Source organism: Streptomyces asiaticus (genome assembly GCF_018138715.1).
Taxonomy (GTDB): domain Bacteria; phylum Actinomycetota; class Actinomycetes; order Streptomycetales; family Streptomycetaceae; genus Streptomyces; species Streptomyces asiaticus.
Window position 1 is genome coordinate 9,204,852 of the sequence record NZ_JAGSHX010000006.1, and the last position, 57,671, is coordinate 9,262,522.

29 protein-coding genes and 2 pseudogenes (2 of these 31 cut by a window edge) are annotated in these 57,671 nt (G+C 71.9%); 12 read left to right on the top strand and 19 right to left on the bottom strand.

The genetic code is table 11. From position 1 onward, the window contains the following. From KHP12_RS46525 to KHP12_RS46540, 4 genes and pseudogenes are all read left to right on the top strand, one after another. Positions 1-2,773, top strand: the 3' end of a protein-coding gene (locus KHP12_RS46525; protein WP_308036208.1) for a type I polyketide synthase. The gene continues 8,168 nt to the left of window position 1, outside the view; only the last 2,773 of its 10,941 coding nucleotides appear in the window; its start codon lies beyond the left edge, outside the window; its stop codon occupies positions 2,771-2,773. Positions 2,774-2,872: 99 nt separating this feature from the next. Further along, positions 2,873-19,930: pseudogene (locus tag KHP12_RS46530) on the top strand (type I polyketide synthase); the annotation flags it as partial. A 202-nt stretch (positions 19,931-20,132) separates the two neighbouring features. Then, a complete protein-coding gene (locus tag KHP12_RS46535; RefSeq protein ID WP_211834631.1) occupies positions 20,133-20,978 on the top strand; it encodes an SAM-dependent methyltransferase in 846 nt (281 codons plus the stop codon). Between the two features lie 228 nt (positions 20,979-21,206). Next, positions 21,207-22,049 carry an aldo/keto reductase gene (locus KHP12_RS46540; protein WP_086880415.1) on the top strand — a complete coding sequence of 281 codons (843 nt, stop codon included), beginning with the start codon at positions 21,207-21,209 and terminating at the stop codon, positions 22,047-22,049. Positions 22,050-22,135: 86 nt separating this feature from the next. Here the strand turns inward: KHP12_RS46540 and KHP12_RS46545 are convergent, their stop codons facing one another. Next, positions 22,136-23,239: a baeRF2 domain-containing protein gene (locus KHP12_RS46545; protein WP_086880416.1), complete on the bottom strand. Its 1,104-nt coding sequence runs from the start codon at positions 23,237-23,239 to the stop codon at positions 22,136-22,138. A 431-nt stretch (positions 23,240-23,670) separates the two neighbouring features. After that, positions 23,671-24,363: a hypothetical protein gene (locus tag KHP12_RS46550; RefSeq protein WP_086880417.1), complete on the bottom strand. Its 693-nt coding sequence runs from the start codon at positions 24,361-24,363 to the stop codon at positions 23,671-23,673. A gap of 456 nt (positions 24,364-24,819) precedes the next feature. Between KHP12_RS46550 and KHP12_RS53695 the strand changes: the two are divergent. Further along, positions 24,820-25,431 (top strand): annotated as a pseudogene (locus tag KHP12_RS53695) (ATP-binding cassette domain-containing protein); the annotation flags it as partial. Between the two features lie 219 nt (positions 25,432-25,650). Next, on the top strand, positions 25,651-26,502 hold the full coding sequence (locus KHP12_RS53700) for an ATP-binding cassette domain-containing protein (protein ID WP_372455332.1): 852 nt from the start codon (positions 25,651-25,653) through the stop codon (positions 26,500-26,502). 143 nt (positions 26,503-26,645) lie between these two features. On the opposite strand, the gene KHP12_RS46560 is transcribed toward KHP12_RS53700, so the two are convergent. Further along, complete coding sequence (locus tag KHP12_RS46560) at positions 26,646-28,652, bottom strand: erythromycin esterase family protein (protein WP_086880419.1); 2,007 nt, start codon at positions 28,650-28,652, stop codon at positions 26,646-26,648. A 486-nt stretch (positions 28,653-29,138) separates the two neighbouring features. Between KHP12_RS46560 and KHP12_RS46565 the strand changes: the two genes are divergently transcribed. The 6 genes from KHP12_RS46565 to KHP12_RS46590 are packed head-to-tail and all read left to right on the top strand — an operon-like array spanning position 29,139 to position 44,644. Continuing rightward, the gene (locus KHP12_RS46565) at positions 29,139-36,389 is read left to right on the top strand and encodes a type I polyketide synthase (protein ID WP_210608942.1); all 7,251 of its coding nucleotides are present in this window, start codon (positions 29,139-29,141) and stop codon (positions 36,387-36,389) included. Beyond that, positions 36,386-40,969: a type I polyketide synthase gene (locus KHP12_RS46570; RefSeq protein WP_211834632.1), complete on the top strand. Its 4,584-nt coding sequence runs from the start codon at positions 36,386-36,388 to the stop codon at positions 40,967-40,969. The genes KHP12_RS46565 and KHP12_RS46570 overlap by 4 nt, the downstream gene beginning before the upstream one ends. Then, a complete protein-coding gene (locus KHP12_RS46575) occupies positions 40,966-41,340 on the top strand; it encodes an acyl carrier protein (protein WP_372455281.1) in 375 nt (124 codons plus the stop codon). The genes KHP12_RS46570 and KHP12_RS46575 overlap by 4 nt, the downstream gene beginning before the upstream one ends. Before the next feature lie 3 nt (positions 41,341-41,343). Next, the gene (locus KHP12_RS46580; protein ID WP_086881871.1) at positions 41,344-42,180 is read left to right on the top strand and encodes an alpha/beta fold hydrolase; all 837 of its coding nucleotides are present in this window, start codon (positions 41,344-41,346) and stop codon (positions 42,178-42,180) included. After that, positions 42,177-43,526 (top strand): glycosyltransferase, encoded by a 1,350-nt coding sequence (locus tag KHP12_RS46585; protein ID WP_086881872.1) that lies wholly within the window; start codon positions 42,177-42,179, stop codon positions 43,524-43,526. The genes KHP12_RS46580 and KHP12_RS46585 overlap by 4 nt, the downstream gene beginning before the upstream one ends. Next, entirely contained in the window at positions 43,523-44,644 is a 1,122-nt protein-coding gene (locus KHP12_RS46590; RefSeq protein ID WP_086881873.1) for a class I SAM-dependent methyltransferase, read from the top strand. Before KHP12_RS46585 ends, KHP12_RS46590 begins: the two co-directional genes overlap by 4 nt. A gap of 21 nt (positions 44,645-44,665) precedes the next feature. Here KHP12_RS46590 and KHP12_RS46595 read toward each other — a convergent pair whose 3' ends face one another. The 16 genes from KHP12_RS46595 to KHP12_RS46670 form a co-directional block, all read right to left on the bottom strand. Continuing rightward, positions 44,666-44,863 (bottom strand): hypothetical protein, encoded by a 198-nt coding sequence (locus tag KHP12_RS46595; protein WP_086881874.1) that lies wholly within the window; start codon positions 44,861-44,863, stop codon positions 44,666-44,668. Continuing rightward, positions 44,863-45,951, bottom strand: coding sequence for a hypothetical protein (locus KHP12_RS46600; RefSeq protein ID WP_086881875.1), 1,089 nt, complete (start codon positions 45,949-45,951; stop codon positions 44,863-44,865). The genes KHP12_RS46595 and KHP12_RS46600 overlap by 1 nt, the downstream gene beginning before the upstream one ends. A gap of 6 nt (positions 45,952-45,957) precedes the next feature. Beyond that, positions 45,958-46,998, bottom strand: a complete 1,041-nt coding sequence (locus KHP12_RS46605; RefSeq protein WP_086881876.1) for a hypothetical protein — start codon at positions 46,996-46,998, stop codon at positions 45,958-45,960. Between the two features lie 85 nt (positions 46,999-47,083). Continuing rightward, on the bottom strand, positions 47,084-47,992 hold the full coding sequence (locus tag KHP12_RS46610; protein WP_086881877.1) for a phage distal tail protein: 909 nt from the start codon (positions 47,990-47,992) through the stop codon (positions 47,084-47,086). A 1-nt stretch (position 47,993) separates the two neighbouring features. After that, a complete protein-coding gene (locus KHP12_RS46615; RefSeq protein ID WP_086881878.1) occupies positions 47,994-49,151 on the bottom strand; it encodes a phage tail family protein in 1,158 nt (385 codons plus the stop codon). A gap of 33 nt (positions 49,152-49,184) precedes the next feature. Continuing rightward, positions 49,185-49,895: a hypothetical protein gene (locus KHP12_RS46620; protein WP_086881879.1), complete on the bottom strand. Its 711-nt coding sequence runs from the start codon at positions 49,893-49,895 to the stop codon at positions 49,185-49,187. An 18-nt stretch (positions 49,896-49,913) separates the two neighbouring features. Continuing rightward, positions 49,914-50,303 carry a hypothetical protein gene (locus KHP12_RS46625; protein WP_078559265.1) on the bottom strand — a complete coding sequence of 130 codons (390 nt, stop codon included), beginning with the start codon at positions 50,301-50,303 and terminating at the stop codon, positions 49,914-49,916. Between the two features lie 14 nt (positions 50,304-50,317). Next, the gene (locus KHP12_RS46630) at positions 50,318-50,608 is read right to left on the bottom strand and encodes a hypothetical protein (RefSeq protein WP_086881880.1); all 291 of its coding nucleotides are present in this window, start codon (positions 50,606-50,608) and stop codon (positions 50,318-50,320) included. A 39-nt stretch (positions 50,609-50,647) separates the two neighbouring features. Beyond that, positions 50,648-51,223, bottom strand: coding sequence for a phage tail tube protein (locus KHP12_RS46635; RefSeq protein WP_037953891.1), 576 nt, complete (start codon positions 51,221-51,223; stop codon positions 50,648-50,650). Positions 51,224-51,277: 54 nt separating this feature from the next. Further along, positions 51,278-51,685, bottom strand: coding sequence for a hypothetical protein (locus KHP12_RS46640; RefSeq protein WP_086881881.1), 408 nt, complete (start codon positions 51,683-51,685; stop codon positions 51,278-51,280). A gap of 165 nt (positions 51,686-51,850) precedes the next feature. Next, positions 51,851-52,048, bottom strand: coding sequence for a helix-turn-helix domain-containing protein (locus KHP12_RS46645; RefSeq protein WP_037953897.1), 198 nt, complete (start codon positions 52,046-52,048; stop codon positions 51,851-51,853). Further along, positions 52,045-52,713 (bottom strand): hypothetical protein, encoded by a 669-nt coding sequence (locus KHP12_RS46650; RefSeq protein ID WP_211834633.1) that lies wholly within the window; start codon positions 52,711-52,713, stop codon positions 52,045-52,047. Before KHP12_RS46650 ends, KHP12_RS46645 begins: the two co-directional genes overlap by 4 nt. Positions 52,714-52,849: 136 nt before the next feature. Next, on the bottom strand, positions 52,850-53,644 hold the full coding sequence (locus KHP12_RS46655; RefSeq protein ID WP_086881882.1) for an SDR family NAD(P)-dependent oxidoreductase: 795 nt from the start codon (positions 53,642-53,644) through the stop codon (positions 52,850-52,852). 94 nt (positions 53,645-53,738) lie between these two features. Further along, positions 53,739-56,195 carry a beta-glucosidase family protein gene (locus KHP12_RS46660; RefSeq protein ID WP_246643296.1) on the bottom strand — a complete coding sequence of 819 codons (2,457 nt, stop codon included), beginning with the start codon at positions 56,193-56,195 and terminating at the stop codon, positions 53,739-53,741. Between the two features lie 239 nt (positions 56,196-56,434). After that, complete coding sequence (locus tag KHP12_RS46665; RefSeq protein WP_210608941.1) at positions 56,435-57,196, bottom strand: GNAT family N-acetyltransferase; 762 nt, start codon at positions 57,194-57,196, stop codon at positions 56,435-56,437. A 151-nt stretch (positions 57,197-57,347) separates the two neighbouring features. Next, positions 57,348-57,671, bottom strand: the final stretch of a protein-coding gene (locus KHP12_RS46670; RefSeq protein ID WP_086886384.1) for an amidase domain-containing protein. The gene runs 819 nt beyond the window's last position; only the last 324 of its 1,143 coding nucleotides appear in the window; the start codon falls outside the window, past its right edge; the stop codon is at positions 57,348-57,350.

A 57,671-nucleotide genomic window follows, 5' to 3' on the forward strand; every position in this document is an offset into this window, starting at 1 on the left:
GTCCGCGCGTACGCACCCCTGGTTGGCCGACCACGCCGTGCTGGGCTCGGTGGTGGTGCCGGGGACGGCCTTCGTGGATCTGGCGCTGCATGCCGGTGGCCGCTTCGGATGTGACCAGGTGGACGACCTGGTGCTGGAAGCGCCGCTGGTCCTTCCCGAACGCGGTGCGATCCAGCTCCAGGTGATGGTGGCCGGAGCCGATGACGACGGCCGCCGACCCATCACGATCTACTCCCGACAGGAATCCGCTGATGAGGACGGACCCTGGACACGCCACGCCACCGGCGTCCTCCTGACCCGGGCCGAGGTGCCGGAGGCGGAGATCTCGGCCGAGCTGAGCGTGTGGCCGCCCGCGGATGCCGAGGCGATCGACATCAGCGGCATGTACGAGTGCTTCGCGCTGGGCGGGCTCGCGTACGGGCCGGCGTTCCAGGGCGTGCGGGCCGCCTGGCGGCGCGAAGGCGAGGCGTTCCGCGAGGTGTTCGCCGAGGTGACACTGGCCGAGGAACAGTGGTCGGACGCCGCGCGCTTCCGTGTGCACCCGGCGTTGCTCGACGCCGCTCTTCATATGGCGGGGCCCGGCGGTCTGGTGGCCTCGGACGCGGAGCAGGTCCGCTTGCCGTTCGCCTGGAACGGGGTGTCGGTGCCCATCACCGGCGCGACCACGGTCCGCGTACGACTGGCGGCGGCCGGGACCGACGGTCTGTCGCTCGCAGTGGCCGATGAGACGGGCCGGTTGATGGCCTCGGTGGCCGAGCTGGTGACACGCCCGGTCTCCGCCGAGCAGATCAACGCCGCGCGCGGCACCTCCCACGAGTCGCTGTACCGACTGCGCTGGAACGCCATGCCGCTCCCTGCCGACGCGCCGTCCACCGCCCGCTGTGCGGTGATCGGTGAAGAGGACAGCGCGCCGGCCATGGCGTTGCGGTCGGCGGGCTGGCAGGTGCGAACGCACCCTGATCTGGGGGCCCTTGCCCGGTCCGGCGCCGAGGGCGAACCCCTGCCGGAGTGGGTGCTGCTGGCCTCGGCGAACGGCACCGGTGGCGACGCCCACCAGGGTCTGCGTGGCGCGGCGCATCAGGCGCTGGAGCGGGTGCAAGAGTGGTTGGCCGAGGAGCGGTTCGCCGACTCCCGCCTGGTCATCACCACGTGCGGCGCCGTGGCCACCACCCCCACCGAGGGCGTGGAGGACCTGGCAGGGGCGGCTGTATGGGGTCTGGTGCGGTCCGCGCAGGCCGAACACCCGGGCCGGCTGCTCCTCCTCGACGCGGACGTACCCGTGGAGCTCGGCTCCGTTCCGCTGGCCGCCGCCCTCGCCTCGGGCGAGCCGCAGTTGGCCGTACGAGATGGGCGCGTACTGTCGGCGAGGCTGGTCCGAGCCGAGGGGGCGGCGGAACAGCGCGCTTCGGCGACATGGGATCCCGAGGGCACGGTCCTCATCACCGGGGCCGCCGGCACCCTGGGCGGTCTGCTCGCACGGCATCTGGTGGCCGACCATGGTGTGCGGCATCTGGTGCTGCTCAGCCGCAGGGGCTCGACGGCCGATGGCGCGGCGGAGCTGGCCGATGATCTCGCCTCGGCCGGGGCGTCGGTGACCTGGGCAGCCTGTGATGTGACCGACCGGGACGCCCTTGACGCGGTGTTGTCGGACATCCCCGCCGCGCATCCGCTCAAGGGTGTCGTCCATGCCGCCGCCGTGCTGGACGACGGTGTGATCGCGTCGCTGACGCCGGAGCGGCTGGACACCGTGCTGCGACCGAAGGCGGAGGTGGCACTCGCCCTGCATGAGCTGACGGCCGGGCTCGACCTCTCGGCGTTTGTGGTCTTCTCCTCGGTGGCGGGCATGTTCGGGGCCGCCGGACAGGGCAACTACGCCGCCGCCAACGCCTTCCTCGACGCGCTGGTCTCACAGCGCCGGGCACACGGCCTCCCCGGCCTGTCGCTGGCCTGGGGCCTGTGGGAGGAACGCAGCGGGATGACCGAGGGGCTGGCCGAGGTGGACAGGCGGCGGATGGACCAGGTCGGCATCTCCGCCCTGTCGTCGGCCGAGGGGCTCGCACTGTTCGACGCCGCCTGTGCGAGCGATGGCCACCCGGTCATCGCCGCCGCACGGCTGAACACGGCGGTCTGGAGGTCCGCCGCACACGACGGGCGCGCGGAAGTACCGCATGTGATGCGCGAGTTGGTGCGCCTGCCCGCTCGCCGGGTGGACGTGGATTCCACCGGAGCAGCCGGGGCGGCGGAGGCATTGCCGGCACGCCTGGCCGGAGCCTCGTATGCGGAAGGCGAACGCTTGGTGCTGGACACGGTACGGCGCAATGTCGCCGCGGTGCTGGGCCACGGCGGTCCGGAAACCGTGGAACCGGGCCGCGCGTTCAAGGACTTCGGCTTCGATTCGCTGACGGCGGTGGAATTGCGCAACCGGCTCGGCACGGTGACCGGACTGCGTCTGACCGCGACGCTGGTCTTCGACCACCCGACCCCGACCGCCCTGGCCCAGCACCTTCACCACGAGCTGACGCGGGACGCCGGATCCGCCGCCACCTCGGTGCCCGTATCCGTGGGACTCGATCAGCTCGAAGCCGGTCTGTCGGCGATGACCTGGGAGGAGATCGGCCGCACGGATGTGGTCTCACGCCTGCGGGAGCTCTTGGCAAAGTACGGCGACGCACAGGAAGCCCCGAGCAGCAGCGCTGCTCTCGTCGACCAACTCGAATCGGCGACGGATGGCGAACTCTTCAAGATGGTGGACGAGGATCTCGGAATTCTCTGAAGCAATCTGAGGCAATACCCCTCCGCAATCTGCCGACAGCCTTGTGATTGGGAAAGCGCGATGAGCAACGAAGACAAACTCCGGGATTACCTCAAGCGAGTCATTGCCGAACTCCACCAGACGCGTCAGCGCCTCCAGGAAGCGGAATCCGCGGACCACGAGCCGATCGCGATCGTGGCGATGAGCTGCCGCTACCCGGGCGGGCTGCGCTCGCCCGAGGAGCTGTGGCGGTCGGTGGCCGCCGGTGAGGACGCCATCTCGGGCTTCCCCGAGGACCGCGGCTGGGACGTGGAGGGGCTGTACGACCCCGACCCGGGCGCGGTCGGCAAGAGCTATGCGCGTGAGGGCGGATTCCTGCACGGCGCCGGTGAATTCGACCCGGCGTTCTTCGGGATGTCCCCACGCGAGGCGCTCGCCACCGACCCCCAGCAGCGGCTGCTGCTGGAGACGGCTTGGGAGGCGTTCGAGCGGGCCGGTATCGACCCGGAGTCGGTGCGGGGAAGCAAGACCGGTGTCTTCACCGGTGTGATGTATCACGACTACGGCACCGGTCTGACCTCCCTGCCCGCAGGTGTGGAGGGCTATCTGGGCAATGGCACCGCGGGCAGTATCGCCTCCGGTCGGGTGGCCTACACCCTGGGCCTCGAGGGCCCGGCGGTCACTGTTGACACGGCGTGCTCCTCGTCCCTGGTGGCGCTGCACTGGGCCGGTCAGGCCCTCCGGCGACAGGAGTGCACACTCGCCCTCGCGGGCGGTGTCACGGTGATGTCCACCCCCGGAACCTTCGTGGAGTTCAGCCGTCAGCGGGGTCTGGCGGCTGACGGCCGGTGCAAGCCGTTCGCGGCGGCCGCGGACGGTACGGGCTGGGGCGAGGGTGTGGGCATGCTGCTGCTGGAGCGGCTGTCGGACGCGCGCCGCAACGGCCACCCGGTGCTGGCGGTGGTACGCGGCTCCGCCATCAATCAGGACGGTGCGAGCAACGGCCTTACGGCCCCCAACGGCCCGTCCCAGCAGCGGGTGATCCGCCAGGCCCTGGCCGACGCGAAACTCTCCGCCAAGCAGGTGGACGCCGTCGAGGCGCATGGCACGGGTACGACGCTGGGTGACCCGATCGAGGCGCAGGCGCTGCTGGCCACGTACGGGCAGGACCGGCCCGAGGAGCGGCCGCTGTGGCTCGGCTCGATCAAGTCCAACATCGGCCATACGCAGGCGGCGGCGGGCGTGGCCGGCGTCATCAAGATGGTGCAGGCGATGCGGCACGGGCTGCTGCCGCGGACCCTGCATGTCGACGAGCCGTCGCCGCATGTGGACTGGTCGGCGGGCGGGGTCAGGCTGCTCACCGAGGCCACGCCGTGGCCGGAGGGCGACGAGCCCCGCCGGGCGGGCGTCTCGTCCTTCGGGATCAGCGGCACCAACGCACACATCATCCTGGAGCAGGAGCCTCCGGCCGACCCGGAGGGCGAAGCGCCGGAGGAGACAGGGCAACTGCCATCCGGCATCGTGCCGTGGCTGGTCTCGGGGAAGTCCGAGAGCGCGCTGCGTGCCCAGGCCGAAGGGCTGCTCGCCCACCTGGACGCGCGGCCGGAGATGACCCTCATTGATGCCGGGTTCTCTCTGGCGACGACGCGTAGTGCGTTTGAGCATCGTGCGGTGGTGTTGGGGTCGGACCGTGGGGCTTTGACTGAGGGTTTGGGTGCGGTGGTTGAGGGTGGTGGTGCTCCGGGGTTGGTGCGGGGTGTGGTGGTGGGTGGTGATGGTCGTGCGGTGTTGGTCTTCCCTGGTCAGGGGTGGCAGTGGGTGGGGATGGCGGTGGGGTTGTTGGGGTCGTCTCCGGTGTTTGCGGAGCGGTTGGGTGAGTGTGCGGCGGCGTTGGGGCCGTTTGTGGAGTGGTCGTTGGTGGATGTGTTGGGTGATGCGGTGGCGTTGGGGCGGGTTGATGTGGTGCAGCCGGTGTTGTGGGCGGTGATGGTGTCGTTGGCGGAGTTGTGGCGTTCGTATGGTGTGGAGCCGGCGGCGGTTATTGGTCATTCGCAGGGTGAGATTGCGGCGGCGTGTGTGGCGGGTGCGTTGTCGTTGGAGGATGCGGCGCGGGTGGTGGCGTTGCGGAGTAAGGCGTTGCGGGCGTTGTCGGGGCTGGGCGGGATGGTGTCGGTGTCGTTGCCGGTGGACTCGGTGCGGGAGCGGTTGGGTCGGTGGGGTGAGCGGTTGTCGGTGGCGGCGGTGAATGGGCCGTCGGCGGTTGTGGTCTCCGGTGATGCGGATGCGTTGGAGGAGTTGCTGGCCGTGTGTGAGGGCGAGGGGGTCCGGGCGCGGCGTGTTCCGGTGGATTACGCCTCGCATTGCGCTCATGTGGAGGCGATCGAGGGCGAGCTTCGGCAGGCTCTGGCGGGGATCAGCCCTCGGTCGTCGTCGGTGCCGTTCTATTCGACGGTGACCGGTGGAGTGTTGGACACCACGGGGCTGGATGCCGGGTACTGGTACCGCAATCTGCGCCAGACCGTGCGCTTTGACGAGGCCGTGCGCGCGTTGCTGGCCGACGGTTTCCAGGTGTTCGTCGAGGCCAGTGCCCATCCGGTGCTGACGATGGGTGTGGAGCAGACGGCCGAGGACCACGGTACTCGTGTCACCGCGGTCGGTTCGCTGCGCCGTGACGAAGGCGGTCTGGATCGCTTCCTGACTTCCGTGGCCGAGGCGTATGTGGGTGGTGCCGCTGTCGACTGGGCTCGGATGTTCGCGGGGACGGGTGCGCGTCGCGTTGAGCTGCCCACGTATGCCTTCCAGCGGGAGCGGTACTGGCTGGAGTCCGCGGGTGTGGCCGTCAGCGAGGGTGCGGCAGCTGGGCTTGGTTTGGGTTCGGCTGATCATCCGTTGTTGGGTGCGGTGGTGGGGTTGGCGGGTGTGGATGGGGTGTTGTTGACGGGGCGGTTGTCGTTGGTTTCGCATGGTTGGCTGGCTGATCATGTGGTGTGGGGTGTGGTGGTGGTGCCGGGGGCGGCGTTGGTGGAGTTGGTGTTGCGTGCGGGTGATGGGGTGGGGTGTGGGTGGTTGGAGGAGTTGACGTTGGAGGCGCCGTTGGTGGTGCCTGAGTGTGGTGGGGTGCGGGTGCAGTTGTCGGTGGGTGCGCCGGATGGGGTGGGTCGGCGTGTGGTGGGTGTGTTTTCGCAGGTGGAGGGTGAGGGGGTGTGGACGCGGCATGCGTCGGGGGTGTTGTCGGCTGATGTTCCGGTGGTGGGGGAGGGGTTGGGTGTGTGGCCGCCTGTTGGTGCGGTGGCGGTGGATGTGGGTGGTGTGTATGAGCGGTTGGCTGGTGTGGGTTTGGAGTATGGGCCGGTGTTTCAGGGGGTGCGGGCTGCGTGGCGTCGTGGTGATGAGGTGTTCGCGGAGGTGGCGCTCGGGGAGGAGCAGCGGGCGGAAGCGGGCCGTTTCGGTCTGCATCCGGCTCTCCTCGACGCCGCACTGCACACCGCGGCATTGGGAGGGGACGACTCGGAAGAGGGCTCCTCTCGCCCGGGCCCCGGACTTCCGTTCATTTGGAGCGGTGTCTCCCTGTACGCGACGGGCGCGGACACCCTCCGTGTACGGCTCGCTCCCGCCGGACCGGATGCGGTCTCGCTCCTCGTCGCCGACACCACCGGGGCGCCGGTGGCCTCGGTGGCGTCGCTGGTGACCCGTACGGTGACCCCTGAGCAGCTCCGGGCAACGCGGAACGTGACACATGACGCGCTGTTCCACCCCACATGGCGTGAGGTTCCCGCCCAGGATGAAGCCCCCGCGACCACGGGCCGGTGGGCGTTGCTCGGGAGCGTGGCGCCGCACCTTGACGCCTTGAGCGGGGCGGATGACACCACGTATCCGGAACTGGCGGAGCTGAGCCAGGCCATGAATGACGGTGCGGCCGCTCCCGACACCGTTCTGGTCTCCTTCGAGGCCGACGCCGGAGCCCGCGCCGGCGACCCGGCCGAGGCACGGAGGATGGCCCATCGTGCCCTGCGCGTGGTGCGGGAGTGGTTGGGTGAGGAGCGGTTTGCCGGTTCGCGGTTGGTGGTGGTGACGCGGGGTGCGGTGGCGGCCGTGTCGGGTGAGGATGTGCCGGATGTGGCGGCGGCCGCGGTATGGGGTTTGGTGCGGTCGGCGCAGGCTGAGCATCCGGACCGGTTCGTTCTGGTGGATGTGGATGACGTATCGGTGTCGTCCGGTGTGCTTCAGGCGGTGCTGTCGTGTGCGGAGCCTCAGGTGGCCGTCCGTTCCGGGAAGGTCCTGGTGCCTCGGCTGGCGCGTGCCGTTGCTCCTGCGGCTTCCGCTTCCGCTGAGGAAGTGGGATCGGGCTTTGTGTGGGATCCCGAGGGCACGGTGTTGGTGACCGGTGCCACTGGCACGCTGGGTGGTTTGGTGGCGCGGCATTTGGTGGCCGAGCGTGGGGTGCGGCATTTGGTGTTGCTCTCTCGGCGGGGTCGGGAGGCCGCTGGTGCGGTGGAGTTGGAGGCCGAGCTGGTGGGGCTGGGCGCGTCGGTGGCCGTGGTGGCCTGCGATGTCGCCGACCGTGAGGCGCTGGCGGGCGTGCTGGCGCGTATTCCGGCGGACCGTCCGTTGCGTGGTGTGGTGCATGCGGCCGGTGTGCTGGACGACGGCGTCATCGAAACCCTGACTCCCGAGCGTGTCGACACGGTGCTCCGCCCCAAGGCCGATGCCGCCTTCCACCTGCATGAGCTGACCCGCGACATGGACCTGGCGGCCTTCGTGGTGTTCTCCTCCGCGGCCGGCACGTTCGGCGGCGCCGGGCAGGGCAACTACGCCGCGGCGAACGCTTACGTCGATGCCCTGGCGGCCCACCGACGCGCGCTCGGCCTGCCCGCCGTCTCGCTGGCCTGGGGGTTCTGGGCCGAGCGCAGTGGAATGACGGGTCACCTGGCCGACGAGGACGTACGGCGCATGCGGCGCGGCGGCATCGACCCGCTGACGTCGGAAGAGGGCCTTGAACTGTTCGACGTTTCCGGGACCATGGCGCAGCCCGTCCTGTTGCCCATACGCCTGGACCTCCCGGCGCTCCGTGCCCAGGCGGCGTCCGGTGCCATGCCCGCCCTGCTCCGCGATCTGCTGTCCGTTCCCGCACGCCGTACCGTGCGGCCGTCGGGCGATGGCGCGGACGAGTCGGAACTGTGGCGGCGGCTTGCGCCCCTGTCGGCGGACGAACAGCACGAAGTCCTGCTGAACCTGGTGTGCACCCACGTCGCCGAGGTGCTTGGACACGCGGGGGCTGACTCGATCGAGGTGGGGCGCGCGTTCAAGGAGCTCGGGTTCGACTCGCTGACCGCCGTGGAGCTGCGCAACCGGCTGAACACGGCCACCGGGCTGCGCTTGCCCGCCACCCTCGTCTTCGACTACCCCACTCCCGTGGTGATCGCCCGCCAGCTGCGCTCCGAGCTGGCCGAGGCGTACCAGGGCGCCACCCTGTCGGTCTCCCCCTCCGGCGCCGCCGGTACGGGCGCGCTCGCCACTCATGACGAGCCCATCGCGATCGTGGCGATGAGCTGCCGTTTCCCCGGTGGGGTGCGGACGCCGGAGCAGCTGTGGCAGCTCCTGGAGCGCGGTACGGACGCCATCTCCGCCTTCCCGGACGACCGCGGCTGGGATGTGGAGGGGCTGTATGACCCGGACCCGGACGCCGCGGGGAAGAGCTATGCCCGCGAGGGCGGCTTCCTCTATGACGCGGGCGACTTCGATCCGGCGTTCTTCGGGATCTCGCCGCGTGAGGCGCTGGCGATGGATCCGCAGCAGCGGCTGCTGCTGGAAACGTCGTGGGAGGCGCTGGAGCGGGCCGGGATCGACCCGACGACCCTGCGCGGCAGCCAGACCGGGGTCTTCGCCGGTGTGATGCACCACGACTACGGGCTGTTGCAGGGCCCGGGCGGTGGCCCCGGTGCCCCCAGCGCGGGCAGCATCGTCTCGGGCCGGGTCTCCTACACCTTTGGTTTCGAGGGCCCGGCGGTCACGGTGGACACCGCTTGTTCCTCGTCGCTGGTGGCGTTGCACCTGGCGACGCAGGCACTGCGGCGGGGTGAGTGCTCACTCGCGCTCGCGGGTGGCGTGACGGTGATGTCGACACCGGGGCTGTTCGTGGAGTTCAGCTGGCAGCGCGGGCTGTCGGCGGACGGGCGGTGCAGGGCCTTCGCGGGAGCGGCGGACGGCACCGGGTTCTCCGAGGGCGCGGGAGTACTGCTCCTGGAACGGCTGTCGGATGCGCGGCGAAACGGCCACCGGGTGCTCGCGGTGGTGCGTGGTTCTGCGGTGAATCAGGACGGTGCGAGCAATGGGCTGTCGGCACCGAATGGTCCGTCGCAGCAGCGGGTGATCCGGGCGGCGTTGGAGAGTGCTCGGCTGTCGGCCGCCGAGGTGGACGCGGTGGAGGCGCACGGTACGGGTACCAGGCTTGGTGACCCGATTGAGGCGCAGGCGTTGCTGGCGACGTACGGGCAGGAGCGTGGCGCGGAGGAGCGGCCGCTGTGGCTGGGCGCGATCAAGTCGAACATCGGTCATGCGCAGGCGGCTGCCGGTGTCGCAGGCGTCATGAAGATGGTCCTCGCGATGCGGCACGGTGTACTGCCGAAGACGCTGCATGTCGATGAGCCGTCGCCGCATGTGGATTGGTCGGCGGGTGCGGTGGAGTTGTTGACGGACGCGGTGGAGTGGCCGGAGACGGGCCGTGCGAGGCGTGCGGGTGTGTCGTCGTTCGGCATCAGCGGCACCAACGCACACGTCATCCTGGAGCAGGCGCCGACGGTGTCGCCCGATACCGAACCCCCCAACCAACCAAGGGTGTTGACGTCCTCGGTGGTGCCGTGGGCGGTCTCGGGACGGTCCGAACCCGCGCTGCGGGCGCAGGCGAGTCGGCTGGCGTCGTTCGCGGGGGAGCGGTCGGAGCTGCCGCTCGTGGATGTGGCGCTGTCGTTGACGACGACGCGTAGTGCGTTTGAGCATCGTGCCGTGGTGCTGGCCGGTGATCGGGCTGGTCTTGTCGATGGCTTGGAGGCGCTGTCGATTGGTGACCCGGCGCCGGGTGTGGTCCAGGGCTTGGTGGTGCCGGGCAAGTTGGCGGTGTTGTTCTCGGGTCAGGGTAGTCAGCGGGTCGGGATGGGCCAGGGGCTGTATGAGGCGTTTCCGGTGTTTGCCGATGCCTTCGATGAGGTGTGTGGGCAGTTCGACGGGGTGTTGGAGCGTCCGCTGCGGGAGGTGATCCGTGGGGATGTGGCGGGGTTGGATGAGACCGCGTATACCCAGTGTGGGTTGTTTGCGGTGGAGGTGGCGCTGTTCCGGCTGGTGGAGTCGTGGGGCGTGCGGCCGGACTTCGTGGCCGGGCATTCGATTGGTGAGTTGGTGGCGGCGCATGTGGCGGGTGTGTTGTCGCTTGCGGACGTGTGTGTGTTGGTGGCGGCTCGTGGGCGGTTGATGCAGGCGCTGCCGTCGGGTGGCGTCATGGTGTCGGTGCAGGCTGCCGAGGCCGACGTACTGCCGCTCCTGGCCGGTCGCGAAGCCGAGGTGAGTGTGGCGGCGGTCAACGGTCCGTACTCGACCGTGATTTCCGGGGCGGAGGAGGCGGTGACGGAGGTCGCCGGGCAGTTTGCGGCTCAGGGGGTCAAGACCAAGCGGCTGCGCGTCTCGCATGCGTTCCATTCGCCCCTGATGGAGCCGATGCTGGCCGAGTTCCGCCTGGTGGCCGAGGGGCTGTCGTACGCGCCTCCGCGCATCCCCGTCGTGTCCAACGTGACGGGCCTGATCGCGGACGCCGAGGCGCTGTGCTCCGCCGAGTACTGGGTACGCCACGTCCGCGAGACCGTGCGCTTCGCTGATGGGGTGAAGAGCCTGGTGGACCAGGGCGCCACGACCCATCTGGAGCTGGGCCCGGACGGTGTCCTGTCCGGGATGGGCCAGGAGTGCGCTCCCGACGCCACCTTCGCCCCGGCCCTGCGCACCGGTCGTGATGAGGCCGCCTCGCTGCTCGAAGCGCTGGCTCATATCCATGTCCGGGGTCGCTTCGTGGACTGGGCGGCCTTGCTTGCACCGGCACGCCCCCGGACCGTCGAGCTGCCCACGTATGCCTTCCAGCGGGAGCGGTACTGGCTGGAGTCGGCCGCGACCACGGCGGATGTGGCCTCGGCGGGGCTCGGTTCCGCGGAGCATCCGCTGCTCGGCGCCGCGGTGACACTGCCCGACTCCGACGGATGTCTGTTCACCGGCCGGCTGTCCGCGCGTACGCACCCCTGGCTGGCCGACCATGAGGTGCTGGGCGCGGTGATGCTGCCGGGGACGGCATTCGTCGAGTTGGCGCTGCACGCGGGCGACCGCGTCGGATGCGCCCGGTTGGAGGAGTTGACGCTCGAGGCACCGCTGGTCCTGCCCGAACACGGTGGCGTACAGATGCGGGTGACGGTTTCCGACGCCGACGACTCGGGGCGCCGGGCGCTGACCGTGCACTCACGCGAGGACGGCGCGGAAGGGCCGTGGCTTCGGCATGCGACGGGCAGCGTCGCGCCCGAGCCGTCCACCTCCGCCCGCACCGCGCTCTCCGACTCCGTATGGCCGCCGCGGGATGCCGAACCCGTGGCGCTGGACGGGCACTACGAGCGGCTTGCCGAAACAGGACTGCGGTACGGGCCGGTGTTCCAGGGGCTGCGTGGCGTGTGGCGGCGCGGGACCGAGGTGTTCGCCGAGGTCGCGCTGGACGACGAGGCGGAGCAGGACCCGCGCCGCTTCGGCCTCCACCCGGCCTTGCTGGACGCCGCCCTGCACGCTGTGGGCGCTGCCGCCACCGCCGCGTCGGAGGAGATCCGGCTGCCGTTCTCATGGAATGGGGTGTCCGTGTACGCGGCGGGCGCCGCCATGCTGCGCGTACGCCTCACCCCCACCGGCCCCGATGGCATGGCGCTGTCGATGGAGGTGATGGATGGAACCGGTGCGCCGGTGGCCACGGTGGACTCGCTGGCGACGCGCCCAGTCTCCCCCGAGCAGGTCAACGCTGCGCGCGGTGCGGTGCACCGGTCCCTCTTCCAGCTGAACTGGAGCCTTCTGCCGGGCACCGAGGCGCCGGTGGAGAGCGCCGTGGCCGATGTGACGCCGCTGGACGGCGTCGACTGGCACGACATAGCGGCATTCGGTGAGACGATCGGCGCCGAAGGGGCCGTGCCTCCGGCGGTGGTGTGCGTGCCCCCGCCCGTGCCCACCACTGACGGCGACGCGATACGGGACGTGATCCACCGGGCGCTGGAGCTGGTGCGGGGATGGCTGGCCGAGGAGCGGTTCGCCGGATCGCGGCTGGTGATCGCCACACATGGCGCGGTGACCGTCGAGGGCGACGAGGGTGGCCAGAACGACAAGGCCGTGGTGGATCTCGCGGCGGCCGCCGTATGGGGTCTGGTGCGGACCGCGCAGACCGAGCACCCGGATCGGTTCGTCCTGGTCGACCTGGACGGTGGGGACCGGGAACCGGAGCACGAGCCCGGGCGTCGGCCACTGACCCCCGAGGTCCTCTCCCTGCTGTCCGCAGCCGTGGCGAGTGGCGAACCCCAGGTGGCCGTGCGCGGAGGACGGCTGTTGGCCCCGCGCCTGGGCCGAGTGCGGCCCACTGAGACCACCTCGAGCTCAGCCGAAGCCGCGACGCGCTCGACGGTGCGCTCGGTGGTGTGGGACGCAGAAGGCACGGTCCTGGTGACCGGCGCCACCGGCACGCTGGGCGGGCTGGTCGCCCGCCACCTTGTGGCCGAGCGCGGCGTACGCCATCTGCTGCTGGTGAGCCGTCGCGGCGCGGACGCCCCCGGCGCCCGCGCGTTGGAGGACGACCTGGTGGCGGCGGGCGCGTCGGTCAGCTGGGCCGCCTGCGACGTGGCCGACCGGGACTCGCTGATCGCCGCCGTGAAGGGTGTCTCCGAAGCACATCCGCTGCGCGGAGTGGTCCACACGGCCGGGGTGCTCGACGACGGCGTCATCGCGTCGCTGACACCGGAGCGCGTGGACGCGGTGCTGCGCCCGAAGATGGACGCGGCCATCACGCTGCACGAGCTGACCGAGGCCGTGGACCTGTCGGCGTTCGTCGTGTTCTCCTCGGCGGCCGGGACCTTCGGCACGGCCGGACAGGCCAACTACGCGGCCGCCAACGCCTTCCTCGACGCCCTGATACGGCACCGCCGGACCTCGGGGCTGCCGGGCCTGTCCCTCGCCTGGGGTTTGTGGGACGAGCGCGACGGAATGGCCGGCGGGCTGGCCGAGGCGGATCTGCGCCGCATGGGCCGGGCCGGAGTGGACGGTCTGTCGCCCGAGGAGGGCCTGGCCCTGTTCGACGCGGGATGTGCCGGGGAACTGCCCGTGGTCATCCCGATGCGGCTTGACCCGGCCAAGGCGCGTGGCGCCGACGGTGAAGTGCCGCACATCATGCGGGAGTTGGTGCGTCCGATGGCGCGCCGGGCCGCGGCGGAGGGCACCGGGGCCGCGGCCGAGCTGCGGGAACGGCTCGCCGCGGCGTCGTCGGAGGAGGACGGCGAACGCCTGGTACTGGACCTGGTGCGGCGCTGCGTGGCCACGGTGCTCGGACACGGTGGGGCGGCCGCGGTGGAGCCGGGCCGCGCCTTCAAGGACTTCGGCTTCGACTCGCTGACGGCGGTGGAGCTGCGCAATCGCCTGGGCACGGCCACCGGACTGCGCCTCACGGCCACGCTGGTGTTCGACTATCCGAACCCCATCGCCCTGGCCCGCCATCTCCACCAGGAGCTGACCGACGGGGACGACGGCGTACGCCCCGTCCACCCCGCCCTGCCCACCGGCAAGGCGGACACCGGTGACGACCTGGTGGCGATCGTCGGCATGGCCTGCCGATTCCCCGGCGGCGCCCGGTCCCCGGAAGACCTGTGGCGCCTGCTCGCGGCGGGTGACGACGCCATTTCCGGCTTCCCGGTCAACCGTGGCTGGGATGTGGTGGGGCTGTACGATCCCGACCCGACGGCGGACGGCAAGAGCTATGCGCGGGAGGGCGGCTTCCTGCACACCGCGGGCGAGTTCGACCCGGCGTTCTTCGGGATCTCGCCGCGTGAGGCGTTGGCGATGGATCCGCAGCAGCGGCTGCTGCTGGAGACGTCATGGGAGGCGTTCGAGCGGGCCGGGATCGACGCGACGACCCTTCGGGGCAGCGCGACCGGTGTCTTCGCGGGGCTGATGTACCACGACTACGGATCGCAGCTCCGGAGCGTCCCCGAGGGCGCCGAGGGCTACCTCGCCACGGGTGGGTCCGGAAGCATCGCATCGGGGCGGGTCGCCTACACCTTCGGTCTCGAGGGTCCGGCCGTGACCATCGACACCGCGTGTTCGTCGTCGCTGGTGGCACTGCACCTGGCCGCGCAAGCGCTGCGGCAGGGCGAGTGCTCGCTCGCGCTGGCGGGCGGAGTGGCGGTGATGTCCACCCCCGCCACCTTCGTGGAGTTCAGCCGCCAGCGCGGACTGGCGCCGGACGGAAGGTGCAAGCCGTTCGCGGCGGCCGCCGATGGCACGGGCTGGGGCGAGGGCGTCGGCATGCTGTTGCTGGAACGGCTGTCGGACGCGCGGCGCAACGGTCACCCGGTGCTGGCGGTGGTACGTGGCTCCGCCGTCAACCAGGACGGTGCCAGCAACGGGCTCACCGCGCCCAACGGCCCCTCGCAGCAGCGGGTGATCCGGGCGGCGCTGGCGAACGCGCGACTGTCGGCCGCCGAGGTGGACGCGGTCGAGGCACACGGTACGGGGACGACGCTGGGCGATCCGATCGAGGCGCAGGCGCTGCTGGCCACGTACGGCCGGGAACGCGCCGACGACCAGCCCCTGTGGCTCGGCTCGATCAAGTCCAACATCGGACACACCCAGGCCGCGGCCGGTGTCGCGGGCATCATGAAGATGGTGCTCGCCATGCGGCATGGTCTGCTGCCCCAGACGCTGGGCGTCGACGAACCGTCGACGCACATCGACTGGACGGCCGGAGCCGTCGAGCTCCTCACCGAGGCCAGGCCCTGGCCCGAGACTGGCCGCCCACGCCGGGCGGGCGTCTCCTCCTTCGGCCTCAGCGGCACGAATGCGCACATCATCCTCGAGCAGGCGTCGTCGACTGAGGGCGAAAACTCTGAACCGGAAGGAGAGTTGGCGCCCGCTGTGGTGTCGTGGGTGCTGTCGGCGAAGTTCGATGCCGGTGTGCGTGAGCAGGCCGGGCAACTCCTCTCGCTCGTGGCCGGGGAGACCGGCCCGGCGGTGGCGGACATCGGTCTGTCGCTGGTCACCACGCGGGCGGCGTTCGAGCGTCGGGCGGTGGTGTTGGGCGGTGACCGCACCGCGCTCGTCAGCGGCCTGACCGCGCTGGCCGAGGGCCGCGAGGTATCAAGCGTGGTGCGCGGGTCCGTGGTCGGCTCCGACGCCCGTGCGGCCTTTGTCTTCCCTGGTCAGGGGGCGCAGTGGGTGGGGATGGCTGAGGGGTTGTTGGAGTCGTCTCCGGTGTTCGCGGAGCGGTTGGGGGAGTGTGCGGCGGCGTTGGGGCCGTTTGTGGAGTGGTCGTTGGTGGACGTGCTCAGCGACCCCGTGGCCTTGGAGCGGGTTGATGTGGTGCAGCCGGTGTTGTGGGCGGTGATGGTGTCGTTGGCGGAGCTGTGGCGTTCGTACGGGATCGAGCCCGCGGCCGTCATTGGTCACTCGCAGGGTGAGATTGCGGCGGCGTGTGTGGCGGGTGCGTTGTCGTTGGAGGAAGCGGCACGCGTGGTGGCGTTGCGGAGCAAGGCGCTGCGGGCGTTGTCGGGGCTGGGCGGCATGGTGTCGGTGTCGCTGCCGGTGGAGGCCGTGCGGGAGCGGTTGGGCCGTTGGGGTGAGCGGTTGTCGGTGGCGGCGGTGAACGGGCCCTCGGCGGTCGTGGTCTCCGGCGACGCCGACGCGCTGGACGAGCTGCTGGCGGCATGCGAGGCGGACGAGATCAGGGCACGCCGTATCCCCGTGGACTACGCCTCCCACTGCGCCCATGTAGAGGACATCGAGGACGAGCTGCTGCGGGACCTGGCGGATATCGCTCCCCGGCCCTCGTCGGTGCCGTTCTATTCGACGGTCACCGCGGGTGTGCTGGACACCACGGGGCTGGACGCGGGGTACTGGTACCGCAATCTGCGCCAGACGGTCCGTTTCGACGAGGCCGTACGCGTCCTGCTGGCGGATGGCTTCCAGGTGTTCATCGAGACCAGTGCCCATCCCGTCCTGACGATGGGTGTGGAGCAGACGGCCGAGGACCACGGCACCCGTGTCACCGCGGTCGGTTCGCTGCGCCGCGACGAAGGTGGTCTGGAGCGTTTCATGGCCTCCGTGGCCGAGGCGTACGTGGGCGGCGCGTCCGTCGACTGGGCACGGCTCTTCGCGGGAACGGGCGCGAAGCGCGTCGATCTGCCGACGTATGCCTTCCAGCGCACCCACTTCTGGCTGGAGTCCGAGGCCATCGATGCCGCCGGTGACGTGGCATCGGTGGGGCTGGACTCGGCAGAGCACCCGTTGCTGGGGGCCGCCGTGCCGCTGCCCGGCTCGGACGGTTTCCTGCTCACCGGTCGGCTCTCGCTCCGTACCCACCCCTGGCTCGCCGACCACGCGGTGGCGGATGTCACGCTGCTGCCGGGGACGGCCTTCGTGGAGTTGCTGATGCGGGCCGGTGACGCGGTCGGCTGCGGTCAGGTGGACGAACTGACCCTGGGAGCACCGCTGGTGCTGCCCGAGCAGGGCACGGTCCGGCTCCAGGTCGCCGTCGGCGGTCCCGACGAGGCGGGGCGGCGCTCGGTCGGTGTGTACGCGCAGACGGAGGACGGCCCCTGGACACAGCACGCCACCGGTGTGCTCGGCAGCGGCGGCACCGAGGCGATGGCGGATCCCTCCACCGGGCCCGAGGCATGGCCACCGGCCGGTGCGGAGGCGGTGGACGTCGGCGGGCTCTACGAACGGTTCGCACGGACCGGATTGGGCTACGGGCCGTCCTTCCAGGGGCTGCGTGCCGTCTGGCGCAAGGGCGAGGAGGTCTTCGCCGAGGTCCGCCTGGCCGAGGAGGCAGGGCAGGACGCCGAGCGCTTCGGCCTCCACCCGGCCCTGTTGGACGCGGCGTTGCACGCGATGGCCTTCGGCGGTTTCGTCCGCCTTCCCGAGCCCGATGGCAACGTCCGCCGGGACGAGGGGTCCGGCACCGGACGGGTCCGGCTTCCCTTCGCCTGGAGCGGCGTGGCGCTGCATGCCACCGGCGCGTCCGCGCTGCGGGTGCGGCTGGCACCGGCCGGGGCGGACGCGGTGTCGCTGACCGCGCTCGACGAGTCGGGGCGCCCGGTGGTCTCGGTGGATTCGCTCGTCACCCGCGCCGTTGCCCGGGACCAACTCGGCGCGGCGCACGGTGCCTTCCACGAGTCGCTCTTCAGCCTGGAGTGGACGGCACCCGTGGCGGTGCCCCCGTCGTCCGGCTCCGCTCTCCGCTGGGCGGTGCTCGCCGAGGGCGACACGGGGCTGTCGGCGGCGCTGAAGTCGGCGGGCACGGCCGGTGCCCTGGCCGAGACGTATGCGGATCTGTCCGCTGTGGGCGAGGCCATCGAGGCGGGGCGAACGGCGCCGGACCTGGTGTTCGCCTCCGTGTCCTCCCTCTCTCCGACCGCCGAGGCGGTCCGCTCCGCGGCGCACCGGGCGCTCGCGCTGGTGCAGTCGTGGCTGGCAGATGAGTGGTTCGGACGGTCCCGGCTGGTGCTGGTCACCCGTGGGGCGGTCGGTGTGCGGCCCGGGGAGCCACTCGCCGATCCCGCCTGCGCCGCGGTGTGGGGACTCGTGAGGTCGGCGCAGTCGGAGAACCCCGACCGGTTCGTGCTGGTCGACCTGGACGACCAGGAGGCGTCGTTCGCCGCCCTGCCACAGGCTCTGTCGGGCGACGAGCCGCAGATGGCGGTGCGCGGCGGCGCGGTGCTGGTGCCACGGCTCGCCCGGGTCCCGGCCACCCGGGTCCCGGCGGCCCGGATGCGGGACGCGGACCGCGCGGCCGCGTCCACGTCGGCCGGGGAGCGGGACGGCGAGCCCGCGGCCACCCCGCTGTGGGACCCGCAGGGAACGGTCCTCATCACCGGCGCCACGGGGGTACTGGGCTCCCTGGTGGCGCGTCACCTGGTGGCCGAGCACGGCGTACGCCATCTGCTGCTGACCAGCCGCCGGGGCCGCGAGGCCACCGGAGCCGCCGAACTGGTGGACGCGCTGACCGCGTCGGGGGCCTCGGTGTCCCTGGCCGCCTGCGACACGGCCGACCGCACGGCGCTGGCGCGGCTGCTGGCCACCGTACCGGCCGAACATCCGCTGACCGGCGTGGTGCACGCGGCCGGTGTCCTCGACGACGGGGTGATCGGGTCGCTGACTCCGGAGCGCGTCGACACGGTGCTGCGGCCCAAGGCCGATGCCGCCATCAACCTCCATGAGCTGACGGAGGACCTGCCGCTGTCCGCGTTCGTGCTGTTCTCCTCGGCGGCGGGCGTGTTCGGTGGCAGTGGCCAGGCCAACTACGCGGCGGCCAACGCGTTCCTGGACGCGTTGGCGCAGCGGCGCAGGGCGCGGGGGCTGCCGGCGGTCTCCCTGGCCTGGGGGCTGTGGGCCGAACGCAGCGCCATGACGGGGCACATGGACGACAGTGACGTCGAACGGCTCAACCGGGCGGGAGTGACCGCACTGTCGTCCGAGGAGGGCCTGGCGCTCTTTGACGCGGCGACGGCGCAAGCGCATGTCCGGGCCGCCCGGGCCGGGGACCCCGGCCCGGGTGAGGGCGCCGACGTGAGCGGTGGCGGGCAGCCGGAGAACGTCACTGACGTCCACCCGGAAAGCACTACCGACGCACACCCGCTCCTGGTACCCATGCGGCTCGACATCGCCGCGCTGCGGGTGCAGGCCGCCTCCCTCGGCGTCCCCCATCTGCTGCGCGGGCTGGTCCGGGTCCCGGTCCGGCGCGCCGCCCACAACGCCGCCACCGGCTCCGCCACCGGCGCCGGGGGAGTGGAGCCGATCGGACAGCGGCTGACCGGGCTCCCGGCCAGGGAGCAGACCAAGGTCCTGACCGAGCTGGTGCGCACCCATGCCGCCACCGTGCTCGGCCATGACTCACCGGACCTGGTGGAGGACGACCACGCCTTCCTCGAGCTGGGCATCACCTCGCTCACCGCCGTGGAGATCCGCAACCGGCTCAACCTCGCCACCGGTCTCAATCTGCCCGCCACACTGCTCTTCGACCACACCACGCCCGCGGCGCTCGCTGCCCACCTGCGCGCCCAACTGGCCCCCGGCGCCCCGGACTCCGCACCCCAGGCTGAAGCGGCGGCCACGGGAACCGCACATCAGGCCACGCCTTCCGGCGCGGCCAAGGCCGCCACCGGCTCGACGATCGAGGAGCTGTACCGGCAGGCGTGCGCCGATGAGCAGTACGTGGCGGGCACCCAGTTGCTCATGGCGGCGGCCCGGCTGCGCCCGTCGTTCCGCACGGCGGCGGAGCTGACCACCCCGCCCAAGCTGGTGCGGCTCTCCAAGGGCAGTACGGCGCCGGGGCTGGTGTGCTTCCCGTCGCTGGTGGCCATCTCGGGGCCGCGTGAGTACGCCCGTTTCGCGGCCGGGTTCCGGGGCCGCCGCGATGTCTCCGTGCTGCCCGAGCCCGGTTTCGGCAAGGGGGAGCTGCTTCCGGCGAGCGTCGACGCCGTCGTGGAGATGCAGGCGGAGGCGGCGCTGCGTTGTGTCGGAGAGAAGCCGTTCGTGCTCGTGGGCCGCTCGTCCGGGGGCTGGATCGCCCAGGCGGTCGCCGGGCGGCTGGAGGCGCGTGGCAGCGCGCCCTCGGCGGTCGTCCTGCTGGACACCTATCTGCCGCGCAGTGAGGCGCTGCCGTGGATCCAGACGAATCTGTCCGGCAAGATGTTCGACCGGGAAAAGATGTTCGGCGTGGTGGACGAGGGCAGGCTGACCGCGATGGGCGGCTATCTGCGCCTCTTCTCCGACTGGGAGCCGACGCCGATCGACGCGCCGATTCTCACGGTGAAAGCGGAGGAATCCTTTCCGGGGTCCGGGGAGGGGAACGACGAGGAATCGGCATGGGGTGCCACGCTCACCCGTATCGACGTTCCCGGCGACCACTTCACCATGATGGAGGATTTCGCCGGCGTCGCCGCCGAAGCGGTCCTCAACTGGCTTGCGGAGAACGTGTGAGGAGAACGTGTGATTCGCAATGCCTGACATCCTGATAGGCTCGCGCTCATTCGAAGCGCGGAAGAAAAAACGGGGAAGGCGCTCGCGGATTTCTGATGTCGCCGAAGACCTTTCCATTACTGCGGGAGGAAACATCATGACGTCCAATGTCAGCGCGGTCGGCGAACGGGTCGGCGAGTTCTACGACCAGCTGGTGGGCATGTTCGACGCCTCGCTGTACGGCCCGAACATCCATGTCGGCTACTGGAACAGCCAGGAGGACAGCACCACGCTGGAGGACGCCGCCGACCGGCTCACCGACATGATGATCGCGCGGTTGGGCATCGGCGCCGGCTCCCGGGTCCTGGACATCGGCTGCGGCTTCGGCGGGCCCGCGATCAGGCTCGCGCAGAAGACGGGTGCCGAGGTGGTGGGCATCAGCGTCAGCCGTAAGCAGGTCGAGAAGGCCAATGAGCTGGCCGAGGCCGCCGGGGTGAGCGGCAAGGTCACCTTCCAGTACGGCGACGCGATGGACCTGGTCTTCGACGACGGCTCCTTCGACGCCATCTGGATGCTGGAATCCGTGATGCAGATGCCCGACCGGGCGGCGGCGCTCGCGGAGGCCGCCCGCGTTCTGCGCCCGGGCGGACGGCTGGCACTCACCGACAACTACGAGCGCGAGGAGATATCCGAGGAGCGGCGGCCGGTCATCGAGAACATTCTCCAGCGGTACCTCACCCAGCCGCCCGCGTCTTTCGAGACATACCCGGCGATGCTGCGCCAGGCGGGGCTGCGCTGTACGGAGCTGCTCGACGTCAGCGAAAGCACCACCAAGCAGTCGGTCCGGCGGCTCGGTGAGGCCATGGCCCAGAACATGGAGCAGCTGGCGTCCAAGGTCGACCCGGAGGTCTTCAACAAGTTGAAGCCCGCCGAGGGTGAGAACATGGAAATGCCCGAGCTGGGTTATCTCATCGCCACCGCGCGGCGCCCCGAAACGGCGTGACTTATCGGCGCCGGAAGCCCAGGTTCTCGGCGCCGGAAATTCCCGGTTCTCTTCGGGGAGTCATTCAAGGGCGGGTCGGTACATTCGGCCCGCCCTTCGGCGCGGAGGGTCCGCGACCGACCCGCCGGGGTCCGCGACCGACCGCCGGGGCCACGCGGTGCCGACGTCGTACGGCGCGTGGCGTGGCCTACCGTGGGAGGCAGCCGGAGAACCAGGGAGGCGGGCAAGTTGACCAGCGCACCGGACACCGTCCCGCTGCCCTCGGGGGAGCGGATCCCGCTGCTCGGCCAGGGCACCTGGCACATCGGTGACCACCCCCGGCGCCGCGCCGATGAGATCGCGGCGCTGCGGCGTGGACTCGACCTCGGCATGACCGTCGTGGACACGGCCGAGATGTACGGCAACGGCGCCTCCGAGGAACTCGTCGGGGAGGCGATCGCCGGCCGCCGCGACGAGGTGTTCCTGGTCAGCAAGGTGCTCCCGGGCCACGCCGACCGCAGTGGCACCATCGCGGCCTGCGAGGCCAGTCTGCGGCGGCTCGGTACGGACCGGCTGGATCTGTATCTGCTGCACTGGCGGGGGCGGATCCCGCTGGAGGAGACCCTCGAAGCCTTCGCCGAACTCACCGAGAGCGGCAAGATCCGCCACTGGGGTGTGAGCAACTTCGACGCCTCCGACATGACGGATCTCGTCGCCATCCCCGGTGGCGACGGTGTCGCCGTCAACCAGGTGCTCTACAACCTCACCCGGCGCGGCGTCGAGTACGACCTCATGCCCTGGTGCCACCGGCGCGACATCCCCCTGATGGCCTATTCGCCCATCGAGCAGGGCCGCCTGCCGCGCTCCGGTGCGCTGCGGGAGATCGCACGGGCCCATGACGCGACGCCCGCGCAGGTGGCGCTGGCGTGGGTGCTCAGGCAGGGGGTGGCGGCGATCCCCAAGGCCGGGCGGGTCGACCATGTCGAGGAGAACCGCGCCGCGCTGGATCTCGAGCTCACCCCGGAGGACCTGGACGCGCTGGACCGCGCCTTCCCCCCGCCCACGGGGCCCATGCCCCTCGAGGTCCTTTGAGCCCGAGATCCTCGGATGCTTTGGGCGCACCGGCTTTACGTACGCGGGTCTCACGCGTCTGAGCCGTGATGCGGGCGCGGCGGACCTCACGTATACGGGTCGTGGTAGCGCAGCAGCACCCCGATCCCGTCCTCCAGCGACAGCTCCTCACGCGGCACCGTGATCAGCTCGGCACCGGTGCCCACCAGGGCTCGTACCACCACGGCCCCGGCGGGCTCCTGCCGTCCGGTGTGCACGCCGAAGGTGTGGAGGTCCGGCTCCGTCAGTGTGACGTGGGTGGGCTCGGGCCCCGCCCACAGCGACTCCGGAAGGTTCACAGGGCGGGTGAGCAGCAGGCAGTGGGCCTGGCCACGCTGTAGGGCGGTGATGGCGGCGGACAGCCCTTCGGAGGTGTCCGGGTGCCGGGCGCGCTGCGCCATGTAGCGGTGCGTCAAGGTCCGGTCCCGTTCGTTCACCGTGGCACGCAGCGTGTCGTTCAGCTCCGCCTCCAACAGGGCTCGGCCGGGTCCGGCCACCGGTCGTCCGCTGTCGGGCACGGTGACGACGCGCTGTTGGGTGGACTCGGGCAAATGGTTGACCAGCACGCCGCGCAACCACACGTCCTCCGCCGCGCACCGCAACACGATCGTCTCGGCATCGGTCCAGCGGCGCAGATTCTCCAGCTCGTGGGCGACCGCGAACGCGTTCGCCGGCCAGTCCCGGGCCGCGCCGATGTGGTTGTAGCGGGGCTCCGGTGCCACCCGGCTCATGGGCCACCGCCCGGCTTGGTAGTGCACCACCACATCCTCTTCCAGGTCGGTCTCCGCGAAGGCCCGGGAGAGGGCCACGGCCACATAGGGGATGTCCGGGGCGTGTTGCAGCACCAGGGGCAGCACATCGGGGATCGAGGTGAAGCGGGCCGAATCGGTCGCCGGCGGCTCGGGGAGTTCCTCGGCCAGTCCGAGCCGTCCATGGGCGGCGAACAGGGCCTGTCCGTGCTGTCCGGACACCTCCCGGTCGCTGCCCACGGCGGTGTGCAGGGCGGAGAGGGTGGCGTTGTCCACGCCCTGGCCGGACAGCGCGTCGCGCAGGTGCCGCCAGCGCAGCTCGATCGCCTTCTCCGGATCCTCGGTGTCGCGGGAGGTGTCCAGGTAGACGGCGGCCCATGGGCCGGGCCGTGCGTAGAGCGGGTCGAGAAACGACAGCTTCATATGCGCTCCGTACCTTGTCGGGCGACCTGACGGGGCGGCCCGACACGAACGGGTTTCCCTCTCAGGTCGGATGAAACCGCTCGAAATCGCTGGTTCCGGTCAGTGGCGGGGCACCGCTGCGCGCTCCGCGTGCCAGACGAACGGTGGCCGCCCTGATCGGATGTCGGGCGCCCGGCAGTGGGCCTGACCCGCGTCCACCTCGGTGTACACCTGTTCAGCGACGTCAGCGGCGGATGGCTCTTCGCGTCCGGCTCGTCCTGTGCCCCTGTCTGTCCCGGTGGCTGAGGCCGGGCAGCAGACCCACGTCCGGGCTGGGGCATCGTGACGCGGCACCCGCCTGACCGGGTCCCGGGCGGTGTTCGCCCTGGACCCGGCCACCCGCATCGTGCGAGGCGGGGGCCGCGTCGTGTGCTACCGCGCCGCCGGTGCGGTCACTCGCAGCCGTACCGCCAGTTCCACCCCACAAAGGTGTGCCGCAGCTCCACATCGAAGCGGCAGCTCGTCGTCCCGTCCGCCTTCAACTGGACATACGAGTGGTGGGTGTTGTTGTACCAGTCGCCGGTCGGGTCGAAGACGCCCTTGTACGAGAAGTCGGCGTGCGCCTCGGAGTTGACCTCGGCGCAGTCCGTGACGCAGTCGTCCTTCGCGTTCTTCGAGGTGAGCGACCAGCCGGCGTCCCACGGCTCGCGGTTCCACTCCTGGGTGGCCGTGGTGCCGCCCGTGGTGACGCGCCCGTTCGCCGTGTCCCATGAGGAGGCGGTGTACAGGCCCGTCATCCGGATGTTGCAGCAGTCGTACATCTCGTTCCAGCCACGCAGCTGATGACCGGCGGCGGCCGTGGTGGCGCTCCCCGCAGCGGTCGCGGTGCGGGCCGAGCGGGCCGATGCCGGGCCGTGCTGGACGGAGACCCGCTCCGGCTTGCAGTCGGCGCCAATGGTGATCTGCCCCGAAACGGCCTGGCCGGGCGCCGGAGCGGGGAGCTCGCCGGTCAGCCGGACACCGTCACAGGACTTCGGCGCGGGGTCGGACTCCTGCGCCGTCTGCGCCGTCGCTACTGTCGTGCCGCCCAGGAGCGCCACCAGGGAGACCGCCGACACGGCCGCGATGCTTAACCGGCTGTTCACTTCTCACGCCCCTTGATCGAATGATCCATGCGATCCGAAACGGGCGGCGCCCCTCGGTGCGGATGCGCCGCCAGATCAGGGGTGATCGTAACGGCGGCCGCACGCGGCAGCGGGGGAGTGGGAAAGGTTGGCAGGAAGGTGGCAGCGCGGCCTCCGCCCGGCCGCGTCCACGACATCACACACCACGGCTGGGGTACACTGCCCGGGTCCTGTTGTCTCCGATAGAGGTGGACGTTGCGTATCTGAGGTTCGCGATCATCGCGCGGTACGGCACAAGCCGTAGCCCGTCACGCCGTAGCCGGCCTTCCTGCCGCCCGTGACCCGCGTGGATGCGACCTCGGTGCATACGCCGTCCCTCACCCTTCGGAGGGCCGCACCCCATTCCCCGGCTTGGTCGCCGCGTGGTGCTCGCATGCGTAGCCCCTTTTTCACAGCGCTTACGAATGCGAGAACACCATGGCAGCATCCCCCACCCCCAGCGCCTCCGTGACCTGCTCGGCCGTGTCCTTCCAGTGGGCGGACGGCACGCCCGTCTTCGACGGGCTCTCGCTCGGCATCGGGCGGGGCCGCACCGGCCTCGTGGGCACCAACGGCAGTGGCAAGTCCACGCTGCTGCGGCTGATCGCCGGCCGGTTGCGCCCCACCGAGGGGTCGGTGACCGTCGGCGGCAGCCTCGCCTACCTTCCGCAGAACATCACCCTCGACACCACCCGCCGCGTGGACCAGGCCCTGGGCATCGCCGAGCGGCGCGCCGCGCTACGGGCCATCGAGGCCGGGGACGTCGACGAGGCGCACTTCGAGACGATCGGCGACGACTGGGACGTCGAGGAGCGTGCCCTGGCGACACTGGGCTCACTCGGGCTCGGCGATGTCGAACTGGACCGCACCGTCGGCCATCTGTCCGGCGGGGAGACCGTACTGCTGCGCCTGGCCGCCCTGCTCCTTGAGCGCCCCGACGTCCTGCTGCTCGACGAACCCACCAACAACCTCGACCTGTTCGCGCGGCGCCGGCTCTACGACGCCGTCGACTCCTGGCGCTCCGGTGTGCTGGTCGTGGTCAGCCACGACCGTGAGCTGCTGGAGCGCGTGGACCGCATCGCCGAACTGCGGTCCGGGTCGGTGACCTGGTACGGCGGCGGCTGGTCCGCCTACCAGGAGGCGCTGGCCACCCAGCAGGAGGCGGCAGCGCGCATGCTGCGGGCCGCGGAGGCGGATGTGCGGCGGCAAAAACGCGAACTGGAGGAGACCCACATCAAACTGGCACGCCGTCAGCGGAACAGCAAGAAGATGGACATCGAGCGGCGGGCCCCGAGAATCGTCGCCGGTGCCCGCAAGCGGGCCGCGCAGGAGTCGGCCGGCAAGCTCCGCGATCTGCACGAAGACCGTCTTCACGAAGCGCGCGAGCGGCGTGAGGAGGCCGCGGACGCGGTCCGCGACGACGCCGAGATCCGGGTGAGCCTGCCGCACACCGCCGTACCCGCGGGCCGCACCGTACTGACCCTGAGCGAACTGCGCCCCCAGTACGGCGCGTTGCGCGATGCCACCCTGCATGTGCACGGGCCCGAACGCATCGCGCTGGTCGGGCGCAACGGAGCCGGTAAGACGACACTGCTGCGCACCCTCACCGGCGAACTCGCCCCGCTGTCCGGGGAGGCCAGGACGCACGTACCGCTGCGGTTCCTCCCCCAGCGGCTGGATGTGCTGGACGACGAGCTGAGCGTGGCGGCGAACGTGGCGAGCCGGGCGCCCGGTGTCACCGACAACCACATCCGCGCCCAGCTCGCGCGCTTCCTCTTCAAGGGGGCGCGTGCGGAACAGCCGGCGGGCACCCTCTCGGGTGGCGAACGTTTCCGGGCCGCCCTCGCGGCCACCATGCTCGCCGCACCGGCCCCGCAGCTGCTGATACTCGACGAGCCGACCAACAATCTCGACCTGGCCAGTGTGCGGCAGCTGACGAGCGCGCTGGACTCCTACGAGGGCGCGCTCGTGGTCTCGAGCCACGACCTGCCGTTCCTGGAATCGATCGGCATCACCCGGTGGCTGCTGGTCGGCGAGGAGTTGCGGGAGACCGGTGCCGACGAGGTCCGGGATCTGCTCGAGGTGTCGTCCACGGCCGAGGGAGTGGCTGAGAGGAACTGAGACGAGCTGAGACCGGCCGGCCGTCCGCGGCATCACAGGCGAATGTCACACGGCGAATGTCACACGGCGAACGTCACACGGCGGACGTCAGACCGGGAATGTCACACGGCGGACGTCAGACCGGGAATGTCACACGGCGGACGTCATACGGTGAACGGGTAGGTCTCGGGAGCCTCGCCCCGCTCCCAGCCGGCGGTGCGCTCCAGCGGTTCGATGGCGCGTGTCTCATCGATGTGGATGACCGCGTCGAACTGGTCCGCCACCCGTGCGAGGAAGTAGTGGCTCTGCCGCTCGGTGTCCGGACGGTAGATCACTCCGATCGCGCGCTCCAGCAGCGCCGACGTCAGCCGCTCCCGGGCGAGTGGAGCGTGGCCGAAGTCGAGCAGGAACTCCTTCTCCCCGGCCTCGTGGAAGAGCTCCTCGACGCTCTCCGCGAGGGCGGGGCGCACCCGCTTCCGTACCGCGGGCGATCCCCAGTCGTCCGCCGCCGTCACGGTGCCCGTGTAGGTGGTGAAACCGAGCAGACGACAGTCGTCGGGGTGGCCTTCGCGCACCAGCTGGCCGACGTTGAGCTCGCCGCGCATGGCGGACTCGGTGGCGCGGGCGTCGCCCAGATGGGAGTTGTGCTCCCAGACCACGATCTTCGCCGGTTCCCCACGTTGCTTGCCCAGGTGCTCGGCGAGCGCGTCGAGGGTGTCCACCATGTGCCGGTCCCGCAGATTCCACGAGGAGACCCGTCCGCTGAACATCGAGCGGTAGTACGCGGCGGCGTTCCGCACGACGATCGCGTTCCGCTGGGCATGGAACAGGTCGTCCTCGGCCAGTAGTCCGTCCCGCCGCGCGTACTCCAGCGCATGGCGCTGCATGTCCCGCAGCTGCTCCACGATCTCGTCCTCGCAGGTCGGGCCCGCGCCGAACGCCGCCTGGAATCCGTAGACCTGACCGTCGTCCCCGTCCTGGCGCTCCAGACACGCATAGCGTTCGCGGGCGCGCGCCGCGGCGGTCGGGTCGACCCGCTCCAGATAGCCGATCACCTCATCGATCGACCGGTACATGCTGTAGACGTCCAGCCCGTAGAACCCGGCCTTCGCCCCGTCGCTGAGCGGGTCGTTGTGGTCACGCAGCCATCCGACGAACTCGAGCACGGCCGTGTTGCGCCACATCCACGCCGGGAAACGCTCGAAGCCCCGCAGGGACTCCTCGGCGGTGGCGTCGTCACCGCGCCCGCGGAGGTAGCGGTTCACACGGTAGGCATCGGGCCAGTCCGCCTCCGCGGCCACGGCGCAGAAGCCCTTCTCCTCGATGAGCCGCCGGGTCATCCGCGCCCGCGCGGCGTAGAACTCGTGGGTGCCATGCGACGCCTCGCCGATGAGCACGAAGTGCGCGTCCCCCACCAGGTTCAGCAGCGCGTCGCCCTGAGGTACGCCGTCCTCGACGGCGAGGGCCTCGCCCCGGATGAGGACCGCGTCCGTCGCGGCCTCCGCGGCGGGCGGGACCGGCGGGACCCGCGAGGCCGCGCGCAGCAGGTCGCGGACCTCCTCGTCGGTGGTCTGGGCGAAGTCCCAGTAGGAGGCGCCGACCGCGTAGAACGGGGTGGGGGTGGTCGCGCAGATCACCTCGTCGACCATTGTCGACAGCTCCTGGCAGGTGGACTCGGGCGCGGCGGGCACCGCCACCACGATCCTGCCGGGCCGCATGCGCCGCAGCGCCTGGATGGCGGCGCGGACGCTCGCGCCCGTGGCGAGGCCGTCGTCGACCAGGATGACCGTCCTGTCCTCGATGTCCGGCATGGGGCGGTCGCCGCGGTACATCCGCTGCCGACGCAGCAGTTCCCGGCCTTCCCGCTCCGCCACCTGCCGGACCGCTTCCGGCGAGATGTTCAGTCCGCGGATGACGTCCTCGTTGAGCACCACCACCCCGCCACTGGCGATCGCCCCCATCGCCACTTCGTCCCGGCCCGGGACACCCAGCTTGCGCACGAGCAGGACGTCGAGTTCGGCGTCCAGTGCGGTGGCCACCTCGTACGCCACCGGAACGCCGCCACGGGGCAACGCGAGCACCAGCGCATCGGGGCGGCCTCGGTAGTGTTCCAGGCGGCCGGCCAGGACCCGGCCGGCGTCCCGTCGATCGCGGAACAGACGCTCGGACATTCCCCAGTCCTCCTCCTTCGACCAGGCGCGTACGGTGCACGGACCCGTCGAACGATGCCGCCCTCCTTCCAGGGTGCACCTTGGGGGACCCATAGCGGGAGGCGGGGCGGCCCGTCCGGGCCGCCCCGCCTCTTCTGCCTGTACACGAAATTCGCGACAGCGAAATCAGGATCTGGTATCCGCGCACGTTAAGGCGCATTCAAGGTTGGCTCATGCGCCCCGGCCTACCTTTGGAAACGATCTCGTTCACCCGAGATACATGAACGTGTAACAGGGGGAGAGAAGGTGGCGGCGCGGCCGATGTGCTCGCGCCTGGCGCGATTCAGTCCGTCGCGGCGAGGGCGTGCACGACTGCTTGTTGACTCTTCAGTAATAACGTGGCTAATTTCAGTCGGCGCCGTTTCGCGGGATTGCCATGCCATACGTTCGACATGCCTTGCCCGAATTATCTCCATTTCCTGCCGCGCTAGCGATTTTGGAGAAAACATGTCAGCCGCCGTGGACACAGGCGATCTTGTCATCGGCATCACCCCGTTCGGGGAACCGGACGCCAGACTCGCCGCGGCGGTCAGCCGCGCGGGCGGACTCGGCATCCTCGACCTGGGAACAACGGGCCGTGAAGCCCTCCAGGCACGGGAGGACATCGGCGAGTGGGTGGCCGACGGCCGGTACGGCGTGCGGGTCGCGGCGGGCTGCCGCCTCACCCCCGCGGACCTCCTGGACGCCCCGCCCACCGGCGGCTCACATGGCGGTGCGCCCGGTCCGCATACGGTGGTGCTCGGCGTGGACTCGCCCTGGCCGGTGGAGGCCGTTGCCGACCACTGCCGGGTGCTTGCCGAGGTCACCGACCTGGGCGAGGCCATCGGGGCCATCCGCGCCGGTGCGCATGGGCTGATCGCCCGGGGGAGCGAGAGCGGCGGCCGGATCGGTCCGCTGGGCACCTTCGTCCTGCTCCAACGGCTCCTCGCCGACCCCCGGGTGTCCTTACCGGTGTGGGCCTGCGGCGGCATCGGCCCGCGCACCGCCGCCGCGTCCGTGCTCGGCGGCGCGGCCGGGGTCGTCCTCGACACCCAGCTGGCCCTGCTCGCCGAATCCGGGCTCCCGGAGGACCGCGCCGCCGCCATCCGCTCCATGGACGGCTCCGAGACCACTGTCCTCGACGGACACCGCGTGCTAAGGCGCCGGGGGCGCGCCCCGCACGGCGGATCCGACCTGACGGTGGGTCAGGACGGCTTTCTGGCCGCGCGGTTCGCCGAGCGGTGGCGGAATGTCGGCCGTACCGTCCGGGGCGTCACCGACGCCGTCCGGGAGGCCGCACACGAGGCCGTACGGAACGGCTCCGCCGTCGTCTCGGCGCTGCGCCCCGGCGCCCCGCTGAGCACCCGCCTCGGCACCCGGCTGCCCCTCGCACAGGGCCCGATGACCCGGGTCAGCGACCGGGGCGCGTTCGCCTCCGCCGTCGCCGCCGGGGGAGCGCTGCCGTTCATCGCGCTCGCCCTGGCCGGACGCGAGCAGGCGCGCACCATGCTGGAGGAGGCCGCGGCCGCGCTGGACGGACGCCCCTGGGGCGTCGGTGTGCTCGGCTTCGCACCCGAGGAGATCAGGAACGCCCAGCTCGAGGCCGTACGGGAGATCCGCCCCAGCCACGCGATCATCGCCGGCGGACGGCCGTCCCAGGCCAAGGCGCTGGAGCGGGACGGCATCGCCACCTTTCTGCATGTGCCCTCGCCGGGGCTGTTGCGCCAGTTCCTCCGGGCCGGGGCGCGGCGGTTCGTCTTCGAGGGCTCGGAATGTGGCGGCCATGTGGGGCCGCGCAACAGCTTCCCGCTGTGGGAGGCGCAGATCGCCGTCATCGAGGACTTCCTCGACGAGGCCGCACACGACCCGCGTCACACGGCGGGCGCCGACGGCGCCGACGCGACCGATGGCACCGATGGCGCGGGTGTGGAGATCTTCTTCGCCGGGGGAGTGCACGACGAACGCTCCGCCGCGATGGTGGCCGCGCTGGCCGCCCCGCTCACCCGGCGCGGCGTCGCCGTCGGATCGCTGATGGGCACCGCGTATCTGTTCACCGAGGAGGCGGTGGCACACGGCGCGGTACAGCCGCTCTTCCAGCGCCAGGTGGTGGCCGCCGAGCACACCGTGCTGCTGGAGACCGCCCCCGGCCACGCCACACGCTGCGTGCCCAGCCCCTTCACCGAGAGCTTCGACACCGTGAGGCAGCGGCTGCGGAACGAGGGCCTGTCGGACCGGGAGGTCTGGGAGCGGCTGGAGCGGCTGAACGTGGGACGGCTGAGGATCGCCAGCAAGGGCGTGGACCGTGGGACCGACGGCGCGTTGGCCCCGGTGGACGAGGAAGGCCAGCTCGGCGGTGGGATGTTCATGGCCGGGCAGGTGGCCGTGATGCGCTCGGCCACCACCACGATCGCGGCACTGCACCATGCGGTGGGACCCGGGGCCGCCGACTTCCTCACCGCACGCGCGGAGGAGGTGTGCGAGCGCCTGGGCATGGCCACGGCCCCGGCGGCGGCCGAGCCGCCCGCGCCGCTGGACGTGGCCGTCGTCGGTATGGCGTGCATGTTTCCGCAGGCACCCGACCTCGCCTCGTTCTGGGCCAATGTGGTGGGTGGTGTGGACGCCGTCACCGAGGTGCCCGCCGAGCGCTGGGACCCCGCCATTCACTACACGGGCGACAAGGACGGCGCCTCCGCCTCCCAATGGGGCGGCTTTCTGCCACCCATCCCCTTCGACCCGCTGCGCTACGGCATCCCCCCGGCCTCGCTCGGCAGCATCGAACCCGTACAGCTGCTGGCCCTGGAGGCCGCCCGCCGGGCCCTGGACGACGCCGGGTACGGCGACCCGTGTGATGGCGGCCGGACCTTCCACCGCTCCCGCACCTCCGTGGTGTTCGGCGCCGAGGCGGGCAGCGATCTGTCCAACGCCCAGACGCTGCGCGCCGTCCTGCCGTCCTACCTCCACGAGGTGCCGCAGGCCCTGGCGGACCAGCTGCCCCGGCTCACCGAGGACTCCTTCCCCGGCATGCTCGCCAACGTCATCTCCGGGCGGATCGCCAACCGGCTCGACCTCGGCGGCGCCAACTACACCGTGGACGCGGCCTGCGCGTCATCGCTGGCCGCCGTGGACGTGGCCTGCAAGGAGCTGACCGCCGGCACCAGCGACCTCGTGCTGTGCGGCGGCGCCGATCTGCACAACGGCATCAACGACTATGTGCTCTTCTCCTCGGTGCACGCCCTCTCCCCGACGGGCCGCTCCCGGACCTTCGACAGCTCGGCCGACGGGATCGCGCTCGGCGAGGGCGTCGCCTGCGTCGTCCTCAAACGGCTGGCCGACGCCGAACGGGACGGCGACCGCGTCTACGCCGTGATCAAGGGCGTCGGCTCCTCCAGCGACGGCCGCTCGCTCGGGCTCACCGCCCCGCGCCCCGAGGGACAGCGGGCCGCACTGGAGCGCGCCTACGCCAATGCCCGCGTCTCGCCCGCCGACGTCGGCCTGATCGAGGCGCACGGCACCGGTACGGTCGTCGGCGACCGCACCGAACTCACCGTCCTGGGCGAGGTGTTCACCGAGGCAGGGGCCGCGCCCGGGGCGTGTGCGCTGGGCTCGGTGAAGTCCCAGATCGGCCACACCAAATGCGCGGCGGGCCTCGCCGGGCTGGTGAAGGCCGCGATGGCGCTGCACACGGGCATCACACCGCCGACCCTGCATCTGACCCGGCCCAACGAGGCATGGGACGCGGACCGCAGCGCCTTCGCCTTCCACACCCGGGCCCGGCCCTGGGCCGCCGCGCCCGCCGAACGGGTGGCCGGGGTCAGCGCGTTCGGCTTCGGCGGGACCAACTTCCATGTGGTGCTCACGGCCCACGGCCGCGGAGCGCCACCCGCACAGGGGCTGGACGACTGGCCCGCCGAGCTGTTCCTCTTCCGCGGGGCCGACCGGGCGGCGGCGCTGCGAGTGCTCCAGGAGACACTCGACCAGCTCATGGCCAATGACGCGGCGGGTCGGCCGTGGCGGCTGCGCGACCTCGCGCTGGCCGCCTCCCGGCGGGCCGACGCGGGACGGGAACCCGTCCGGGTGGCCGTCGTGGCCTCGGACCTGGACGACTTGGCCGCACGATTACGTCAGGTGCTCGCGGGCGGTCCGCCGGGCCGGGGGCCGCGCGGAGCGGACGGGCTGTACATGGCCCCGGACATGCCCGAGATGACAGAAGAGGCCGGGGCCGGCGGGGAGACCGGGGGCGAGCCGGGGCGCGGCAAGGTCGCGTTTCTCTTCCCCGGGCAGGGCAGCCAGCGGCCCGGGATGTTCGCCGACGCCTTCGTCACCTTCCCCGAGCTCCAGCGCCATCTGCGCCACGGACGCGGCTACGCCGACGCGCTGTATCCCCCCGCCGCCTTCGACAAGGCCGGGGAGGCGGCACAGCGCACCGCGCTCACCGACACCAGGGTGGCCCAGCCCGCACTGGGCATCGTCGGGCTCGCCGCGTACACCCTGCTCACCTCGGCCGGGGTACGGCCCGACATGGCGGCCGGACACAGCTACGGCGAGCTGATCGCTCTGTGCGCCGCGGGTGCGCTCGACCCGCGTACGCTGCCACAGCTGAGCGCCGAGCGGGCGGCCGCCATCCTCGGCGCCGCCGAGGCCGACGCGGAGGAGCCCGGCACGATGGCCGCCGTGACCGCGGCCCCGGACGAGGTCGAGCCGGTGCTGCGCGCGGCCGGGCTCGACGGGCGTGTGGTGGCCGCCAACCACAACGCGCCACGGCAGACCGTGATCTCCGGTCCCCAGCGGGACATCGAGGAGGCGGTACGGCTGCTGCGGGAGGCCGGGCACTCGGCCAAACGGATCCCGGTGGCCTGCGCCTTTCACAGCCCGCTGGTGGCCGGGGCCGGTACACGGTTCGCCGAGGCGCTGACCCGCCATCCGGTGCGCGAGGCGGAGTTCCCCGTCTGGGCGAACCGCACCGCCGCGCCGCACCGCGCGGAGCCGGACGCCATCCGCGCCGAACTCGCTGCCCAGATCGGCGCGCCCGTCCGCTTCGTGGCGCAGATCGAGGCCATGTACGAGGCGGGCGCACGGATCTTCGTGGAGGCGGGTCCGGGGACGGTGCTCACCCGATTGGTGGGCGAGATCCTCGACGGCCGCCCGCACCTGGCCCTCGCTTGTGAGGGACGGCGGTCCGGCGCCGCCGGGCCGCGAGGTTTCCTCGACGGCCTCGCCCGGCTGGCCGTCGCCGGCGTGCCGGTGCGTACGGCCTGGCTGTTCCACGGCCGGGACGCGGTGGTGGCGGGATCCGCCCCGCCACCGAAGCGGCCCGGCTGGACGGTCGACGGACACCTCGTCCGCACCGCGAACGGTGAGCTCCTGCCCGGTGCGCTGGCACCGGCCCGACGTGTCATGGAGGCCACGGTGAGCCATACGGATCGGACGGGTGGCGGCGAGTACGGCGACAGAGACGCCCTGATCTCGGAGTTCCTGAGGACCAGCCGGGAGATGATCGCCGCCCAGCGCGATGTGCTCCTCACCTACTTCGGTGGCGCCCCGGGCGAACGGCGCGCGGCGCCGCCGTCCCCGGTCGCCCCGGCCACGTCCCTGCCCGCCGAGCTCGCCCCGGTGGCCGCCGCTCCGGAGGCCCCGGCCGCGTCCGCGGTCGCCGACGTGGCTCCTGCCCCGCCCGCACCCCCGTCCGCACCCGCCACCGGGTCCGATGTGCTCCGCGCCGTCTCCGAAATCATCAGCGAACGCACCGGCTATCCGGTCGACATGATCGAACCGGATCTCGATCTCGAGGCCGATCTCAGCATTGACTCCATCAAACGCGCCGAGATCGCGGGCGAGTTGGCGCGGCGACTCGGTGTCGCGGGCGCGGACACCGCCACCCTGGGTGATGAGGAGTTGGAGGAGCTGGCCAAGGCCCGTACCACCGCCGCCGTCACCGACTGGCTCACCGCCCGTCTCGCACCCGCGACCGCCGTGACCCCCGTGACCCCCGCGACCCCCGCGACCGCCGCGACCGCCGTGACCCCCGCGACCGCCGTGACCCCCGCGACCACCGCACCGGCCGATGAACCGGAGCCGGTGGCCAAGCGGGTGGCGGAGCCCGTGCGCGCGCCCGTGGCAGTGACCGGCGTGGCGCCCAAGCGGATGCGGCTGGTACCTGTGCCCCTCGACGCACCGGACGAGGGTGCCCCCGCGCCGCCCGCCCTGACCGGTCGGCGCTTCGTCCTGCTCGGCGGGGACGGCGATGGGGTGGCCGAGGCGGTGGCCGCCCGCCTCGGCGAGCGCGGTGCCGAGGCCATCGTCCTCCCCGCCGGTCATCAGCTCACCGAGGGTGACGGCCGGGTGGATGGTGTGCTGCTGCTCGATCCGCTGGCCGCCTCCGGCGCGCCGGTGTTGCCGGAGGCGTTCACGGTCGTTCAGTCGGCGCTGCGGCGCGCCCCGCGGTGGCTGCTGGCGCTCAGCCGCACCGACCCGCTCGCCGCGCGTACGGCAGGGCTGCGCGGGGTGTTCCGTACGGTGGCCAGGGAGTACCCGGACACGGTCATCCGGCTGGTGGAGTTCCCCGCCGAGGCGACCGGACTCGCCGATGCTGCCGGACTCGCCGCTACGGCCGGGCCCGCCGACGTGGCCAGATCTGCGGAGGTGGCCGGGTCTGCCAACGTGGCGGGGTCCACCGACGTGGCCGGATCCGCCCACGCCGTCGCCGACGGGCTGCTCGACGAACTGCTCGCCCCGGACCGTACACCCGTCGTTCTGCGCACCGCGGAAGGGCGGCGCCACCGGCTGGACCTCGTGGTGGCCCCGCTGGGCGCGCTCGCCGGTTCGGGCGCCGGGCCCGCCGGGGACGGCGCGGCGGAGGCCGCCGCGCTCGGTCTGGACCGGGACGCGGTGGTGGTCCTGGTCGGTGGGGCGCGGGGCATCACCGCGCGGTTCGCCGCCACCCTCGCGTCCGCCGCCCGCTGCCGGATCGAACTGCTCGGCCGTACGCCGGAGCCCGCCGGCCCCGAGGACCCGGCCACCGCCGGGGCACGCGACGAGACGGCCCTGCGCGCGGCGCTCGCGGCCCGGGGCGGGCTGGGGCCCGCCGAGATCCAGCGGGAGGCCGCCCGGATCCTGGCGCGGCGCGAAGTGGCCGCCACCGCCGAGGAGTTGACCGCGCTCGGTGCCCGGGTCCGCTACCGCTCGGTGGATGTCCGCGACGCCGAAGCGGTGCTCCAGGCGGTGAAGCAGATCCACGCCGACCACGGACGGCTGGACGGTGTGGTCTACGGAGCCGGTGTGATCGAGGACCGGCTGATCGCGGAGAAGTCCGCCGAGTCCTTCCAGCGGGTGTACGGCACCAAGGTGGAGGGCGCCCGGACGCTGCTGGACGCGCTGGCCGAGCTGCCCGAACCCCCGGCGTTCGCCGTGTTGTTCGGCAGCATCGCGGCCGTCCTCGGAAACCGCGGCCAAGTGGACTACGCGGCGGCCAACGACGCGCTGGAGACCCTGGGCGCACGCTGGCGGGATCGCACCGGCCGCCGGGCGCTGACCGTGCACTGGGGCCCCTGGGCACCCTCCGGAGCCCACGGCGGGATGGTGACACCGGAGCTCGGCCGTGAATACGCCCGGCGCGGCGTTTCGCTCATCGACCCCGAGGAGGGCACGCTGGCGCTGCTGCGCGAACTGGCCTGGGGCGAGGAGTCCACGGGGTCCGTCGTCTACACCGCCTCGGGCTGGTGAGCGTGACGGACGAGCAGCCGCGCCGGCAGCCGCCGGTGGCCATCGTCGGAATGTCCGTGCTGCTGCCCGGCTCGCCCGACCTGGACTCGTACTGGCGCAATCTGGTCGGCGGCGTGGATGCGATCAGCGACGTCCCGGCCGGGCGGTGGGACCCCGGTTTCTACGCCCCGGAAGGCGGTGGCGACACGCCGGCGGCGCCCGACCGGGTGTACTGCCGACGGGGCGGATTCGTCGACGAGTTCGCCCGGGTCGAGGCCGCCCGGTTCGGGATCATGCCGAATTCGGTGTCCGGCACCGAACCCGACCAGCTGATCGCCCTGGGCGTCGCGGCGGCGGCCATCGCCGACGCGGGCGGTGCGGACCGGCTGCCGGAACGCCAGCGGGTGGGCGTGGTGCTGGGCCGGGGTGGCTATCTCACCCCCGGGCTGGTCCGGCTCGATCAGCGGGTGCGCACCGCCCACCAGCTCGTACGGACCCTCGGTGAGCTGCTGCCCGACCTCGGGTCCGGCCAACTCGACCGCGTACGGGAGGCGTTCACCGAGCGGCTCGGCCCGGACCGGCCCGAGGCGGCCATCGGTCTGGTGCCCAACCTCGCCGCCTCGCGCATCGCCAACCGGCTCGACCTGCGCGGCCCCGCGTACACCGTGGACGCCGCCTGCGCCTCCTCGCTCGTCGCCGTCGACCAGGCGGTGGGGGAGCTGGCCTCGGGGCGGTGCGATGTGATGCTCGCGGGCGGGGTGCACCACTGCCACGACATCACCCTGTGGAGCGTCTTCTCCCAGCTGCGCGCGCTGTCGCCGAGCCAGCGGATCCGGCCCTTCCACCGCGCGGCCGACGGTCTGCTGATCGGCGAGGGCACCGGTGTGGTCGTCCTCAAACGGCTCGCCGACGCCCTGCGCGACGGCGACCGCGTCTACGCGGTGATCCAGGGCACCGGCGTGGCCTCCGACGGCCGTGCCACCGGTCTGGTCAACCCCGATCCGGGCGGTCAGACCCGTGCCGTACGGCAGGCGTGGCGCGCCGCGGGCCTCGATCCGCGCGAGCCGGGTGCCATCGGGCTGCTGGAGGCGCACGGCACCGCGACGCCTGCCGGGGACGCGGCCGAACTCGCCACGCTGGCCGAGGTGTTCGGCCCCGGCCACACATCGGGTGAGACGGCCGTCATCGGCTCGGTGAAGTCGATGATCGGCCACACCATGCCCGCCGCGGGTGTCGCGGGTCTGGTGAAGGCCGCCCTCGCGGTCCACCACGGCCGGTTGCTGCCCACCCTGCACTGCGACGACCCCCATCCGGCGCTGGCGGCCACCCGCTTCTCGGTACTCGACTCGGTCGCGCCCTGGGACGCTCCCGTACGGCGCGCCGCCGTCAACGCCTTCGGCTTCGGCGGGATCAACGCCCATGTGGTGCTGGAGCAGCCACCGCGGGTGCCGGATACGCGGCGCGCCACGACCCTCGTCATCGAACCGGAGCGCGTGCTGGCGCTGGCGGCGGACACCCCGGAGCGGCTGGCCGAACTGCTGGCGGCGGACGACACGACCGTACGGACGACGCTGACGGGGCGGGACGCCCGTACCCGCCTGGGCATCGTCGACCCCACCGCGAAACGGCTGGCGCTCGCCCGGCGGATGGTGGCCAGGGGCCGTCCGTGGCGGGGCCGCAACGACATCTGGTTCACCCCCGCGCCACTGCTCGGCGCGGGCCCGGCGCCGAGGGGGAAGCTCGCCTTCGTCTTCCCCGGTCTCGAAGCCGAGTTCGTCCCCCGCGTGGACGGTGTCGCGGAGTACTTCGGGCTCTCCCGGCCCGCCGGGGACCGCTTCGGCGAGGCGGCGCGCGTGGGCGACATCGGCCGCCATGGCGTCGGCGTGTTCGGCGTCGGGCGGCTGCTGGACGCGGCGCTGCGGCGGATGGGGGTCGTACCGGACGCGGTGGCCGGACACAGCGTGGGGGAGTGGACCGCGCTGGTCGTGGGCGGCCTCTACGCGGGCGAGGAGGTCGACGCCTTCCTCGACTCCTTCGACCCGGACGCGCTGCGGGTGCCCGGTCTGGCCTTCGCCGTCCTGGGTGCGGGTGCGCGGCGGGTGTCCGACGCGCTCACCGGGCGGGCGGACGGCCGGATCGTGCTCTCGCACGACAACGCTCCCGGCCAGTCGATGGTGTGCGGACCGCGTGGTGATGTCGAGGAGTTCGTCCGGGCCATGCGGGCCGAGGGCGTGATCGCGCAGGTCCTGCCCTTCCAGTCCGGCTTCCACACCCCGATGCTGGCGCCCTACCTCGACCCCATCCGAGCCGTGACGGAACGCTTCGAGCTGCTGCCGCCCAGGACCCCCGTCTGGTCCGGGACGACGGCCGCACCGTATCCGGCGACCGAGGCGGAGGTGCGCGCGCTGTTCATCCGGCATCTGCTGGAGCCGGTGCGCTTCCGGTTGCTGACGGAGGCCCTGTACGAGGCGGGGTTCCGCGCGTTCGTCCAGGTGGGCACGGGGCAGTTGGGGTCGCTCATCGGTGACACGTTGCATGGCCGTGATCACTTGGTGGTGGCCGCCAACTCGCCCCACCGGGACGGGGTGTCCCAACTTCGGCGCGTGGCCACGGCGCTGTGGGCGGAGGGCGCGGAGGTGGATCCCGCGCTGTCTCGTGAAGCCGCGGGCGCGAGACCGGCGCTTCCCGCGGTGCGGCTGGACCTGAGCGGTTCGCTGGTCTCGCTCAGCGAAGCGAGGTTGAGCGAGCTGCGCGGTGAGCTATCGTCAGCGGTGTCCTGGGGAGCGGGGCCGCACCGTGGTACGTGGCCGCCGTCGCCGGGTGCGGGTCGGGTGGTGCCCACCCGTTCCGCCCAGGGGGCACCTCCCGGCGGTAGCCGGGGGAGGAACGACTGCCCACCACCTGGCTGGGCGGTCGAACTCGACGCCCTGCTCAGTGAGACCGCGGCCACCGCGACGGCGGTCATCGCGGCAAGCCGCCCCCCGACCCCCCGCACCCACGATCTGCGGGTCTCCACCGAGACCATGCCCTACCTCCGTGACCACTGCTTCTTCCCCCAACGCCCGGGCTGGCCCGATGAGTCGGACCGCTGGCCCGTGGTCCCGGCCACCACGATCGTCCAGCACCTCATGGACACGGCGGAGCGCACGGCGGGCACCAACCCCGTGGCCATCGCCGTACACGGCGCCCGCTTCGACCAGTGGGTGACGGCTGCGCCACCCACCGCCGTCCAGGTCACCGCGACCCCCGCCTCGGGGGCGGCCCACTACACCGTCACCTTCGGCCGCAGCGCCCGCGCCACCGTGGAAGTGGCCGCCCGTCACCCCGACACCCGTCCCACGCGCTGGGCCGTCGACCCAGCCACCGAGCGCACACCCGACCACACCGCACCACTCATCTACGCCGAGCGCTGGATGTTCCACGGCCCGGGCTTCCAAGGGCTCAGCGAACTCACCGCGATCGGCGCATCGCACATACGCGGCACGATCACCACACCCCCCGCGCCCGGGGCCCTGCTGGACAACGTCGGACAGCTCCTCGGCTACTGGATCATGGCGACCCGCACCGAACGGACCGTGGTCTTCCCGGTCGGCATGCGTCTGATGCGCTTCTTCGGCCCGCATCCGGCCCCCGGTACTCCGGTGGAGTGCCTGATCAGGATCACCTCGCTGACCGATACCGCGCTCGAGGCCGACGCACAGCTGCTGATCGGCGGCCAGGTGTGGGCGGAGCTGTCCGGCTGGCAGGACCGCCGGTTCGACAACCACCCCGAGACCCGGCCCGTGGAGCGCTTCCCGCAGCGCAACACGCTGTCCCGGCCCCAGCCGGGCGGCTGGGTGCTGCTCCATGAGCGCTGGCCCGACCTGGCCTCCCGCGACCTGATCATGCGTAACCACCTGGGCGGCGACGAGCGCACCGCCTATGAACACCAGCCGCCACGCGGCCGCAGACAGTGGCTGCTGGGCAGGATCGCGGCCAAGGACGCGGTGCGCCGATGGCTCTGGGATCACGGCGAAGGCCCGGTCTTCCCCGCCGAGATCGGGATCCGCGAGGACGCCCAGGGGCGCCCGTACGCCATCGGCGTGCACGGCCGGTCCCTGCCCGAACTGGCGCTCTCGCTGGCACACCGGGCCGAGACCGGGGTCGCCCTCGTGGTGCCGCGCCACGCGAACGGCGCCGCGGGTCCCGGTATCGCCCTCGAAGAGGTCACCGACCACGATGACGTGGCCGTCGCCCCCGCCCGGCCGGAGCGGGAACTCCTCGCGGCCGTGACGGCCCGGACCGGTGGATCACCCGCCCGCTGGGCCGCCGCCTTCCGGGCCGCGAAGGAGGCGGTCGCCACGGCGGAGGGGACGGGGCCCCGCGACCGGCCACGGGACCTGACCATCGCCGAGGTACGGCCGGGAACGGGCCACCCCGACGCGCCACCCGCCCGGCTCATCGTCGAGGTGGCGGCCACCACCCCCGGACAGCCCCCGCGCCGCTACGAAGTCCACACCATCACCGTCGCCAACCCGCCCGGACTGCCGGACCGGGACTACGCCGTGGCCTGGACGACCGGCCCGGACCATCAGGAACAGGACGAGGAGAGCGATCAGTGACCACCGCCAATCAGACCGCCGCGTCACCCGCCGTCGACGCACCGGCCGAGGCACCGGCCGAGGCACCGGTCAGCGCGCCGGCCGACGCACCGGCCGTGCTCGCGGAGATATCCGGGATGCTCCGGACGATGCTCGACGAATACGGCCTCGACGATATCGAGATCACCATGGAGACCCGCTTCACCGAGGACCTGGAGCTGGAGAGCATCGACCTGGTGACACTGGCCGGCAGCCTGGAGGCCCGGTACGGCAGACAGGTCAACTTCGCCGAGTTCGTGGCCGATCTCGAGCTCGACGAAATCATCGACCTCACCGTGGGCCGGCTCGTCGAGTATGTCGTCCGGTGCCTCAGGGCCGCCCGGGAGCGCTGACCCATGGCGATGATCGACACCGACCACGCCACCGACCACGGCGGCCCGGATACCGGGACGGACGGCGTACGACTGCATGTCCAGCGGCTGTCCCCGCCCGACGGCCGTCCGCCCACCGCCACCGCCGTGCTCATCCACGGTCTGCTCACCGACTCCCTCGCCAGCTGGTACTTCACGGTGGCCCCGGACCTCGCGGCCGCCGGTCTTGAGGTGGTGATGTACGACCAGCGGGGACACGGCCGCAGCGAGCGGCCCGGCTCCGGCTACCGGCTGGACACCTTCGTCACCGATCTGGAGCGGCTGCTCGACCGGCTGGACATCACCGGTCCGGTCCACCTCGTGGGCAACTGCTTCGGCGGAACGGTGGCGTTCGCCTACGCCATGCGCCATCCGGAGCGGGTGGCCGGTATCGCGGTGATCGAGGCGAAGCCCGCCACCGAGAGCTGGCTGACCGAGATCAGCGGGATCCTCCGGCGCGTCGAGGAAGAACTGGTCGTCCATGAGGCCGCGTCGCTGGCCTGGGTGAGTGCCCACCGGGGCGCCCACACCGCACGGCTGGCCAAGTCGGCCGCCCGCCTGGTCCGTACGACCACCATCGCCGAGGACGTACCGTCGAGCCGGGTGGTGAGCGAGGAGCAGGTCCGCGCGGTGCGCTGCCCGGTACTGGCCGTCTACGGCGCCGATTCCGAACTCGCCGGGCAGGAGCGGTGGTTGGAGTCGGTGCTGCCCGGCACCCGGACCGTCGTCCTGCCGGGGCAGGGCCACTCGGTCCTCGCCGAGGCACCCACGCGCATTCGCGAACTGCTGCTGTCCTGGATCCACGAGGCCGATGCCCGATGAGCGAACCGAGCAGAGATCCGGAGGTCTCACGCCGCACACCCCGCCGCTTTCTCTTCGTCGTGCCGCCGCTCGTCGGCCACGTCAACCCCACCCTCGGCATCGCGGCCGAACTGACCGCACGCGGACACCAGGTGGCCTGGGCCGGGATGCCCGAGGTCGTCGAGCGGCTGACCGGGCCGGGGACGACGGTCCACCGCTGCGCCGGTCCTGTGCTGGGCGAGGGCGGGGCCGGCCGGCCACCGGACGTACGCGGCCCCGCGGCGCTGAAGTTCCTGTGGGAGCGGTTCCTGGTGCCGCTCGCCGAGGCCATGGCCCCGGGCGTGACCAGGGCCATTGCGGAGTTCCGCCCCGACGTGGTGATCGCCGACCAGCAGACCGTGGCAGGCGCGCTGGTGGCCGAACGGCTGGGGGTGTGCTGGGCCACATCCGCCACCACCTCGGCGGAGTTCACGGGCGCGCTGGACGGGATGCCCAAGATCGACGCCTGGCTGGACGGGCTGCTGCACGAGGTGCGGGGCCGGATCGGCGACCCGGAGGGCACCGCCGATCCCCGGTTCTCGCCGGATCTCGTCCTGGCCTTCACCACCGAGGAGCTGGCCGGACGACCGGCCCGGGCGGGCGACCGCATCCACTACGTGGGCCCGTCGATCGCCGAGCGACCGGCCGGGACGGACTTCCCCTGGGAGTGGCTGGACCCCACGCGCCCCGCCGTCCTCATCACGCTCGGCACCGCGAACACCGACGCCGGGGCGCGCTTCCTCACCGAGTGCCTGGAGGCCGTACGGGCGCGGGCCGGTCGCCTCCAGTCGGTCATCGTCGACCCCGACGACGTACTCGCCCCCGACACGCCGCATGACAACGACATCCTGGTGCGCCGCTACGTCCCCCAACTTCCCCTGCTGCGACGGGTGAACGCGGTCGTCTGCCACGCGGGCCACAACACCGTCTGCGAAACCCTCTGGCACGGCGTACCGCTCGTCGTGGCGCCCATCCGGGACGACCAGCCGGTGGTGGCCGCCCAGGTGGTGGACGCGGGCGCGGGCATCCGGGTGCGCTTCGGCAGGGCGCGGGCGGCGGCCATCGGCGAGGCGCTCGACGCGGTGCTGGACGAACCGCGCTACCGCGCCGCGGCCGAGCGCGTGGGCGCGTCCTTCCGCGCGGCGGGCGGTGTCACCGCGGCCGCCACCCATCTGGAGCGGCTGGCCACCGCGAGCGCCCTCCACACCATCGCGAGCGGCGCCCTCCACGCCACCGCGAGCGCCGCTCCCCAAGCCACAGCGGTCGCCCCCCATGCCACCGCGAGCGCCGCCACCCACCCCACCGCGAACCCGGAAGGGGAACGATGAGCCGCGAGAGTGCCCCACCCCGCACACCGGAGAAGCCGTCCCGCGCCGAGACCGTCGCCGCGCTGCGCCCCCGCTACCAGGCCGATCTGGCGCGGGGCACCGAGCGGTTCTTCGAACCCCGCCGCACGGACTGCCCGTGGTGCGGCTCCGCCCGGCTGGTGCGCCGACTGCGCGCCAAGGACCGGTACCAGAGCAAACCCGGCCGCTTCCGGCTCGACAAATGCCGGGACTGCCGCCATGTCTTCCAGAACCCACGGCTGAACGACGACGGCCTGGAGTTCTACTACCGCGACTTCTACGACGGGATGGGGGAGATCGAACTCGGCAACGTCTTCTCCGGACGGGACAAGGTGTACCGGCGGCGCGCGATGTTCCAGGAGCCCTCCGCCGAGCCCCCGAAGACCTGGCTCGACGTCGGCACCGGACACGGCCACTTCCCCGAGGTGGCCCGTACCGTCTTCCCCGGCACCCGCTTCGACGGACTCGACTTCACCGCCGGTGTCGAACTGGCCGAGCGTACCGGCCGCATCGACCGGGCCATCCGGGGCAGCTTCCCCGAGTTGGCCGAGGAGCGGCTGGCCGGGAGCTACGACGTGGTGAGCATGTTCCACTACCTGGAGCACAGCACGGACCCCCGCGCCGAACTCCGCGCCGCCCGCCGCGCCCTGCGGCCCGGCGGCCATCTGCTGATCGAGGTGCCCGACCCGGAGTGCTGGTTCGGCCGTCTCTTCGGCCGGTTCTGGCTCCCCTGGCTCCAGCCCCAGCACCTGCACTTCCTTCCGGTGGCCAACCTCCGCGAGGAGCTGACCGCGCTGGGCTTCACCGTGACCGACGAACAGCACCGCGGGCCGTCGGACACCGTCGATCTGCTCGGCGCCGTCTGGCTGGCGCTCAACGCGATCGCCCCGCCCGATGACGCCCCCTCCCTCGCCAAGCCGCCCGGTCGGCCCCGCTGGCTGCTGCGCTGCGCGATCCTGCTGGCGGGCGTGCCCGCCCTCGTGGCCGCGACCGCCCTCGACCGTCTGCTGCTCAAGCCACTGGCGGGGTTCGGCAAGATGTCCAACGCCTATCGGGTGGTGGCCCGGTGTGATGCCTCCGCCCGTTCCGGCCCCCGCTGAAGTGGCCCCGGGTCCCGGACGTCAGGAGCCCGTCGCCGTGCCGCCGGGCGGTGGCGGCTCCTCCCCGGAGGTTCCCTGGGCCTGCGGCGGTGGCGGCTCGGTGGCCGCCAGGGCCGCGGGCGCTCCGCCCGGCTTGCTGTTGACGTAGGTGGTGAGCCGGTGCACCTGACGTTCCAGGGCCCTGATCCGGTCCACGATGTCCTCGGGCAGGTTCGCCATCAGTCTGCCTCCTCCAGATACAGATCGGCGGTCTCCGGACGTCCCCGCTCCGGGGCGGTGACCTTGATGCCGACGACGCGGTAGCGGGCGTCCAGCCCCTCGGAGAACCACACGTCCTTGATGCGCAGCCGCACGGTCGTGCCGAGCAGCGCGGGCGTGGTGCCCGAGCCGAGGCGGATCCGCACCGAGGGGATGACCACCGTGCCGCGCAGAGCGGCGAGTTCGGACCGGGCGAACGCGTCGAGCGTCGCCTTGTCGGTGACATTGCTGTGGTCGGACGAGGTGTCCAGGCGGGGGAACCCGGCCGCGAGGAGATCCTCGGCCACCTGTTCCCCGGACATCACCGGGCCGCCCGCCCCGCCCTCCGGGGTGCCGCCCCTGGCCCGCGCGGTCGTCCCGCCGCGCGTGGCGTCGCGGGGGAAGGAGTACGACAGCACATCTCCCGGCAGATCCAGCATCACCGGCTGGCTGCCCACCCGGATCGTCGGAGAGCCCAGCTGGAGCAGCTTCACCCGCCGCCCGGTCACCGGATCCCGGTACACCGCGATGCGGTGCTCGAAACCCGGTTCCATCGCCGCGAGTTGCCCGATCGCCTCCTCCACCAGGGTCTCGTCACCGTCGCTGTAGGCCACCGTACGGGCCGCGGTGGGGGCCGTCGGCGCGTACTCCACACCGATGTGGCCGCCCTCGGACCCCTGCATGTAGTCCCACAGCCGGCGGACGATCTCCAGATGGTCGAGCGCGGTGAAGCTCAGATTGGCGCGGATGTAGCGACGGCCCGCGTAGGAGTCGAACGTGGCCGCCTGAAGCCCGACCGTGGTGAGGCCCCGGTCGTCCGTGGCCGGGGTCAGGGTCCAGACGATGCCACCCCAGCAGACCTCGTCGCCCCGCTCCAGATAGACGGCGGTGCGCCCCTCCACCAGCTCCCGCACCCGCCGGGCCATCCGGGCGTCGGGCACCGGAAGGGTCGCGGTCAGGGATCCCGGCTTGCCGAGGTAGTCGTCGTACTCCACCTCTCGCAGGGGCAGCACATCGATGGCCTGGTCGGTGCGCAGATCGGTGAAGACGGCGCGGTAACGGGCGTCCACGGCGCCTCACGCCACCGGGTCCACGCGGACGAAGCGGTTGTCGAAGTGCACACGCGTCCCCGCGATCGAGGAACGGTAGGCGGCGGTCGCCGTGTAGACGGCGCCCGGGGTGAGGCCCCCCACCGGGAAACAGGTGGAGATCGAGGCCCGCCCGGCACCGTCGAGGATCGCCGCGCGGTCGTCGGACGGGGCGAGCACCTCGGTACCGCTCTGCGTCCTGAGCCGGAACGACGTGTATGCGGTGGCGCCCCCGTCGGCGGCCGTGAAGGCGCCGAAGGTGATGGACACCCACCGGGACGCCGGGGCGGTGAAGGTGGCGGTGAGCGTGGCGACGGTGTCGGTGAGCATCTCCTGATAGGTGGCTGAGGTGGTGGCTCCCCAGTCCGCCGTGTGCCGCAGTACGGCGTCCGGGATGTACTTCGCCCACTGGGCGCCGTCCCAGCGCTCCAGCCGGCCGCCCGCGTCGCGGTACTGCCCGGCATACGCCCCGTTGTGCGGCGCGCCGCCCGCGGCGGGGACGATGCCGCCGAGCGCCGCGGTGTAGCGGCGGCGGTCGGTGATGGCGGAGGCCCAGGTGATGCCCTTGGCCGCGGACGCCCCGGCGGGGACGGCGATCTCGTAGAGAAGCTCCGCGTTCTTGGGCACGGCCGGGGCGGTGGGGGAGCCGGCCGGGGTGCCCTGGAGGAGTTCCAGGGTGGCCTCGTACTTGCCGGAGCCGTCGTAGTCGGTGTCGTAGACCCGCACCACGAGCGCGTCCACCCGGGGCAGGCTGGAGTGCCCGTCGGCGACGGTCAGCAGGGTGTCGGAGTCGACGGTGACCGGATAGCCGCCCTGCGAGCCGGTGGAGGTTCCCGGGATCCACACCTGGCCCGGGGAGAGCTTGGCCTGCATACCGGTGGCGGTGGTGCCGGTGAGCTGGAGCCCGCCGAACACGCATCCGGCCCGGGTCAGCAGCGGTCCGGCGGACGCCACGCCGAGGCTGACGGCCAGCCGGGTGTCCTCACGGGTCTGGCCGGTGGGCAGATGCCAGGCGGAACGGACGGTCATAAGACGGCTCCCACGGTCATCGGAGAACTCCTTGTGGTCGTACGGGGGTTGAGGATCGGAACGGATGATGGGGCGGCACGGCGCGTCACCACTCGGCGCGGCGCCAGGTGATCGTGGCGGTGGCTCCCTCCCCTCCCGACGCCGCGCGGAAGGACAGCTGCGAGGTCCCGGACGGCAGGGTGAACGACTCCTCCGGGGCGCTGCCCGGTGTGGCGGTGTGGCGGCGCGACGCGGTGCCGTTGAACATCACGGTCCCCTCGGCGGTGTCGACGACCAGTTCGTCGTCCGGAGCGAGGGTGATCGCGTACTCCAGCCAGTCGCCGCTGGTCCGGTTGGCCAGCCGCGGCCGGGTGCACGGCCCGGTGAAGGTGATCACCGGATGGGCGGGTGCGCTGCCGTCGTTCTCCACCGCGAGATCGCCGGTGGAACCGGGCGCGCCCCAGGCCAGCGGCCAGCTGAGCGGCCAGGTCAGCCCCGCCTCCGGCTGGGGGAGCCCGGCGGTGTCCCGCCGCCCCACCGCCTCGTAGCGGCGTGGATCGCTCGCCTTCCACTGAAGCGTCATCTTGGCGAGGCGGCTCGCGGCGAACTGCCGGTCGGTGGGGACCACGCGCTGGGTGATCCGGGCCCGTACGGCCAGCGTCTCGCCGTGCAGGCGTACGGCCAGCCACTCCTCCTCGTCGCGTACGGCGGTGGCGGCACGCAGCGTGCGCAGCGCGTCCCGCACGGCCTCCGGCCCGGCGTCCGGGTCCGGGGCGAACCACACCTGCGCGGTGACCGTACGGGCCTGTGCCCACTGTGAGCCGGGCCAGCCGCCGTGCCCGACGGGGCGGTCCGCGTCGGAGGTGTCCAGCGCGGGCAACTCCTCCCAGCCGGTGAGCCCTTCGGCGGCGATCCAGTAGTCGGTGCCGGGGCCCATCAGCAGCCCCGCCCACTGCACCTGCCCATCGGTGGTGATGAGCGGCCCCGGCTCGGTGGTGGTGGTCTCGTCCGCCATGTCACCCCCTCGCCTTCATCAGGAACATCAGATCCTCGGCGGTCTGCCGGGCGCTGCCGCCCGGGGCTTCGTGGTAGTGCTCGATGACGAATCCGCCACCCGGCCTGCCGGATCCCGCCAGGGCGGGCGCGGGCCCGGTGCGGGCGAGCAGGGTGCTCAGCCGGTTCAGCGGCAGCACGGCTTCGGCCTGCCCGCCCTCGGCGAGCAGCGCGAGCGTGCCGCCGGGGCGCGGCAGCACGATGCCGCCTTGGGCGAGCGTGGGAATGGTGGGGATGTTGACTCCGAACGACTGGCCACCGATCCCCGGCACCCAGGAGGGCACCGAGACCTTGACCCGGTTCAGTGCGCCGATCGCCCGGTTGACCAGCCCGATCACCCCGTTGAGCGGCCCGCGCACGGCCCCGAGTACGGCGCTGAAGGCACCCCGGACGATGCCCGCCAGCCCGTTGAAGGCGCGCTGGATGCCGTTGCGGGCGGAGCGGAAGGCGCCCGGGATCCGCTCCGAGAAGAAGGACAGCAGGGGCCGGACCACGGCCATGATGGCGTGGATGACCGTGGTGATGATGGTCTTGTAGATGTTGAAGTACGTCTTCACGACGGTCCAGATGACCTTCAGCACGACCGTGAACGCCGTCTTGATGCCGTTCCAGGTCGTCTGCACCACTTGTTTCGCCACGCGCATGGTGGAGCCGATGACCTGACCGATGATCTTGAAGGCGGCCTGGACGATGCGCTGGACGGTCTTGGACTGCATCGCCATGTCGACGAGCTTCATGATCAACGGCATCAGCAGCGCCATGATGGCACCGAACACGTTTGACTTCATGGCGGTGTTCAGGCCCTTCTGGGCCGTGGTCACCCCCTGGAGCCCCGTCTTCATCCGCCCCATCAGCCCACCCCCGGTCGCCGCGCTGCGGCCGGCGGTGGTCATGGAGCGGCCGCTCTTGGCCACGCTGCGTTCGGCGGCGTTGGCTTCCCGCTGGAGGGTGCGCATCGAGTTGGCCGACTTGTCCACGTCGCCTTTGATACGGCCCACGGCGCCGGATGCCCCGGTGACGGAGCCACGCAATCTGGCGACGGTGGTATCGGCCTGGCGAGCCGAGGTCGTGAAGTTCCGCAGGGCGCCGACGGACGACCGCAGGGCGGCCACGAGCGACATAGCATCCTCCTCGGTGTGGGGACAGCGGCGGCTTCAGGAGCCGAGCTCACGCCGAAGGCTCGCTGCCCGCGTTTCCAGCGTCCGCATCCCCTGGTCCAGGGCGTTCATATGGTTGGCGGTCTCCCGGCGCGCGTTTCTCGCCTCCTGCTCGGCCTCAGCGATGCGATGCGCTGCCGACACGACTCGCTGCCGGCTGCCTTCGACCCTCCCCCGGGCCTGCTGGGCGCGGCGCTCCGCCCCCTCCAGCGCACGCAACTCCCGGCTCAGCGCCTCCTCGCGGAAGCGTTGCTCGCCGTACAGCGCGCGGCTGTCGCCGCCGGGCTGGGCGCGGCGCTGCCGGGTCTCCTCCAGATCGCGGCGGCGTTGTTCGACCCGCTCCAACTGCTCCTGGAAGCGGTTCACGGCGCCTTGCAGACGGTCGGTGCGCTGCTCCAGCTTCCGCTCGGCGACCTGCAACCGCTCATCGGGTGTGCGCATATGGCGCCATGTCACGACCTGGCGGCCGGCCACGAACACCCCGGTCTCATCGACCTTCAGCAGGGAGAACCCGATGCTCGCCGCGGCCACGGCCCCCAGGACGCCGGCCAGATCGGACTTGCCGAGCCCCGGCTCGACCTTCGGCTTGTAGGTCTGTATGAAGTTGTCCTGCTCCTTCTGCATGCGCGCGAGCGTGGCGTTGGTGGCCGTCATGCCCCGCTTCAGCTGGACAATGGCCGTCTCGGTGCGCTCTTGGAAATCGCTCACGTACCCTCCTGCGCGGGGTCACCCGAAGAACCGCGCCAACTCCGCCGCCGTCGGCGCGTGGTCGTCGGCGGCTCGGTCGGCGGGCGGGCCGTCGGACATGTCGGTTGCCCCCGGGCGGGGTACCGGCACCGGTGCCTCCGGCGGGTCCGCGTATTCGTCCCGGTTGGCCGACGCGAACATCCAGTTGGCGATCGCCAAGTGGTCCACGACCGCCGCCAGCAGATGGTCCGTCAGCCCCCACTCCGCGGCCTCGCCCTCCCGCGCCCGGACGAACGACGAGTCCGGTGGAAGGTGGCGCACCAGGACCGCCAGGCGCCGCGAGGACAGCGTCTCGCGGTGCCAGTCGAGCAGGTCGACGCCGTAGTACCGCAGCAGATCGGCCTCCAGAGCCTCGGCGTGCTCCTCCACGAGCGCGCCGAGGCTCAGCCTTCCCCCACGCCGAGCCCGGTGTCCTGGCCGTACGCCTCGAGGATGGCGGCGATGTCCTGCACGCTCACTTCGTGTTGGCACAGCCGCTGGTAGCTCTCCTCGCCCATGAGGAGGGCGAGCAGTCCGTCCAGGTCGTTGTCCTTCAGCTCGGCCAGCGCGTGCGCCGAGCGGCGGGGGATCTCGGTGGGCAGGGAGAACGTCTCCCCGTCCACCTCGAAGTCCCAGGTCAGGCCGAGCGCCTCCAAGCGCTGGGCGCGGGCGGCGTTGACGTTGAACGTGGCCATGGCGGCGACTCCTTCGCGATCGACGTGGCGGGGAGGGGGTCAGGATCCGGCGAACGCCGGGTCGTTCATCAGCCAGGTGGCCAGCGGGGTGTCGTTGTCGACGGCCAGTGCCGTGAAGGTGACCCCGAGCCGGACCGCGGCCGTGCGGGTGAGCTGGAGCTCCTCGGTCTCGGTGACCTGGCCGCGGCGGAGGACGAACCGGTACTTGATGACATCGCCGTCCGCGAACTCCACGCCCAGCATCCGCTCGTCCTTCTTCGGCTCGGCGGCGAGTTCGTAGCGGTACACCTTGGACTCGGCCTCCGTCTCCGTCACCACGGCGCCGCCGAAGAAGAACGGCAGGGTGTCCTCGTTGAGCTGGAGCAGTTGGAACTTCACGGTGAGGTCGCGGTCGGAGTAGACGAAGCGGGCCGGGCTGACCGACTGCCAGGTGTCCACCGGGTCGATCTTGTCCTTCTTGTTGAACTTGATGCCGTCGGTGGTGGTGTACCCGAGGTCCTTCCAGCCCGTCGCCCAGGCTGTGGAGACATCGGCCGGGACGGCGGTGCCGAGCGGGGCGGTCAGGATGCGGCCGGTCCCCGCGACACGGATCTCATTGGGGTTCATTCCGGGCATGCGATTGCTCCTTGTGGCGTGGTGATGAGGGCGAGCGGTCGGCTGGTGCGTGGCCTACGCCGGACGGATGGAGAGCCGGGCCGTGGACAGATAGCGGCTGGCCGCGGCGTGCTGGTAGTCGGGCAGCCACCGGGGGCCGTCCACCTCGGAGACATCGGTGACACAGGCGGTGCCGAACGTGGTGCCGCGCACGGTGAACAGCGCCGTCCGGGCGGCCGTGGCGACGGTGTGGGCCGTGGGCTTGTCCGGGCCGTACACCTCGAGGTCGACCAGCGGCTGGTCCAGATGGATGTCCTCGACCCAGACGCCACCCGCCCGGGAGACCAGCACGGCCTTCTGCGTTCCGTCGAAGTCCGGCGGGGTCCGGTTGTCCACGAGTACCCCGGCCAGTTCGGGGCGGTTCTTCAGATGCTCGACGACGAGGCGTTCGACGTCGGGAAAGATCACCAAGGGCTCGGTCATGCGCGCACTCCTTGCTGTGGTCAGGGGCTGCGCACAGCGAAAAGCGGCGGGGCCGTGGCCCTCCAGGGGGCACAGCTCCGCCGCTGGCATCAAGTGTGATGCACCGGACGCCCATTGACAACCACTTGTCGTCACTTATGCCGAGATGACCATGGGCCCCGCAGGTCACGTACGTCGTCGTGTGGCCCGCTCGGCCGCGAACACATCCTCCAGCCGATAGAGGAACGCCTTGCCCTGACGCCCCGCGGGCCGCAGATGCTTCAGCTGCACCCACTTGCGGATGGTGGCCGGGGTGACGCCCACCTCCACGGCGGCCACGGCGGCGGTCAGCAACGGATACTCGGGTGCCTGTGTGGTCCTCATCGGCTCACCGCCACGACCGTGGAACCTTCGTCCAGGGCGGCGGTGATCTCCTCCAGGGCGAGCGCGCCACCGGCCACCAGCTCCGCCCACTCGCCCTCCGGCCAGGAGTGCCGATGCGCCCGGTCCGCGTGGCAGCCGCACGCGGTGTGCGGGCAGCGGCAGCCGGGGTTGATGCACAGCACCGCCCGGCGCAGCGGAAAGGCCCGCAGCGAGACCGAGGCGCACAGCGGGCACCGGCCGCTCAGCCGGACCACGGGCTCGGCGTCCCCGAGCGCGCCCGCGCAGCGCCGCGCCATTCCGCTGATCTCGTCCAGCAGATGGCGCATCAGCAACGGGTCGGCCTCGACTCGTTCCAGCAGCCCCGCGAGACGGGCCAGTCTGACCTCGACCGTGCCCCTGCCCGTGGGCGGCAGCCCGAGCCGGTCGTGGACGGCCTCCTCCAGCTCCACGACGCCGTCGGTGATGTCGCGTACGGTGTCGGAGACCCGCAGGCGCAACGGCTCCGAGGGCCCGCGGCGGTCGGTGCCTCCCCGCTGCCGACCGAGGCCGGGGCGGTGCGGGGAGGGCGTCAACTCCGCCTGGAGCTCGGGGAACTGCCGTATCAGGACGGTGATCCAGTGGCTCGCTCTGATGCGGTCAGGATGCGCAAGTGCGTCATTGCTCAACAGAACCCCCCAGGTCGTCTGCTTCTTCGCTCCCTAGGGACCCCGGTCCACGCGGAACGGTTCCCACCGGAAGGGCGCGCGGAAGCGGGGATCAGGGGGCGCCGGAGCAGGCGTCGGGAAGGCGCCGCGGCGGGTGTCAGGGGAGGATCGAGTCGACGTAGCCGCCGTCCACGCGCACGGCTCCGCCGGTGGTGGCCGAGGCGAAGGTGGAGCTCAGGTAGACCGCCATATTGGCGATCTCCTCGGGCTCGATCAGCCGCTGGAGCAGCGACTGCGGCCGGTGCTTGGCCATGAACTCCCGCTGGGCCTCGTCCCAGGGCAGCTCCGGGTCCACCAGCTCGTACACGAAGTCCTCGACCCCGCCGGTGTGGGTCGGCCCTGCGATCAGCGAGTTCACCGTGACCCCGGTGCCGGCCGCGTCCTTGGCGAAGCCGCGGGTGACCGCGAGCAGCGCGGTCTTCGACATCCCGTAGTGGATCATCTCGGCGGGGATGACGACGGCGGAGTCACTGGCCACGTTCATGATCCGGCCCCAGGAGCGGTCCTTCATCCCGGGCAGGTAGGTGCGGATCATCCGGACGGCGGCCAGGACGTTCACCTCGAAGTAGCGCCGCCACTCGTCGTCGCCGATCTCCAGCGGCGGAGTGGCCCCGAAGATGCCGAGGTTGTTGACCAGGATATCGGCGTCCGGCACGGCGCCGGTGACCTGGCGGGCGCCGTCCTCGGTGGTGATGTCACCGGGGGCGGAGACGAACGAGCCGCCCTCCGTGTCCTCCTCCAGCTTCTGGATGGCGGCCTCGACGGACTCCTGCCGGCGCCCGTTGACGGCGACACGGGCGCCCGCCCGCGCCAGCCCGGCGGCGATGGCGAATCCGATGCCCTGCGTGGAGCCGGTGACCAGGGCGGTCTTACCGGAAAGGTCGATCTGCACGGAGCTCCTTCGTCGATGCCTGATTACTTGCGTGCGCCTTTAGTTGCATACGCGCGATACTAGCGTAGTCCGATGCGACGACGGCCGTGGCCGCTCAGGCCCCATGGCGGACCTCGATCTGCCCCCGCAGCCTCGGATCGCGCGAGGAGGAGCCCACTTCCACGGTCCGGCGCCCGGTGCCCAGTACCCATCCATGGCGTTCGGAGTCCCATGCGGACAGCGCCCGGGCGGCCACCCGCACCGTCACCTTCCGCGCCTGGCCGGGCCGCAGATGGACCCGCCGGAAGCCCGCCAGCGCCCGCTCGGCCTGGTCGAGCGGCAGATCGGGCGAGGGCCCCACATACACCTGGGCCACCTCCGCCCCGGCCCGCCGCCCGGTGTTGCGCACGGTGAAGGCCGCCTCCAGACCACTTCCGCGCCGTCGCAACCGCAACCCCGCATAGCCGAAGGTGGTGTACGACAGGCCGTGGCCGAAGGGGAAGAGGGGCCGCACCCCCTCGGCGTCGTACCAGCGATAGCCGACATGGATGCCCTCGGAGTACTCCTCACGGCCGTTCACCCCGGGGTAGCGCCGGGCGTCTCCGGCCATCGGGTGGCGGTCGTCGGAGACGGGGAAGGACTGGGTGAGCCTGCCGCCGGGATTGGCGTCGCCGAAGAGCAGGGCGGTGGTGGCGGCGGCGCCCTCCTGGCCGGGGTAGTACATCTGGAGAACGGCGCCGGTGCGCTTCAGCCAGGGCATCGAGGTGCACGAGGAGGTGTTCAGGACGACGGTCGTGCGCGGATTGGCCTTGGCCACGGCGGCGATCAGCGCGTTCTGGTGGCCGGGGAGGGCGATGGTGGTCCGGTCCCTGCCCTCGGTGGCGTCCTCGTAGCCGAAGAGCACCACACTGTGCGCGGCGCGGGCGGCGCGCACGGCCTCGGCCACATCGGCGGCGCGCGTGGCGGAGGTGGTGCGGCGCAGCCGGAAGGTCAGCCCCTTTCCACCGCCCTTGGCGGTGACCTTCAGCCGGTGCCTTCCCGCCGTCAGCTTGACGGCCGCCCGGCGCACGGCGAGGCCGTCCGGGGCGGCGCTGACGAAGCCACCGGTGAAGTACTCGCCCAGGCCGGGCCGGAACGGGAACAGCTCCTCGCCGTCCAGCAGCGCCTTCGGGCGGCCGGCGGGCGGGCCGCTGAAGTGCAGGACGAACGTCCACTCGTCGGCCTCGGCCACGGTGAGGGCGCCCTCGTACGCCCAGCTCTTGCCCGCCGCCACCTTCCGCTTCTCCAGCCCGGTGGCCGGGGAGAGCGCGGAGGCCGGGATCTTCTTGCCGAACACGTCCTCGCCCAGGGCGTAGTCCACCCGGGCCCCCTTCCCGGCACGCTCCCGGATCGCCTCCAGCGGGCTCGCGGCGTGGTCGGGGACCACATGGGCGCTGCCGCCGCCACTGACGAAGGGGATGGAGCCGGTGGGCCCGACCACGGCGATCGACCGGGCGGCGGACCCGGTCAGCGGCAGTGTGCCGCGCTCATTGCGCAGCAGGACGCCGCCCGCCGTGGCGACCTTCAGCGCGGTGCGCGCCCCGGCTCCCGGGTCCCGGCCGGGCCGCGGCGGGGCGCCGCCGTCCAGCAGCCCGAAGCGGTCCATGACGGTCAGGACGCGGCCGGCCGCGCGGTCCACCTCGGCCTCCGGTACGGTCCCGTCGGCCACCGCCTTCCGCAGGGCGTCGCCGAAGTACTTTCCGTCCGGCATCTCCATGTCGAGCCCGGCGCCGAGGGCCGCCGCGGTGCCGTGGGCGGCGTGCCAGTCGGTCATCACCCAGCCGTCGAAGCCCCAGTCCTCGCGCAGCACCCCGGTCAGCAGCGGCCCGCTCTCGCACGCGAAGGCCCCGTTGACCTTGTTGTAGGCGCCCATGACCGCCCCCGCACCCGCCCGTACGGCCGCCTCGAAGCCCGGCAGCTCCATCTCCCGCGCCGCCCGGTCGTCGACGATCACATCGATCGACTCCCGCGCGTGCTCCTGGTTGTTCATGGCGAAGTGCTTGACGGTGGCGATCAGGCCCTCGCCCTGGATACCGCCCACCTCCTCGGCCACCAGCTCGGAGGCGAGCAGGGGGTCCTCGCCGAAGGTCTCGAAGTTGCGCCCGGCGTACGGGGTGCGGATGAGATTGACCATGGGGGAGAGCAGCACATCCTGGCCCAGCGCACGGCCCTCGCGTCCGATGGCGCGCCCGTACTCCCGCGCCAGGGCCGGATCGAAGGCGGAGGCGAGCAGCACCGGCGCGGGCAGCGCGGTGGCATGCCGGGTGACCCGTACGCCGGCGGGCCCGTCCGCGAGCCGCAGTGGCGGAATGCCGAGCCGGGGGACGCCCGGGGTGTACCCCGCCTGGCCGAGGCTGTGGGGATCCTTCGCGCCGTGCAGCAGTGCGAGCTTCTCCTCGAGGGTCATCCGGCCGAGGAGGGAGTCCACCCGCGAGCCGGGTTCGGCGGCGGGCCCGGCGGCGGACCGGGGGCCGGCGGCGGGCGCGGCGGCGGCCGCAGGCCAGCCGCTCCCATCGGTGGCGGCGACGGCCATCACCCCTCCCAGGAGGGAAAGGGCGGAACGGCGTGACAGGGCGCCCGGCATGGCGTCACTCCATCTCTCGCGGCTCGAAGACGTGTGTGTACGCAGGCGTGCTGACGTGGCTCCGGTGTCCGTCGGGTGAACACCGTGCGGACATCACATCACGGGGTCGGCCGCTTGCCGGGGTGCGCCGGGTTTCGGGATCGGGGTGTCGCCGGTCGGAGCCTGTGCCGTATCCCCGGCCGGGGATATCAGCGCGCGGCGATCCGCGCGGCCACGCAGAGGTCCTCGTCGCGGTAGCCGAGGCGGGTGTAGAGCCGCATCGCGGGGGCGTTGTCGGCGAGCTGCCACAGCGTGCAGAAGCCGTACCGGCGTACGGCGTACCGGGTGAGCCAGGAGGTCAGCGCCGCGCCGAGCCCCTGGCCGCGCAGCCGGGCGTCGGTCGCCACGGACGCCATCAGCGGGGCGCCGCTGTCCCGCAGACTGCTCAGGGCACCGCAGGCCACCAGCCGCCCGTCCTCGTCCCGGATCCCGGCCCACAGGCTGATACCGGCGGAGCCGGGGCCGGTCGAATGGCCCGGGCTGTGCTCCCGCAGGAAGGCCAGCAGCTCCTCGTGGTGGTGTTCGCCGAGCTCGGCCACCCGCCCCTCACCCGGATGGGCGGGCGGCTCGTCCGGCGTCCAGCGGAAGACCCACTCGACCACATCGGCGAGTGGCAGATGGCGGGAGACCAGGGCGTCGGTGCCACGGGGGCCGGTGAACTCCCTCACATGGTCGGGCAGGCGCTGTGCCGCGCCCAGCACCAGCCCGGCGGCGGGCACCGGCTCCCCAACGCTCCACACATGGCCACGGGGGCCGTCGAGCCAGGCCACGGCGCCGGTACCGGCCCAGCTGAGCCGGTCGGCCGACCGTCGCCGCGCCGCGCCGAAGCGCAGCAGAGCTGAGCCCGGGCGGTTCTCCAGGCCCTGGGTGAACAGATCCGCGGTGCGGGGAGGAAACGTCGTGGACTGCATCACTCTCGGGGGGAAGGAGCTCACAGGGGAGAGGGGGATGGGGGCGGCGCTCCACTCTGACACACGGCCCCCGGCCGGGCGCAAACGCGGTGGACCCCGCCCGGGGGGCGGGGTCCACTGTCACGGGGGACACGGGTGCTTGCCGGGCGCCTCAGGTGCGGTAGGCGTAGTAGAGCGAGTTCGGGTACGAGGCGATGATGCTGGCCACGGACTTCCGGTAGGTGTTCACCGAGTGGTAGGTCATGTACGGCACACCGCTGGAGCTCCGGTAGGTGACCATCATGGTGTGGTCCTTGGACCCGTCCTTGTCGAAGTCCATCTGCATGACGTCACCGACGCCCATGTAGTAGACGTTCGCCAGGTTGGTGGCCCTCTTGGTGTCCAGGGTGAACCAGGACCACTCGTTGACGCCCACCCAGGACATCGACTGGTACGAGGTGTCGTACCACCAGCTGCGGTAGTCCTCGGCGTCGCC

Coding starts and splice junctions, on each gene's coding strand:
- KHP12_RS46535 (WP_211834631.1), top strand. CDS start 20,133: ATGACGTCCAATGTCAGCGCGGTCGGCGAACGGGTCGGCGAGTTCTAC.
- KHP12_RS46545 (WP_086880416.1), bottom strand. CDS start 23,239: ATGAAGCTGTCGTTTCTCGACCCGCTCTACGCACGGCCCGGCCCATGG.
- KHP12_RS53700 (WP_372455332.1), top strand. CDS start 25,651: ATGGACATCGAGCGGCGGGCCCCGAGAATCGTCGCCGGTGCCCGCAAG.
- KHP12_RS46560 (WP_086880419.1), bottom strand. CDS start 28,652: ATGTCCGAGCGTCTGTTCCGCGATCGACGGGACGCCGGCCGGGTCCTG.
- KHP12_RS46565 (WP_210608942.1), top strand. CDS start 29,139: ATGTCAGCCGCCGTGGACACAGGCGATCTTGTCATCGGCATCACCCCG.
- KHP12_RS46580 (WP_086881871.1), top strand. CDS start 41,344: ATGGCGATGATCGACACCGACCACGCCACCGACCACGGCGGCCCGGAT.
- KHP12_RS46585 (WP_086881872.1), top strand. CDS start 42,177: ATGAGCGAACCGAGCAGAGATCCGGAGGTCTCACGCCGCACACCCCGC.
- KHP12_RS46590 (WP_086881873.1), top strand. CDS start 43,523: ATGAGCCGCGAGAGTGCCCCACCCCGCACACCGGAGAAGCCGTCCCGC.
- KHP12_RS46595 (WP_086881874.1), bottom strand. CDS start 44,863: ATGGCGAACCTGCCCGAGGACATCGTGGACCGGATCAGGGCCCTGGAA.
- KHP12_RS46605 (WP_086881876.1), bottom strand. CDS start 46,998: ATGACCGTCCGTTCCGCCTGGCATCTGCCCACCGGCCAGACCCGTGAG.
- KHP12_RS46610 (WP_086881877.1), bottom strand. CDS start 47,992: ATGGCGGACGAGACCACCACCACCGAGCCGGGGCCGCTCATCACCACC.
- KHP12_RS46615 (WP_086881878.1), bottom strand. CDS start 49,151: ATGTCGCTCGTGGCCGCCCTGCGGTCGTCCGTCGGCGCCCTGCGGAAC.
- KHP12_RS46630 (WP_086881880.1), bottom strand. CDS start 50,608: ATGGCCACGTTCAACGTCAACGCCGCCCGCGCCCAGCGCTTGGAGGCG.
- KHP12_RS46635 (WP_037953891.1), bottom strand. CDS start 51,223: ATGCCCGGAATGAACCCCAATGAGATCCGTGTCGCGGGGACCGGCCGC.
- KHP12_RS46640 (WP_086881881.1), bottom strand. CDS start 51,685: ATGACCGAGCCCTTGGTGATCTTTCCCGACGTCGAACGCCTCGTCGTC.
- KHP12_RS46645 (WP_037953897.1), bottom strand. CDS start 52,048: ATGAGGACCACACAGGCACCCGAGTATCCGTTGCTGACCGCCGCCGTG.
- KHP12_RS46660 (WP_246643296.1), bottom strand. CDS start 56,195: ATGGCCGTCGCCGCCACCGATGGGAGCGGCTGGCCTGCGGCCGCCGCC.
- KHP12_RS46665 (WP_210608941.1), bottom strand. CDS start 57,196: ATGCAGTCCACGACGTTTCCTCCCCGCACCGCGGATCTGTTCACCCAG.